This window comes from Streptomyces sp. NPDC090022 (assembly GCF_044748145.1).
GTDB lineage: Bacteria > Actinomycetota > Actinomycetes > Streptomycetales > Streptomycetaceae > Streptomyces.
On record NZ_JBIVFN010000039.1, the window covers coordinates 1 to 56,060 of the forward strand.

At 73.0% G+C, this 56,060-nt stretch carries 49 protein-coding genes and 1 pseudogene; 23 read left to right on the forward strand and 27 right to left on the reverse strand.

Going from position 1 to position 56,060, the window contains the following annotated elements; all coding sequences use genetic code 11:
• Positions 1–242 precede the first annotated feature (242 nt).
• The 5 genes from ACIPXB_RS35730 to ACIPXB_RS35750 all read left to right on the forward strand — a co-directional run bounded on the left by ACIPXB_RS35730 (position 243) and on the right by ACIPXB_RS35750 (position 5,516).
• Complete coding sequence (locus ACIPXB_RS35730) at positions 243–1,469, forward strand: cytochrome P450 (RefSeq protein WP_401456935.1); 1,227 nt, start codon at positions 243–245, stop codon at positions 1,467–1,469.
• A gap of 86 nt (positions 1,470–1,555) precedes the next feature.
• A complete protein-coding gene (locus ACIPXB_RS35735) occupies positions 1,556–2,092 on the forward strand; it encodes an NUDIX hydrolase family protein (RefSeq protein WP_401456937.1) in 537 nt (178 codons plus the stop codon).
• A gap of 39 nt (positions 2,093–2,131) precedes the next feature.
• The gene (locus ACIPXB_RS35740) at positions 2,132–4,075 is read left to right on the forward strand and encodes an exo-alpha-sialidase (RefSeq protein WP_401456939.1); all 1,944 of its coding nucleotides are present in this window, start codon (positions 2,132–2,134) and stop codon (positions 4,073–4,075) included.
• A 109-nt stretch (positions 4,076–4,184) separates the two neighbouring features.
• Positions 4,185–4,769 (forward strand): hypothetical protein, encoded by a 585-nt coding sequence (locus tag ACIPXB_RS35745; protein WP_401456941.1) that lies wholly within the window; start codon positions 4,185–4,187, stop codon positions 4,767–4,769.
• Positions 4,770–4,799: 30 nt separating this feature from the next.
• Complete coding sequence (locus ACIPXB_RS35750) at positions 4,800–5,516, forward strand: hypothetical protein (protein WP_401456943.1); 717 nt, start codon at positions 4,800–4,802, stop codon at positions 5,514–5,516.
• Here ACIPXB_RS35750 and ACIPXB_RS35755 read toward each other — a convergent pair.
• The 3 genes from ACIPXB_RS35755 to ACIPXB_RS35765 all read right to left on the reverse strand — a co-directional run bounded on the left by ACIPXB_RS35755 (position 5,459) and on the right by ACIPXB_RS35765 (position 7,282).
• Positions 5,459–6,040, reverse strand: coding sequence for an RDD family protein (locus tag ACIPXB_RS35755; RefSeq protein ID WP_401457031.1), 582 nt, complete (start codon positions 6,038–6,040; stop codon positions 5,459–5,461). The two genes, ACIPXB_RS35750 and ACIPXB_RS35755, sit on opposite strands and share 58 nt — an antisense overlap.
• Positions 6,041–6,191: 151 nt before the next feature.
• The gene (locus ACIPXB_RS35760; RefSeq protein ID WP_401456945.1) at positions 6,192–6,872 is read right to left on the reverse strand and encodes a hypothetical protein; all 681 of its coding nucleotides are present in this window, start codon (positions 6,870–6,872) and stop codon (positions 6,192–6,194) included.
• Positions 6,869–7,282: a hypothetical protein gene (locus ACIPXB_RS35765; RefSeq protein WP_401456947.1), complete on the reverse strand. Its 414-nt coding sequence runs from the start codon at positions 7,280–7,282 to the stop codon at positions 6,869–6,871. The genes ACIPXB_RS35760 and ACIPXB_RS35765 overlap by 4 nt, the downstream gene beginning before the upstream one ends.
• 308 nt (positions 7,283–7,590) lie before the next feature.
• Between ACIPXB_RS35765 and ACIPXB_RS35770 the strand changes: the two genes are divergently transcribed.
• From ACIPXB_RS35770 to ACIPXB_RS35785, 4 genes are all read left to right on the forward strand, one after another.
• Entirely contained in the window at positions 7,591–8,853 is a 1,263-nt protein-coding gene (locus ACIPXB_RS35770) for a hypothetical protein (protein WP_401456949.1), read from the forward strand.
• Between the two features lie 110 nt (positions 8,854–8,963).
• Positions 8,964–9,899, forward strand: coding sequence for a hypothetical protein (locus ACIPXB_RS35775; protein ID WP_401456950.1), 936 nt, complete (start codon positions 8,964–8,966; stop codon positions 9,897–9,899).
• Positions 9,896–10,996 carry a hypothetical protein gene (locus ACIPXB_RS35780; RefSeq protein ID WP_401456951.1) on the forward strand — a complete coding sequence of 367 codons (1,101 nt, stop codon included), beginning with the start codon at positions 9,896–9,898 and terminating at the stop codon, positions 10,994–10,996. The genes ACIPXB_RS35775 and ACIPXB_RS35780 overlap by 4 nt, the downstream gene beginning before the upstream one ends.
• 63 nt (positions 10,997–11,059) lie before the next feature.
• Positions 11,060–13,480, forward strand: a complete 2,421-nt coding sequence (locus tag ACIPXB_RS35785) for a hypothetical protein (protein WP_401456953.1) — start codon at positions 11,060–11,062, stop codon at positions 13,478–13,480.
• Here the strand turns inward: ACIPXB_RS35785 and ACIPXB_RS35790 are convergent.
• The 3 genes from ACIPXB_RS35790 to ACIPXB_RS35800 all read right to left on the reverse strand — a co-directional run bounded on the left by ACIPXB_RS35790 (position 13,461) and on the right by ACIPXB_RS35800 (position 18,612).
• A complete protein-coding gene (locus ACIPXB_RS35790) occupies positions 13,461–14,474 on the reverse strand; it encodes a hypothetical protein (protein ID WP_401456956.1) in 1,014 nt (337 codons plus the stop codon). The two genes, ACIPXB_RS35785 and ACIPXB_RS35790, sit on opposite strands and share 20 nt — an antisense overlap.
• 64 nt (positions 14,475–14,538) lie before the next feature.
• Positions 14,539–18,246: an FxSxx-COOH system tetratricopeptide repeat protein gene (fxsT, locus tag ACIPXB_RS35795; protein ID WP_401456958.1), complete on the reverse strand. Its 3,708-nt coding sequence runs from the start codon at positions 18,244–18,246 to the stop codon at positions 14,539–14,541.
• Between the two features lie 177 nt (positions 18,247–18,423).
• Positions 18,424–18,612 (reverse strand): hypothetical protein, encoded by a 189-nt coding sequence (locus ACIPXB_RS35800; RefSeq protein WP_401456960.1) that lies wholly within the window; start codon positions 18,610–18,612, stop codon positions 18,424–18,426.
• Positions 18,613–18,849: 237 nt separating this feature from the next.
• On the opposite strand from ACIPXB_RS35800, the gene ACIPXB_RS35805 reads away from it, so the two are divergent.
• Positions 18,850–20,097: an FxsB family cyclophane-forming radical SAM/SPASM peptide maturase gene (locus ACIPXB_RS35805; protein ID WP_401456962.1), complete on the forward strand. Its 1,248-nt coding sequence runs from the start codon at positions 18,850–18,852 to the stop codon at positions 20,095–20,097.
• Positions 20,094–21,470, forward strand: coding sequence for an aKG-HExxH-type peptide beta-hydroxylase (locus ACIPXB_RS35810; protein ID WP_401456964.1), 1,377 nt, complete (start codon positions 20,094–20,096; stop codon positions 21,468–21,470). Before ACIPXB_RS35805 ends, ACIPXB_RS35810 begins: the two co-directional genes overlap by 4 nt.
• Positions 21,471–21,560: 90 nt before the next feature.
• Here ACIPXB_RS35810 and ACIPXB_RS35815 read toward each other — a convergent pair whose 3' ends face one another.
• Positions 21,561–22,250 (reverse strand): MerR family transcriptional regulator, encoded by a 690-nt coding sequence (locus tag ACIPXB_RS35815; protein WP_401456965.1) that lies wholly within the window; start codon positions 22,248–22,250, stop codon positions 21,561–21,563.
• A gap of 107 nt (positions 22,251–22,357) precedes the next feature.
• Between ACIPXB_RS35815 and ACIPXB_RS35820 the strand changes: the two genes are divergently transcribed.
• On the forward strand, positions 22,358–22,870 hold the full coding sequence (locus ACIPXB_RS35820) for a hypothetical protein (protein ID WP_401456968.1): 513 nt from the start codon (positions 22,358–22,360) through the stop codon (positions 22,868–22,870).
• Here the strand turns inward: ACIPXB_RS35820 and ACIPXB_RS35825 are convergent.
• The 4 genes from ACIPXB_RS35825 to ACIPXB_RS35840 all read right to left on the reverse strand — a co-directional run bounded on the left by ACIPXB_RS35825 (position 22,788) and on the right by ACIPXB_RS35840 (position 27,518).
• Positions 22,788–23,144, reverse strand: coding sequence for an antibiotic biosynthesis monooxygenase family protein (locus tag ACIPXB_RS35825; protein ID WP_401456970.1), 357 nt, complete (start codon positions 23,142–23,144; stop codon positions 22,788–22,790). The genes ACIPXB_RS35820 and ACIPXB_RS35825 overlap by 83 nt on opposite strands.
• Before the next feature lie 13 nt (positions 23,145–23,157).
• Complete coding sequence (locus ACIPXB_RS35830) at positions 23,158–25,023, reverse strand: WG repeat-containing protein (protein ID WP_401456972.1); 1,866 nt, start codon at positions 25,021–25,023, stop codon at positions 23,158–23,160.
• Between the two features lie 257 nt (positions 25,024–25,280).
• Positions 25,281–26,990, reverse strand: a complete 1,710-nt coding sequence (locus ACIPXB_RS35835) for a PKD domain-containing protein (protein WP_401456973.1) — start codon at positions 26,988–26,990, stop codon at positions 25,281–25,283.
• A 141-nt stretch (positions 26,991–27,131) separates the two neighbouring features.
• Entirely contained in the window at positions 27,132–27,518 is a 387-nt protein-coding gene (locus ACIPXB_RS35840) for an HGxxPAAW family protein (protein WP_401456975.1), read from the reverse strand.
• 84 nt (positions 27,519–27,602) lie between these two features.
• On the opposite strand from ACIPXB_RS35840, the gene ACIPXB_RS35845 reads away from it, so the two are divergent.
• Positions 27,603–28,076 (forward strand): MarR family winged helix-turn-helix transcriptional regulator, encoded by a 474-nt coding sequence (locus tag ACIPXB_RS35845; RefSeq protein WP_401456977.1) that lies wholly within the window; start codon positions 27,603–27,605, stop codon positions 28,074–28,076.
• A gap of 243 nt (positions 28,077–28,319) precedes the next feature.
• A complete protein-coding gene (locus ACIPXB_RS35850; RefSeq protein ID WP_401456978.1) occupies positions 28,320–29,342 on the forward strand; it encodes a glycoside hydrolase family 26 protein in 1,023 nt (340 codons plus the stop codon).
• 30 nt (positions 29,343–29,372) lie between these two features.
• On the opposite strand, the gene ACIPXB_RS35855 is transcribed toward ACIPXB_RS35850, so the two are convergent.
• The 5 genes from ACIPXB_RS35855 to ACIPXB_RS35875 all read right to left on the reverse strand — a co-directional run bounded on the left by ACIPXB_RS35855 (position 29,373) and on the right by ACIPXB_RS35875 (position 36,263).
• On the reverse strand, positions 29,373–30,809 hold the full coding sequence (locus tag ACIPXB_RS35855; RefSeq protein ID WP_401456980.1) for an extracellular solute-binding protein: 1,437 nt from the start codon (positions 30,807–30,809) through the stop codon (positions 29,373–29,375).
• Complete coding sequence (locus ACIPXB_RS35860; RefSeq protein ID WP_401456982.1) at positions 30,806–33,739, reverse strand: caspase family protein; 2,934 nt, start codon at positions 33,737–33,739, stop codon at positions 30,806–30,808. Before ACIPXB_RS35860 ends, ACIPXB_RS35855 begins: the two co-directional genes overlap by 4 nt.
• 4 nt (positions 33,740–33,743) lie before the next feature.
• Positions 33,744–34,100, reverse strand: a complete 357-nt coding sequence (locus tag ACIPXB_RS35865; protein WP_401456983.1) for a hypothetical protein — start codon at positions 34,098–34,100, stop codon at positions 33,744–33,746.
• A gap of 130 nt (positions 34,101–34,230) precedes the next feature.
• Positions 34,231–35,325: a sugar ABC transporter substrate-binding protein gene (locus tag ACIPXB_RS35870; RefSeq protein WP_401456986.1), complete on the reverse strand. Its 1,095-nt coding sequence runs from the start codon at positions 35,323–35,325 to the stop codon at positions 34,231–34,233.
• A 179-nt stretch (positions 35,326–35,504) separates the two neighbouring features.
• A complete protein-coding gene (locus tag ACIPXB_RS35875) occupies positions 35,505–36,263 on the reverse strand; it encodes a hypothetical protein (protein WP_401456988.1) in 759 nt (252 codons plus the stop codon).
• Between the two features lie 199 nt (positions 36,264–36,462).
• Here ACIPXB_RS35875 and ACIPXB_RS35880 point away from each other — a divergent pair, with 199 nt between their 5' ends.
• A complete protein-coding gene (locus ACIPXB_RS35880; protein WP_401456990.1) occupies positions 36,463–37,503 on the forward strand; it encodes a vWA domain-containing protein in 1,041 nt (346 codons plus the stop codon).
• A gap of 90 nt (positions 37,504–37,593) precedes the next feature.
• Here ACIPXB_RS35880 and ACIPXB_RS35885 read toward each other — a convergent pair whose 3' ends face one another.
• Entirely contained in the window at positions 37,594–40,236 is a 2,643-nt protein-coding gene (locus tag ACIPXB_RS35885; protein ID WP_401456993.1) for an amino acid permease, read from the reverse strand.
• A gap of 212 nt (positions 40,237–40,448) precedes the next feature.
• Between ACIPXB_RS35885 and ACIPXB_RS35890 the strand changes: the two genes are divergently transcribed.
• A complete protein-coding gene (locus ACIPXB_RS35890) occupies positions 40,449–41,084 on the forward strand; it encodes a carbohydrate-binding module family 20 domain-containing protein (protein WP_401456996.1) in 636 nt (211 codons plus the stop codon).
• A gap of 73 nt (positions 41,085–41,157) precedes the next feature.
• On the opposite strand, the gene ACIPXB_RS35895 is transcribed toward ACIPXB_RS35890, so the two are convergent.
• The gene (locus ACIPXB_RS35895) at positions 41,158–42,006 is read right to left on the reverse strand and encodes a helix-turn-helix domain-containing protein (RefSeq protein ID WP_401456998.1); all 849 of its coding nucleotides are present in this window, start codon (positions 42,004–42,006) and stop codon (positions 41,158–41,160) included.
• Between the two features lie 172 nt (positions 42,007–42,178).
• Here ACIPXB_RS35895 and ACIPXB_RS35900 point away from each other — a divergent pair, with 172 nt between their 5' ends.
• Positions 42,179–42,784, forward strand: coding sequence for an NADPH-dependent FMN reductase (locus tag ACIPXB_RS35900; RefSeq protein WP_401457001.1), 606 nt, complete (start codon positions 42,179–42,181; stop codon positions 42,782–42,784).
• A 3-nt stretch (positions 42,785–42,787) separates the two neighbouring features.
• Here ACIPXB_RS35900 and ACIPXB_RS35905 read toward each other — a convergent pair whose 3' ends face one another.
• Complete coding sequence (locus ACIPXB_RS35905; RefSeq protein WP_401457002.1) at positions 42,788–43,753, reverse strand: hypothetical protein; 966 nt, start codon at positions 43,751–43,753, stop codon at positions 42,788–42,790.
• Positions 43,754–44,092: 339 nt separating this feature from the next.
• On the reverse strand, positions 44,093–44,473 hold the full coding sequence (locus ACIPXB_RS35910; RefSeq protein WP_401457004.1) for a MerR family transcriptional regulator: 381 nt from the start codon (positions 44,471–44,473) through the stop codon (positions 44,093–44,095).
• Positions 44,474–44,588: 115 nt separating this feature from the next.
• Here ACIPXB_RS35910 and ACIPXB_RS35915 point away from each other — a divergent pair, with 115 nt between their 5' ends.
• Positions 44,589–45,662, forward strand: a complete 1,074-nt coding sequence (locus ACIPXB_RS35915) for an alkene reductase (protein ID WP_401457008.1) — start codon at positions 44,589–44,591, stop codon at positions 45,660–45,662.
• A gap of 218 nt (positions 45,663–45,880) precedes the next feature.
• Positions 45,881–46,840 carry a CorA family divalent cation transporter gene (locus tag ACIPXB_RS35920; protein WP_401457010.1) on the forward strand — a complete coding sequence of 320 codons (960 nt, stop codon included), beginning with the start codon at positions 45,881–45,883 and terminating at the stop codon, positions 46,838–46,840.
• 33 nt (positions 46,841–46,873) lie between these two features.
• Here ACIPXB_RS35920 and ACIPXB_RS35925 read toward each other — a convergent pair whose 3' ends face one another.
• Positions 46,874–47,227 (reverse strand): VOC family protein, encoded by a 354-nt coding sequence (locus ACIPXB_RS35925; RefSeq protein WP_401457012.1) that lies wholly within the window; start codon positions 47,225–47,227, stop codon positions 46,874–46,876.
• A gap of 86 nt (positions 47,228–47,313) precedes the next feature.
• The gene (locus ACIPXB_RS35930; RefSeq protein WP_401457014.1) at positions 47,314–47,688 is read right to left on the reverse strand and encodes a VOC family protein; all 375 of its coding nucleotides are present in this window, start codon (positions 47,686–47,688) and stop codon (positions 47,314–47,316) included.
• Positions 47,689–47,713: 25 nt separating this feature from the next.
• On the opposite strand from ACIPXB_RS35930, the gene ACIPXB_RS35935 reads away from it, so the two are divergent.
• A complete protein-coding gene (locus tag ACIPXB_RS35935) occupies positions 47,714–48,328 on the forward strand; it encodes a hypothetical protein (protein ID WP_401457017.1) in 615 nt (204 codons plus the stop codon).
• A gap of 76 nt (positions 48,329–48,404) precedes the next feature.
• On the opposite strand, the gene ACIPXB_RS35940 is transcribed toward ACIPXB_RS35935, so the two are convergent.
• The 4 genes from ACIPXB_RS35940 to ACIPXB_RS35955 form a co-directional block, all read right to left on the reverse strand.
• Positions 48,405–48,920: a hypothetical protein gene (locus ACIPXB_RS35940; RefSeq protein WP_401457019.1), complete on the reverse strand. Its 516-nt coding sequence runs from the start codon at positions 48,918–48,920 to the stop codon at positions 48,405–48,407.
• Between the two features lie 51 nt (positions 48,921–48,971).
• Positions 48,972–49,838 (reverse strand): hypothetical protein, encoded by an 867-nt coding sequence (locus ACIPXB_RS35945; protein WP_401457022.1) that lies wholly within the window; start codon positions 49,836–49,838, stop codon positions 48,972–48,974.
• Between the two features lie 88 nt (positions 49,839–49,926).
• Positions 49,927–50,202: an isoamylase early set domain-containing protein gene (locus ACIPXB_RS35950; RefSeq protein ID WP_401457023.1), complete on the reverse strand. Its 276-nt coding sequence runs from the start codon at positions 50,200–50,202 to the stop codon at positions 49,927–49,929.
• Positions 50,203–51,149: 947 nt separating this feature from the next.
• Complete coding sequence (locus ACIPXB_RS35955) at positions 51,150–51,686, reverse strand: hypothetical protein (RefSeq protein ID WP_401457024.1); 537 nt, start codon at positions 51,684–51,686, stop codon at positions 51,150–51,152.
• 311 nt (positions 51,687–51,997) lie between these two features.
• Between ACIPXB_RS35955 and ACIPXB_RS35960 the strand changes: the two genes are divergently transcribed.
• The 3 genes from ACIPXB_RS35960 (at position 51,998) to ACIPXB_RS35970 (ending at position 55,882) form a co-directional block, all read left to right on the forward strand.
• On the forward strand, positions 51,998–53,392 hold the full coding sequence (locus ACIPXB_RS35960; protein ID WP_401457025.1) for a serine hydrolase domain-containing protein: 1,395 nt from the start codon (positions 51,998–52,000) through the stop codon (positions 53,390–53,392).
• Between the two features lie 243 nt (positions 53,393–53,635).
• Positions 53,636–54,700 (forward strand): gluconolaconase, encoded by a 1,065-nt coding sequence (locus tag ACIPXB_RS35965; RefSeq protein ID WP_401457028.1) that lies wholly within the window; start codon positions 53,636–53,638, stop codon positions 54,698–54,700.
• A 21-nt stretch (positions 54,701–54,721) separates the two neighbouring features.
• Complete coding sequence (locus ACIPXB_RS35970) at positions 54,722–55,882, forward strand: hypothetical protein (protein WP_401457030.1); 1,161 nt, start codon at positions 54,722–54,724, stop codon at positions 55,880–55,882.
• Between the two features lie 99 nt (positions 55,883–55,981).
• On the opposite strand, the pseudogene ACIPXB_RS35975 reads toward ACIPXB_RS35970, so the two are convergent.
• Positions 55,982–56,060 (reverse strand): annotated as a pseudogene (locus tag ACIPXB_RS35975) (lytic transglycosylase domain-containing protein); the annotation flags it as partial.

Below are 56,060 nucleotides of genomic sequence, written 5' to 3' on the forward strand. Positions count from 1 at the left end.
GTCTCCCCGGCCCATTCCCCCTGCATGCCAACAAGACTGGCCCCAGCTCCACCGAGCCGGGGCCAGAACAGCAGATTTTCAGCAGCCTTCTAGGCCGGACCGTTCGCCGCGGGCAGGGGCATCGCCCGGGCACGGGCACGCGGTCTTTCGGGCGGGCCCGGTGTCCGGCAGGATGCGCGTCGCACCGGAACGTCCGCCGGACGCCGTCCGGAGGGGCGGTGCCGCGCCCGGGAGGGGGCCGTGTGGCAGCAGGGGACCAGCAGGCGCAGCGGGACGCGTTCTACCGCGACCCCTATCCGCGCTATGCCCTGGCCCGCGGGGCCGACGGTCTGACCTGGGTGCCGGAGGTCGACGCCTGGCTGGTCGCGCGGGACGCGGACGTACGGGAAGTGCTGCGGCGTGCCGAGGACTTCTCCTCCGCCAACGCGCTGCTGCCCGACGTACCCCTCTCGGAGGGGGCGCTCGGCGTCCTTCCGCGGGGGTTCGGGCCGCGGCCGACCGTGGTGTCCTCCGACGGCGCGGCCCACCGTCGCTACCGGATGCCGCTGAACCGCGGGCTGTCCTCGGGCCGCGTCGCGGCGGTGCTTCCGTACGCCCGCGAACAGGCGCACGCGCTGGTGGGGGAGTTCCTCGGCCAGGGCTCGGCCGAGTTGGTGGAGGCGTACGCCCGCCGGCTGCCCGGGCTGGTCATCGGCCGGCTCATCGGGTTGGACCCCGCTGATGTCCCCGCGGCCGTGCGGGGAGGCTACCGGGCCGAGGAGCTGTTCTTCCGCCCCCTGTCCCCGGCCGGGCAGATGGCCGCCGCCGAGGAGGTGGTGGCGCTCCAGCACCTGCTGGACGGGTACGTCCGCGACCGGCGGGCCCGCCCCCGCGAGGACCTGTGCACGGACCTGGTGGCGGCCCTCGCCCCCGGGGACGGCGAGTTGAGCCTCGAACAGCGCCACGAGCTGGTGGCCAACCTGCAGAACCTGCTGATCGCCGGCTTCCTGACGACGAGTGCGCTGATCTCCACCGCGCTGCTGCATCTGCTCGCGGACCGGGAGCAGTGGTCGCTGCTGTGTTCCGATCCGGCGCTGATCGGGGCGGCCGTGGAGGAGTCCGCCCGCTTCGACCCGGCGATCCAGGGCTTCCGGCGGGTCACCACGCGGCCGGTGACCCTGGCCGGCACGCGGCTCCCGGCGGGCGCGACCGTACTCGTGGCCTACGCGTCGGCCAACCGGGACGGGGGCCGCCACCCGGATGCCGACCGGTTCGACATCCGGCGCCCCGCGGACCGGCGGCACCTCGCCTTCGGCCACGGGCCGCACAACTGCCCCGGCGCCCGGCTGGCGCGTGCGCAACTCCACCTGACGCTGGAGCTGTTCTCCGGGACCCTGCCCGGTCTCCGGCTGGACGGGCGGCGCCCGGCGCCGTCGATGCGCCCCACCCTCATCCACCGCTCCCCGGAGACCCTGTACGTGACCTGGTGAGCCACCGGCGGGCACGGGCCGGATGGCCGGGGATTCCCTGCCCGCGGATCCTGCGGAGCACCGGGTCCGGAACGTATGATCAAGAAATGTCTGACGCAACCGAGACCACGCCCGGCTGGCTGACCACGGACGAGCTGGAGACGGCCCGGGCCCGGATGCCGATCCTCTACGTGGAGGCCGTGCCCGTCCGCGTGGACGAGAGCGGCCAGGTCACCAGCATCGGCCTGCTCCTGCGCATCGGACCGGACGGCACGGTCAACCGCACGCTGGTGTCCGGCCGCGTCCTGCATCACGAGCGTATCCGTGACGCGCTGCTGCGCCATCTGGAGAAGGACCTCGGCCCGGTCGCGCTGCCCCGGATCCCCGCCTCGCTCCAGCCGTTCACGGTCGCCGAGTACTTCCCCACCGTGGGCGTCTCCTCGTACCACGATCCGCGTCAGCACGCCGTGTCCCTCGCGTACGTCGTGCCGGTCACCGGTGACTGCCGCCCGCGGCAGGACGCCCTCGACCTGGTCTGGTTCAGTCCGCAGGAAGCGGCCTCCCCGGCCGTCCAGGACGAGATGCCGGGCGGCCACGGAGTGCTGCTGAAGCAGGCACTGGCCCACATGGGCCACATCTACTGACGCGACGCCCGGAAGTCGTCGGAACGGGAGACACCTCTCATGTCATCTGCTCGTCAGCAACGCCCTGGCATACGGCGCTCGGCCGCGCCCGCCTGGGCGGCGGCCGCGCTCGGGCTCGCCGTGCTCGGGGTCACCGCCGTGGTGCCGTCCGCCCCGGCCGCGGCGACCGCGGGGACGGTCACGGCCTCCGCCGCGGTGGGGTCCCAGACGACCACACCGTTCGCCGCCGGCAGCGAGGGCTACTCCTGCTTCAGGATCCCCTCGCTGGTCACCGCGCGCTCCGGCGCCCTTCTCGCGTTCGCCGAGGGCCGGGTCAGCGCGTGCAGCGACATCGGGCACAACGACATCGTGATGAAGAAGTCGACGGACGGCGGGAAGACCTGGGGGCCCCTGACCGTCGTTGCCGGAGCGAACGACGACGACGCCCACGGGAACCCCTCACCGGTCGTCGACGCCGTGACCGGCCGCGTCTCCCTGCTGTACGCCACCAGCGACTGGAGCCGGAACCCCGACGGCAGCCTCAACCGGGGCGTCCGCAGCCTGCGGGTGGCGCACAGCGTCGACGAAGGGGCCGCGTGGCAGAACGGGGCCTCGCTCGGCCACCTGAAGCCCGTGGACTGGACCTGGGTCTCCACCGGACCGGGCCACGGCATCCAGCTCGGCCGTGGCGCGCACCACGGCCGGCTGGTCGTGACCGGTGACCATGCGACCACGGACGGGAAGGCGGGCGGCCAGCTGTACTACAGCGACGACGGCGGACTGACCTGGACCCTCGGCGCGCGCTCCGACGTCGAGAAGAGCACCGCCCACCCGGGTGAGCTGACCGTCGTGGAGACCACCGACGGCGGCCTGTACGTGAACGCGCGCAGCTCGGCCAGGTGTGAGACCGACCAGCACCGGCTGGCGACCACCAGTGCGGACGGCGGCGCGACCTTCGCCGCGCCGTTCACGCCCGTGGCCGGCCTCGACACCGTCCCGGTGTTCGGTTCGCTGCTGCGGATGCGCGCCAAGGACATGGGGGGCGCCCGGGACCGGCTGCTCTTCTCGGCCCCGGCGCGCCTGGGCCCGAACACCCTTGAGGACCGCCGGGAGTTGGCGGTGCGCTCCTCCTTCGACGAGGGGAAGACCTGGCAGACCGTCGGTACGCTGGTCACCGCGGGCCGGTCCGGCTACTCGGACCTGACGCTGTCGGCCACCGGGACCATCGGGGTGCTGTACGAGAACGCCAACAACATCCCGCACAGCAATGTGAGCTTCACGTCCTTCTCCGAGGCTCACATGGACGCGGCCCAGCAGGAACTGCGCCTGCCGCGCACCTCGGACACGGGCCCCAACAACTACCGCAACCATGCGCTCGTCCACGGCGGGGCTCAGCTCACCGACCGCGGCTCCGGCAAGGCGATGGGCCTCGACGGCCAGGACGACTACCTGCGGATCGTCAGCTGTTCCCCGTCGCTGCGCCTGGGCAAGGGCGACTTCACCGTCACGGCGTGGTTCAAGCACTCGGCCACGGGCGGCGGGCTCCCCATCATCTGGGGGTACGGCATGGGTGACAAGGTCCGCCAGTTCTGGCTGAAGGCCGAGCCCGGCAGGAACCAGCTGCGCGCCGCCATCAGCACCGGCGACGGGTACGCGGAGGTGAGGACCACGTCCTCCCACAACGACGGCAACTGGCACCACGCCGTCTTCAAGCGCCAGAACGGTCAGCTCGTGCTGTCCGTCGACGGGGGCCAGGAGTTCACCGCGGCCGCCCCGGCCGGGGACATCACTCCGCCCGACGACTTCACCGTCCACGTGGGTGCCCGGCCCGACTTCCCCAACCAGCCGGTGGGGGTCACCGAACTCTTCAAGGGCGGCCTCGACGACGTCCGGATCTTCGGCCGCGGGCTGACGACGGAGGAGGCCGCCGCCGTCCGGGGCGGCGCACTGGACGTGGCGGGCGATCAGGAACGTCTGCGCCTGGGTTTCTCCACCATCTGGTAACCGTCCGCGCGGTAGCCGATACGGAAGCGGTTGCGCACGGGGCGAGCACCGTCGGCAATGGCCGGTTCCGGACTGGCCCGACGGTGCGGGGCCTGTGATCATTCCGCGCATGTCCGCCTTCAGCGCCCACATGGAGAACCACGCGCCCTCGTACGTCGCGCTCGCCGCGGTGCTGGCCACCGTGGCGGCGGGATGGCTGCACGCCGACAGCATCCTCGACACGGGGCGCGCCCAGGCCCGCAGCACCGTGGAGGCGGCCCGCACCCAGGCGGACGGGCTGAAGGAGACGGCACGCGCCAACGAACGGATCGCGCGGTACGGCGAACTCGTGCAGGCGTCCCACCGCGTGCGCTTCCTGATGGAGCGCCACGAGCGGCTCGGTGACGCTGCCAAGCGGGACCCCGGCACGGTCGAAGCCCTGCGTACCGGCACCGACGAGCTCGCGGCGAAGGCCGCCTCGGCCGCCGTCATCCTGGGCGGACACCCGGACCAGGAGGTCCGGAAGAACGCCCACGGCATCGCCTTCACCCTGCCGCACGCCCTGCGGTGCCTGGAAACGGGTCTGCCGGGCAACGACACGAACGGCTACCGGGTCGACTACCCTGGCCGGGGTCTGACGTCCTGCACCGACCTGCGCAGCTGGCTGGCCGAGCACGAAAGCAAACTCGCCGAGAATCCCCCGGCCCTCCCCTGAGGAAGTGGGCGTGGTGGTGAAAGAGTTGCCGTGAAAGAGGTGCAGAACCGCCTCACCCGTCTCCTGGCCGACGCCGTGAGAGCCGACGTCGTGCCGGAGGCCTGTCCGGACTGGCTACGGCGGCCGGGGCGGACCGAGTGCCGCGCCATGTGGGAGACGGTCTCGGTGATGTACGGCGCCCTCACCGGGCTGGTCCTCCCGGAGCAGGCCCCTCGTCGTGAACGGCGCAGCCTGGACGTCCTGCTGGCCTACGAGGACGGGCAGCGCCAGATTCTGGAGGTCGACGAGAAGCAGCACTTTACGGGGGCCCGCGCCCTCACCCTGGAGCACTATCCGGCAGGGACGGAGCTCGGCTTCGACGCCGCTCGATGGCTGGCCCGCTCGCGGGCCCTCTCCGGGCGCGAACCCGGCGGTGGTTTCGCCCGGCCGAAACCACCGCTGTTCCCCGGAGACGGGGGCCGTCATCGCCAGCGTGCCTTCCGGGACGCGCTGGCGGATCTCCTGCCGTCCCAGCACGGTTGGCTCCCGACCCTCCGGGTCAGCGATACGGAGGTCACCGCCCTCGACTCCGCACCCGATGCGGCCGCCTCGCTCAGGGCGCTGCTCCACGGACGCGGCGTTCCGGCCTCTCATCTTCACGGCGGCTCCTCCCCGACGGACCCGGGACGCGCCGGGCGCGGGGATGCGGGTCAGGCGGCGAGATCCTTGCCGCGGACGTGGCGCAGGCCGGCGAGGTCGGCGTGGTAGAGCTCGCCGTCGTCGTTGTCCGCGACGTTGCGGCGGGCGGCGCCTCCCCCTGCCAGGCCGCGGAAGAAGGCCCGCAGCCAGTAGTACGGCTGGAGCGGCAACCAGCACAGCCCGCACAGCCAGCGGTACACGGTCCGCCAGAACCCGGGGCGCTCCCCGTCGGCGGCCCGGACCACCCGTATCCCGGTGATCAGCTTGCCGACGCTCGCCCCGCACAGCAGCGTCAGGAGGACCTGGTTGACGAAGGAGACGCCCATCAGCAGGGCCAGGGCGGTCAGCGGCCTGCCGTCCTCACCGCGCGCCAGCAGATACGGGCCGGCCACCGCCACCGTGAGGTCCACCGTCGCGGCCAGCAGCCGCCGCCCCTCGCCCGCGGGCCGCGGTACGCGCCGCTGCGGTGCGTGCCCGGGGGACCACGGCTGCTGCGCGTACGGGGTTCCGTAGGGGGTCCCGTACGGGGTCCCGTGAGGGGTCGCGGGGCATACGGCGACGCGGGCGGCTGCGGGGCGTACGGCGACCCTGATGCCTGCGGGGCGTGGCCCTGGCCATGGGCCGGATACTGCGGGTGGTGCGGGTACCCCTGATCCATCGGTGGCGTGCTCATGCCCACATCATGCTGCACCGGTGCAGGTGAAGGGGCCCGGCCCGGCCCCGGGCCGGGCCCCGGGAAGCCGGTCAGGACCCGGCGCCCCAGACGACGAGCTCACCGGAGAACGAGCCCGTGGCGGTGTCGAACGCTCCGACCCTGATCGCCGCGACCCTGCCCCCGCCCGAACTCACGCAGAAGCGGTCCCCCGTTCGGATCGGGAAGGACTGCGCCCGCTGAGTGGAGATCAGCTCCGCGCAGCTCTGCCGGCCGGGGGCGGCCTCACCCCGCCAGCGGGCGATACCGGCCCCCGGCAGGACGTAGATCGTGTGCTGCGGTCTGTCACCGGTGTCGTAGTTCACGTAGAAGCTCGCCCCGGTGTTGTTGGGCAGCGACTTCGGTTCGCGCGCGTCGAGATCGATGTACGTCAGCCCTGTGGTCCCCGACCAGCCCGGGGCCGTGTCCGCGACGGCCGAGGGCGTGACCTGCGGGGACCGGGACGGTGCGGCGGCGGAGGCGACCGGCGGCTGGGCGGGCAAGGCGCCGGCGCCGGTGCCCCCCGCCGGATCGTCCCGCCCGAGCACCGCGACCGCGACCGCGGCGGCCACCGCAGTGGCCGCGACCGCCGCGACGGCGGCGAACACCGCCGTACGCGAGCGCCGTACGTGGAAGTGCTGCTCGGTGACGTGCTGGTCCCGGCCGGCCTGGAAGACCCGTGCCCGACCGGACGCCCGGGCATCCGAGCGACTGCCGCCGTGCTCGTCCGTCATCGCTCGCTGATGTGCTGGTCCCGCCCCGCCTGGTATACACGGGCGTTCCCCGTCGCCCGCGCGGTCATCCGGACCTCGCCCACGTCGGCCGCCCGCTGCGCGGACGACCCGCCGACCTCGTCCAGGAGCGCCCTGAGCATCCCGGCGATCTCCGGGTTCTCGACCAGCAGACGGCGCACGCGCCCCTGCCACTCCGCGCGCAGCTCGGCCTCGGACAGCTCGTCGCTTCCGGACCGGGCGGCGAGCAGATCGTCCCGGCTGGCGTCGAGATCGGTGCCCACCGCATCCGCCCGCTCGGGATACACGCGCCGCCACACCGCGACGACGCCGTCCCGCAGCCGCGGCCACGCGTCCGTGGCGGCCGAACTGATGATGGCGGCGGACGCCGCCTGTGCGAGCTCGTTCAACATTGCCCCCTCCATTGACACTTCCGGAAATGGTATGCCAACACACCTGAGCGGGCGGTTCGTGCTGCCGCGGTGCGGCCGAGAAGGGCGTTCGGCGACCTTCGGGGCCGGGCATCTAACAGAGCAGGACCGCACAGAAGCGGTCGCGACCGCGCCATCCGTCTCATCGAGGTGATCCGAGGGAGGTAATTCCCTTACGGGGTGCGGGAGTCCGGCTTTCGGCCCGGCGTCCGCGCCCCCTACGATTCAATGGCCCCACGGCGTCGGCGGGGGTGCCGGGTGAGGTGCGTGGGCCGGGAGGGGGAGAGGCTGTGGCGACATCCGGACGCGTCCGGTCCTGGCGGCTGCCGGAATCGTTCCCGGCCATCGTGGCCGGCGGGCTCGGCACGCTGGTGACCGGCGTGACGATCGGCCTGCTCATCGACCCGTCGGCGCTGGTCGGCACCAGCGCCTACCTCTTCGGCACGGGATTCCTCCTCGCCGTCGGACTGTACGGTTCCACGTACTCGATCGACCTGAGGGCGTTACGGGCCGATCTCTCCGGTGTCGTGGCGGCGGTGACGCTCGGCGTCGTCCTGAAGGCGTCCCTCATCGCCGGCGTGATGGTGCTGGCGTTCGACCGGCCCGAGTACCTGGTGCTCGGCATCGCCGTGGCCCAGATCGACCCGCTGTCGGTCGCCGCGCTCGGCAAGGGCGACCGCATGTCGCCGCGCGCCCGTTCGCTGCTCACGGCATGGGCGTCGTTCGACGATCCGATGACGGTCCTGCTGACGCTGTACGTCGCCGCCTACGCGTATACGAGATCGGGGCGCGAGGGCATGCCGGCCGTCGCGGGCGGCGGCGCCGACGGCTACGTGCACGGCCTCGCGCTGAACGCGGCGCTGCTCGCCGGGGTCCTGCTCCTGTGGTGGGCCGGGCGCAGGGGCCTGCGGGCGGCGGCGGGTTCGAGGGCGGCGGCGGGGGCGCTCGCGGGCACGCCGCTGGGCCGGCGGACCGGGGCCGTCCTGACGGGAGTGCTGGTCGTGGCGACGCTCGTGCTCGCCGCGAGCGGCATGCTGATGCTCGCCGTGGCGCTGGCCGGTCTGGTCGTCCGTACACCGGCGTTCGACAAGGTCGTCGACGGAGCCGTCGCCGGTGCCTATCTGGCCGCCTCCCTCGCCCTCGGGCTCTTCCTGGCCCAGGGGGTGTCGCTGCTGCCCGGACTCGTCCTCGGCGTGACGGCGTTCGGTGCGCAGGCGGTGGTCGCCCTGGGGGTCATGCCGGTGTTCGTCAAGGGGCTGGAACGGCGGGACAGGGCAGCGCTCGGGCTGGGCCAGCAGAACGGCATCACGGCCGTCCTCATCGCGCTCGCCCTGGAACCCGATTTTCCCGGCACGGTCTCCGTCGTCGGTCCCGCCGTCCTCACCGTCAACCTGCTGCACGCCACGTCGCAGGTGCTGCTGACGGGGGCGCCGCGCCGGTGGCGGGGTCGCGGCCGGGGGGAACCCGACACCGGCGAGGAGCGTCCCCGCGACCAGGGGAAGCCCGAGCCGTTGGCGCGCGAGCCGTTGCCGGACGGGCGTCCTGGGGGCTGAACGCGGGCCCGGCCGGGGCGGAACACGAGGGTGTCACGCGGGCGCCACGGGCGTGGCAGGGGAACGGGCCGGGAGACCGGCGGGGCAGCGACGGGCCGGGGAGGGTGCGCATGAGGCAGTGGACGGGGCGCGGAGGCGCGAGGGCGGGGTGGCGGAGGATCGCGGTCGGCGCCGCCGCCGGGGCGGCACTCCTGCTGACGGCCGCCACCCCGGCGTTCACCGTGCCGTCCGGGTCCGGGTCCCGCTCCAGCTCCGGGTCCGGGTCCGGGTCCGGGTCCGGGTCCAAGGAACGTGACGTCCAGCTCGTGTACTGCCTCGACACCGCGCATCGCGCGGACCTCGTCGCCGCGGGGCTGCGTCTCGGCCTCCTCGAACCCGACACGTCGACGGCGGCCTCCGTGACACCCACCGCCGACGGCGCCGCCGCCATGACACCGGAGACCTGGGCCGACCGGCATCGGGACGACTTCGGCCGGGCCTGCGCCGCGCTGATGGGGGCGGCCGCCGACTCCCCGGGCGCGGGGGGCGAGGCCAAGAAGGACGACGGCTGGCTCACGACGTTCCTCGCCGCCCTGCCCGCGCTCGTCCTCGGCGCCCTGCTCACCCTCGGCGGCCAGGCCTCCGAGCGGCTCTCCACGGAACGGCGCCGGATCGGACAGCAGTTGGACGCCTCGACCGCCGCCTACCGGGCCGCCGCGCGGGAGTATCTGAGGGCCTACGAGGACGATGCGCAGGCGGACCACACGGCGGTGGTGACCGCGCGCGAGGCGCTGGACTCGGCCCTCGCCCAGGTCGACGCGCCCGGCGCGCGCCGCAGCCGGGCCCGGTTCCTGGCCGAGACGCTGCCGCTGGCCGGGCCCCTGCCCGAGTTCGTCGACGGCGAGCGGCTGGGCACGGACGCGCGGGGACAGCAGGCCCGGGACACCCGCCGGTCGGTGGACGAGGCGCTGGGCGGCGTGTCGGATCTCAACAGACGTGCCCTCCAGTGGAGATGGCGTACCGTACGCGAGCGGCTGTCTCGCACGGACCGGGGAGCGGCCGTATGACGGTGCCCAACCAGCACAACCCGTACGGCGTGCGCGTGCCGACGAAGAAGCAGGGTCTGAAGAACGTCGCCTCCCCGCCTCGGGACGATCACCCCCTGGTGCCCTGGAGCGAGGCGGGTCACAGCGAGCAGTGGGTGGACGTCGATCACGCCAAGGCCCAGGTGGACGTCTTCCGCAAGTGGCTGGACACCCTCCCGGAAGTCGTCGACGGCGGTGTCGACCACGGGTGCCTGGTCGTGGTCACCGGCCCGATCGGCATGGGCAAGACCAGTCTCATCCACCGGTGCGTCCACGAGGCGCGGGAGTACATCGGCAGGCTGAACCCGGAACCGCCGCTGAAGCACTTCGTGGCGATGACGGCCGGCTACGGCAACAACGGCCGCGCCATCAGCACGGACGACGACGGCAACTTCGCGCCGACCCGGCTCATCAACTCCAGGATTCTCAAACAGATCGTCGGTGAGCTGCGCAAGCAGCAGACCAAGGTCGACGCCGGGCTGCCCAAAGAGCCGCCGGGGGACGCGTTCACGACGATCAGCGAGCTGCTCGAGGCCCAGGACGCTTTGCTGTTCGTCATCGTGCCGCACATCGCCTGGAAGGACACGGGCGCGCGAACCCGCTTCCTGAAGACCTGTCTGAGCCATGCGCGGAGCCGGATCGTCCTCTTCGTCGAGGTCAGTCTCGGGGAGGCCGAGGAGGCACGGCACGTGACCAGGGAGCTGCGGCACCCAGCGGTCACCCATCTCGCGCTCGGCCACCTCAAGGACGAGGACAGGGTGACCTTCCACCAGAGCGCCCGCTCGGGCCACCCCGACCCCGACGCGTCGCTGCTGACCGGGTGGGAGCCCACCGACGTACGGGAGTTGCGGCAGGTGTACCACGCCGTGGCCGAACACCAGATACGCAACGAACAGCCGGTCCGCATCACCGCCGAGCACCTCAGACAGCAGGCGGAGGCCCTCAACCAGGAGGCCAGACGCCGCCTGCTCGGCGAGCCGAGCCCCGACCCGGACCCCGAACCGGCCCCCGACCCCGACCCCGACCCGGACCCCGCCCCCGACCCGTCGGGCGGATCCCCGCCACCCTACGGATCCTGACCCACGTCCCCACACCTGCCCGCCGCCCGGATCGCATCATTGGAAACACGAGGAGTGCCCGCCGTGGCCCCAGACAGTGGAGACATCATCTGGCACAGCAACCCGTTCCCCCTGACCCCCGTCGTGCGCCTCGGGCCATCCTCCGGCCTCGGGAACGCGCCCGTCGAGCGGGCGGACTCGGGCAACGCGACGGTCTCCACCCCCACCACGGAGGACCTCTCCCGGCTGGTCGACGACTATTTCGCCGACCAGCCGGGCGGAGGCCGCCGGGGCCGGGTGATCGCGCTGGTGGGCGAGTTCGGGCTGGGCAAGAGCCATGCGCTGCGCAAGGTCTCCGACGACCTGGGCGGGCTGCCGGAACCGCTGACGCTGTGGAGCATGGACGAGCCGGTGCAGGACATGGGACGGATGTACCGGGACCGGTTACGCGGCCCGGGCGACACCCCTCAGGGCCAACGGCGCTTCGAGAAACTCGTCCACCGCTACTACACCTACGTGATGGCCAACCGCGTGGCCGCCCAGGGCCACGATCCGCGCCTGGGCGGGCTGGACGAGATCGCGTCGGCGCTGCGGGCCGGCAGCCTCGACCCCGACAAGGTCGTGTCGGCGCTGCGCTACGACCCCGAGGTGATCCATGCGGACCTGCGCCGCGCGATGGGCTCGGTCACCGAGCACCGCCGGTTCGCCACCGCACTGGCGCTGTTCCAGGATCCGTCGTTCACCCGGATGGTGTGGGAGTGGCTGCGCGGTGAGGAACCGGCCGAGCCGCTGCGCGAGCGCGGCATCACCGAGGCCATCGGGCCCTCCGCGGGGACGAGCGGCCCGGAGCACATCAACGCCGGCATCGACCGGGTCTTCGACGCCCTGGCGGTACAGGCGGTCCTGCACGGCACGGTCAGTAGCCCGTACGCACTGCTGATCGACTCCCTGGAGAAGGTCCTGGAGTGGCGTGAGGACCACTTGCGCACCTTCATGGACGCGTTCGAACGGCTCGTCAACATCTACGCCAGCCAGGGCGGTCTGCTGGTCTTCTGCGTGTCGCCGCGGGGGCTGCGCGAGCTGCGGCCGAGTGTGCACGAGCGGCTGGTGCAGCTGTGGCCGGCCGCGTTCGACGAACGCCTCACCGGACAGCTGGTCGCCGCCTACGTCGCGGCGGGCGGCGGGTCGGGCGGGGGCACCGGCACACCTGCCGGCCCGTCCACCGGCCCGAACGCCGAACCGTCCGCCTACCCGACCGCCGGCCCGTCCTTCGGTCCGTTCGACCGGGAGGCGATCGGGCTGATGCACGAACTGACTGAGGGCGTGCCCCGGGAAGTCCTCAAGACCTGCCGCCAGGCGTGGCAGATCGCCGAGGACCGGGACCGCGCCCGGGAGGACGGTTCGGAGGGCGGCGTACGGCGCGTGAGCGCCAGGGACGTGCTGCTGGCGGTGGGCCGGCTGCACGAGCAGGTCTCGCGGCGTCACATCGTGACGGACGTGCGCAAGGCCCTGGACCTCGGGCAGTGGCGGATCGCCTCGCGCGACCCGGTCCCGGACCGCCTCTCGTCCCCGCCCGGGACCCCCGAGGAGGTGCTGCACTGGCTCTCCCCCGGCCCGAACGCCTACCTCGCGGTGCTCCTGACCAACTCCGTCCTGGTCGCCGACGACGCCGAGCGGATCGCCGCCCAGGTCCACAGTCTGCGCAGCGCGGTCAGCCCGGGCCGGTGCGAGGTGCTGCTCGTGGTCAGGGGCCATGTGTCGCACACCATGCAGGACCGTCTCGGGCGTTCGATCGGCTCGCGGCCGCTGGTGTACGAGCAGCGGGACTTCCCGCGTACCGTGGACGCGGCGCTGCGCAAGCTGGGCACGCGGCTCTCGGACGGCCGCCGCGAGGAGGGCCTGGTCCAGCTGGGCGAGCGCATGCGGCGCGACCTCGAGCAGCAGACCGCCGAACTCGCCGAACTGCGCCGGGTGATGAACACCTGGGTCCCGGAGCTGCGATCGCGTGCCTTGGCCCCCGGCGGGGCGCGGACCGCCCCGTCCCCGGGCGGGCCGACGGCGGTCCTCGACCACCCGCCCGGGCGGGAGCCCGACCCCGAACCGGTCGCCGCGGATCTTCCGGGAGCGGTACGGCACCGGTTCCACGAGGCGCTCGAGGTCCTCGACACGGTCACCCGGCGCATCGCGGGGAGGGCGGCCGAACGGCACCCCACCGCGACGCAGAAAGACCTCGGTGTCCTCGGCTGCGCCACCCTGGTGCGGGCACTGACCGAGCACTTCCGCGGCTCCGTGGCGGCCTGGCACCGGTCCGCCGCGCGGGGCGCCCCGAGTGACTTCCAGTGGGGTGAGCTGCGGCGGATCTGCCGGGAGTACGAGAGCGCGGTCGAGGTCCTCCCGACGCATCTGCTGGGCAGCCCGGGCCCGCCCCACCCGCTGACGGCGGCCCGTACGGTCGAGGTGCTCGCGGAGGAGGTGTGGTCCGCGCTCAGCGCGGCGGCGGTGTGATCCCCCGGACGGCGTCGGCCAGCCGCATCAGCTGTCGGTCGGCGTTGCCGACCTGGGTCTGGTCGAGGGTGACCCCGACGAGGAACTCGCGCGGCGAGATCCAGACGAGGTAGACCGCACCCTCCTGCACGTCCAGGACCAGCCGCTCGACGGCCGGACGGCCCGGGTCCGCCGGGGCGACGAGGTTCAGCGCGTCGGTGAGGCGGACCAGGTGACCGCGCAGGCCCCGGGACAGATCCCGGTAGGCGCTGCGCCGGGTGCGCACGCTGACGTTCATGAACTTGTGGCCGAGGTCGGGCGATTCGAAGACGTCGCCCGCGCACACCAGCGTCCAGTCGCGGTAGTAGGCGGCGTAGTGGAGATCGGTGGTGTTCACATGGCCGGTCCACCGGGCGCGCAGGCCTTCCTCGTACCCGGGATCGGCGGGCGCGGCCGTGCCGAAGTCGACGCGCAGGGGGTCGCGTACGCCGTCGACGGAGGACAGACCGGGCTTGGCCTTGCGGTCTCCGCCCGGCAGTTCGTCGGACAGCCGGTGCACCTCGACCCGGATCCGGGTGACCAGATCGTTCAACACGCCGTCCATGAGGTCGACGTTGCCGGCGTCGTCGGCGATGGCCGCCAGGTACTCCCCCGGCTTGACGCGCCCGCCCCACAGGCCGCCCCTGCCGTGGGCGACGACCGTGCGCATCAGCTCTCCGGTGCCCAGCGGCAGCAGCAGCGCGTTGACGTCCTGGGAGCACAGCAGCAGCCGGCTGCCGGGCAGGGACTCCTCCTCCGCCGCGTCGCCGGGGTCGGTGACCATGCTGCTCAGCGGGTGCCGGTCGGTGCGGCCGACGACGAAGTCGAGGATGCCGTTGCTGAAGTGGGACAGCGATCTGATCCCGCCGGCCCCGGTCACCGCCTCGACGCACAACGCGGTTATCCTGCCGTGCCGTTCGGGACGCCAGTGGTGTTCCTTGAGCGTCTCGGTGAGCTGCGGTGCCGGGGCTGCCACGGTCCACTCGCCTTTCGTTGTACGACGGGAGGCTTCCAGATTGCTACGGGGTCGCGTCCGCTTCCTACAGGTCCGGCAGCTCCAGGTCGATGTCGAAGCCCGACGGCGGGGCCGGGCGGTCCGTGTCGGCACCGGTCAGCCGGGCGTGATGGGCCCGCACCCGCCGCCCGTCGGGGCGGTGTGCGACACCGAGGTCGCGCAGCCTGGACAGGGCGCTCTCGGCGAGTACGACGGCTTCCTCCCGCCGGCCGGCGGCGGCGAGGGTCGCGGCGAGCGAGTTCTCCGCGGCGGTGACCCAGGCGTGGGCCTGGCCGAGCTTGAAGGTGAGCCGGTCCACGGCGTTGCGGCCCAGGCTCTCCGCCTGCGCCAGGTCGCCCGTCGCCCGGAGGTACACCCCGTGCCGGACGTTGCTGAGCGCCGTGAACGGGTGGCCCACGCCGAACCGTTCTCCCAGCACCTGCCCGCACAGCCGGGCCTGTGTCTCCGCCTCGTCCGCCTTGCCGAGGGCGTGCAGGTCGGCGGCGTAGCTGAACTGGCAGCGCAGGGTGTCCAGGCTTTCGAGCCCGAAGCGGTTGACGTACAGCCGCAGGGCGCGCAGGTCGCGCTCGTGGGCCATCTCGTAGCCGTAGCGGGGGTCCCGGACGGCGGGGAAGCCGTCGGCGAGGCGGCGCTCGCTGGCGGCGAGGCCGACCTCGGTCCGCAGCCGTGGTCCGTCCCAGACGTCGCCGTGCCGGCGCAGCCGCTGGCGCAGCAGGTCCCGGGCCTCGCCGTCGCGCCCCGTCGCCCGGTAGAGGTAGGCGAGCAGGTCGGTCATGCCCCAGGCACCCGGGTCGTCCTTGCCGCCGACGGCCTGCCGGTGGCGGAAGCGTTCCTGGAGCCGGGTGAGGGCGGCGCTGACACGTCCCGTGAGCGCCTCGGTGAGGGCGAGGTTGTACTCGGCCTGCGCGGTCGCCGGGTGATGCCGTCCCAGCAGCAGGGTCAGGCCCTCCACGGAGGGTCTGACCTGGACCAGCGCGTCGCCGAACCGGCCGAGGGCGCGCAGGGTCGCGGCGTGCGAGTCGGCCGAGAGCAGGGTCCGGGGGTGGACGAGGCCGAGGAGTCTGCGGTGGCCGCGCAGCGCCTCCTGGGAGAGTTCGCGGGACTTCTCGTGCGCCCCGGACAGCCGGTGGGCGCGGGCCGTCAGGTTGAGCAGCCGCAGGTACTCGGGGCTCTGCTCGTCGCCCTCGTCGCGCCACGCCTCCCGGGCCTGGCCGGCGATGTCGAGGAGGCGGGTGAGGTCGGCGCTCTCGCCGCGCGAGCCGAGCGACTGGAGGTGGCGGAGCAGTGAGCGGCGTACCCGGGGCCGGGTGTCCTCCCACAGCCTCAGGCTGTACACCTCGCGTGCCCAGTCGGCGGGGAGGTCCTCGTCGTGTCGCGCGTACTCGGCGAGGACGCCGCGCAGGACCCACTCTATGTACTGCCGTGCCTGGGGGTCCATGTCCTCGCGGATCAGGTCGCGCAGCGCGTGGTGCTGTGCGAGGGGCTGGGCCTCGCTGTCGAAGTCGACGTCGAGCAGGCCGACCCGGGCGAGCGACCACAGGGCGACGCTCACCATGTGCTCGTCGGGCAGTTGCACGTCGTGGGGTCCGCGCAGCGCGTTGTCGCCGCCGTCGCCTCCGCCTCCTGCGGTGCCGCGGGGTTCCGAGGAGTCGTCATGGGCCAGCTCGGACAGGATACGGCGCGAGCGCAGCAGTTCCAGGCCCATGCCGCGGCCGGTGAGCAGCGACGCCGCCCCCAGCAGCCAGCCGAGCGCGTCGTGTGCGGGGCTCTCCGTGCGCCAGGCGGCGGCGCCCGGGGTGCCCTGCGCGAACTGACGGGCGACGCGCACCATGACGGCGACCGGGGTGACGGCTCCGGTGGTGCTCACGCGCAGGAGTTCGGTCTTGGCGGCGCGGAAGGCGTCCAGGAGGTCGGCGACGGCGGCCGCGGCGGCCGTGTCGGGCGGCATGTGGTCCTCGCGGCGGTGGGTCGCGGCCCGCTCGGCGAGGCAGCGGGCCGCCAGATGCAGCGCCAGCGGGACGAAGTCGACGACGCTGCCGACCTGTTCGGCCTGGTCTGGGCCGAGTTCGGGGAGCCGTTCGGCCAGCAGCTCGCCGCATGTGGCTCCGGTCATGGGGGGCATCGCGGTGGCCGTCAGGTAGGGCGGGGGGCCGTTCCCGGGCTCCTCCTCCGCGGGGGCGACACGGCTGGTGATCAGCAGGTGGCCCCGCTCGTGCGGGACGGGGAGCAGTCCGTTCAGTTCGGCGGGGTCGGGCGCGCCGTCGTACACGATCAGCCAGCTCTCCGCGTCCGGGTCGGGGCGCGAGAGGCGGTTGAGGAGCCGGGAGATGTCGCCGTCGGCGGGGGCCGCGCCGAGCCGGCCCTCGGCCGTGCCCAGTTGCGCGGCGAGCCTCGTCAGACCGCGGCGCAGGCGCTGCGGTTCCCAGGAGCGCACCCACCACACCAGGTCGTACGCGCCGCCGTAGCGGTGGCACAGCTCCCGCGCGGTCTCGCTCTTGCCCCAGCCGCTGGGGCCGTGCAGCACCAGCCCGGCGCCGTTGCCGCCGGCTTCGCGCAGCTGCTCCTGGAGCGAGACGAGCAGGTCGTCGCGGTCGATGAAGGCGCCGGCGCGCGCGGCGACGTTGGTGATCTCGGGCAGGCGCGGGAAGCCTACGCTCCGGGCGCCCTCGCGGGGCCGGTCGGGACCGAGGCCGAGTCCGGCGCAGAGGATCCGCAGTGCCTCGTCCTCGGTGGCCGCGCGCAGGTCGATGCGTTCGTGGTGCGCCGCCTCGGCGTGCGGGAAGGGCTCGTCAACCAGGACGATCCGCACGTCCGTGTGGGACAGCGCGCCGATCTGGGCCAGGAGGGTGTCGTCCCCGTCGCCGGGCGAGAGGAAGAGCAGGGCGGTGCCGCGCTCGGGCCGCTCTCCCATGTAGGCGTCGACCCGGCGCAGTTCGGTGCTGATGCCCCGTTCGTCGAGCCGGTCGCGCAGCCAGGCCGCCCAGGGGACGTAGCGCCCCGAGTGGACGACGGTGACGCGGGTGAGCCGCGGCGCGCGGCGGACCCGCAGCCAGTCGGCGAGCTGTTCGTAGTACGGGCGCAGGCCCACGACGGTGCCCGCGTCCTCGGTCTCGACGGCGAGGGCGCGGCTGTCCAGGTAGAGGGGGTTGTACGGGATCTCGAGGAAGGGGTACTCGCGTTCGCCGCGGGCCTGGGCGAGCGCCGAGAACTTGCGGCGCACCCGTTCGCGCCCCTCGCGCAGCCGGTCCCCCACCCCGACGTCGCTCCTGAGCCCGAGGGTGAGCAGCCGTACGGGCCGGTCCGCGCGGCCGCCGGTCAGGTCGTCCGCGAGCGCGGCGACGCCGTCGACGGACCATGCGGTGAGCGCGAAGCAGAACACGAGCGCGTCGGCGGACTCCGCCAGTCTGCCGAGCACCTCGGCGCCGGGGTCCTGGGGCACCGGCGCCTCGATCAGGACGTGGTCGTAGCGTGCCGCGACGGGGTCGCCGCCGAGCGCGGCGAGCGCGTCCGGGGTGGCGGGGGCCGCGACGGTGACCTGCCCTGCCACCGGTTCGGGCACAGTGGCGGGCTCCGCCGGCTCCCCGGGGCGGCCGTCGACGAGCAGCACGCTGCGGTTGCGTTCGGCGAGGATGTCGGCCGTGTTGCGCAGGGTGGTGCTCAGCCCGAGGTTCTCGGAGGTGGTGAAGAAGACGGCGAACGAACCCACATGGTGCTGGGGGTTGGCGTCTGGCATGACCTCTCCGCTCGGCGGGGTGGCAGCGAATACAACTGGGCATAACGGACATTCAGGGGGTCAGTATAGGCCCCGGCCCGCCCTGATCCCGGTCGGCCGCGCGCGGGATCCGACCGGCGGGGCGGGCGGCAGCCCTGCCACCCCGGCCGTCCGGACGCGCCCCGCGGCCGGGTGCGGTCACTGGCTCTCCTTGTGCCCGGTGACGAAGGGATCGCCGGCCGTCTCGTGCACCCGCCGCAGCAGGGCACCGAGCACGGAGTCGGGCAGGGCGGCGATGTCGTCGGGGGTGAGCGTGGCGATGTCCAGGACGACCGACTCCGCGTCGGATCCCGGGGGGACGGGAGAGGTGCTCTCGGCGACTGCCATGGTTTCCACTCCGTGAGTCGCGGCGGACCGGGAGGCCGGTGTCCCCTCCAGGGTACGCCGCCGCCCGTCCGCCGGGCAGCCGCCGTACGCGCCTGTACTGCTCCAACTTCACTTCCAGTGCACCCCGTTGGCTCGTTAGCGATGTTGACGCCCCGCACACCGCAGCCGAATATTGGCCGAACGAGTGCGCACGAGACCGGTGCGCGACGGATCGGCGCACGCTTTCGGGGGGAGCGGATGGGTCGACCCCCACTGCGCCCCGGCGAGCCGGCCTGGCCGAGGGTGACCGACGTGCGGGCGCGTGAGGCGGCGGGGTGGGTTCCGCTGCCGCTGCACTCCTTCGTCCTCAAGGTGCACAGCCGCTGCGACCTGGTCTGCGACTACTGCTACATGTACCGCTCGCACGACACGAGCTGGCGCGCGCAGCCGCGGGCCATGGCCCCCGCCACGGTCATCCGCACGGCGGAGCGGATCGCGGAGCACCTGTCCGCGCACGGACTGACCGAGGCGGGCGTGGTCCTGCACGGCGGCGAGCCCCTGCTGATGGGCGACGAGGCGCTCGCCCGCACCGTACGGGTCCTGCGCACCACCGTCGGCCCCGACGTGCGGCTGCACCTGTCCCTCCAGACCAACGGCGTCCGGCTGACGGAGGAACGCCTCGACCTCTGCGGGGAGTTGGGCCTGCGGATCGGGGTGAGCACCGACGGCGGACGCGCCGCCCACGACCGGCACCGCAGGAGCGCCGACGGACGCGGCAGCCACGACCGCGTCCGCACCGCGCTGCATCTGCTGGCCACCGAGCGCTACCGGCCGCTGTTCGGCGCGCTGCTGTGCACGATCGATCTGCGCAACGATCCCGTGCGCACCTACGAGGAGCTGCTCGTCCACCGGCCGCCGGCCGTCGACTTCCTGCTGCCCCTGGGCAATTGGCACACGCCGCCGCCCGGTCTCGACCCGACCGGCCGCCGCACCCCGTACGCGGACTGGCTGGGACGGGTCTTCGAGCGCTGGTACGGCGCCCCGGTGCGCGAGACGGGCGTACGCCTCCTCGAGGATCTGATGGCACTGCTGCTCGGTGCCACGCCGCAGACCGAGGCCCTCGGGCTCGCCCCGGTGCGCTATGCCGTGGTCGAGACCGACGGCTCCCTCGGTCAGGACGACGCCCTGCGCACCGCGTACGACGGGGCGACGCGCACCGGACTCGACGTGCACCGCCACTCCTTCGACGAGCTGCTGCGCCATCCGGGGATCGCGGCCCGCCAGTGGGGCGCCGACGGCCTGAGCGCCACGTGCCGCACCTGCCGCCTGCACCCCGTGTGCGGCGGCGGCCACTACGCCACCCGGCACCGCCACGACACCGGATTCGCCAACCCGAGCGTGTACTGCGCGGACCTGGCGGCGCTGATCGGCCGGGTACGGGAGCGGCTGGCCCACGACGTGCCGGGCCCGACCGGCGGCCCCGGGTCGCCGACGGAGGCCGTATGACTCCGTCGCCGCATCGGCTGCCCGGAGCACTGTTCGACGGGATCGCCGCCGGCGGCGGCGGGGCGGAGGCCCTGCGGCTGCTGGCCCGCGCCGAGCACAGCCGGCGTCTGGCCTGCCTGTACGCCGTGCAGGCCGCCGCCCGCGCGTCAGGGGGCACGGTGGCGCGGCGGGCGGGCCACGCCTGGGAGTTGCTGGCCGCGGCCCACCGGGCGGATCCCGAGGCGGCGGCCGCCGTCCTGACGCATCCGGCGGCCGGGCCCGTGCTGGTCTGCCTGCTGCGGCAGCTGACGCGGCGGCCGGTGCCGGGCGGTCCGCCGCTCCACTGGCTCACGGCGCTCGCCGCGGCGGCGGCGGTCCGGGCCCGGATACCCACCCTGGTGCGGTGGCCGGTCGCGGAACCGGGCTCCTGGGTGCCGCTGCCGTCGCTCGGCCGGGCGTGCTTCCCCGGAGCACGTCCGGGGGATCACGCAGAACTGCGCGTGGAGGGCGACGGGCGGGCCCTCCTCACCGTCGTGGACGCCGCGACCCCGCAGGTCCCGGTCGCGGTGCCGGTCCACGGCGACCCGTACCGCGCGGCCGGCCGGTGGCGGGGCGCACACCTGCTGACCACGTTCGACACGGGCGCTCCACTGGAACTCGACACCCTCGACCCGCCCGCCTTCCCGGCGGCCGCGGGCCGCCCCGGCGGTCTCGACGCCGACGAGACCCACCGGTGGGCGTCGCGCGCACGGGAGGCCACCGAGCTGCTGCGCCGCGACCATCCGGAGTTCTACGCGGAACTGGCCGCGGGCCCCCGGCTCCTGGTACCGCTGCCCGGTACGGGACGGGGCAGCGTCAGCGGCAGCAGCGCGGAGACCTTCGGCTCCATGGCCCTGTCCCTGCCGTCGAACGGCACGGTCTTCGCGGCGACGATGGCGCACGAGATGCAGCACAACAAGTTCGCGGCGCTGCTGCACCTCTTCGACCTGTTCGAGGAGCGGCAGCAGGGGCCCGAGGCGCTGTACTACGCGCCCTGGCGCCCCGACCCGCGCCCGCTGGTCGGCCTCTTCCACGGAGCGTACGCGCATCTCGCGGTGGCCCGGTTCTGGGGCAGGCGCGCGGAGGCGGAGCCGGACCCGGGCATGCGCTCCGACGCGCAGACCCGGTTCGCCCGCTGGCGTTTCGCCGCCCGGGAGGCGACGGTGGTCATCCTGGACTCCGGCCGGCTCACCCCGCTCGGCACCCGGTTCGCGGGCCGGATGCTGGAGACCCTCGACGCCCTGTGCCGGGCGCCCCTCCCGGCCGCCGCCGTCCGCCGCGCCGAAACGGCGGCGCGGGCCCACCGGGAGGCCTGGCCGGGGGCGACGGGAAGTGTTCGGGCGCTGCCCGTCTGACGGACCGTCCGCGCCGGGCGCCCGACGCAGCCGACCTGCACGACGCGGTCCGGGGCGGGATGCGTTGTAGTCGCCCCGGACCCCGCGCGGTCACGCCGAGTCGGTGCCGGCCGGCCGGTCGGTGCCTGCGAAGTGCCGGGACGACTTCGCCTCCTGGGCGAGCCGGCGCAGGGCCAGCAGGGCGGGTTCGAGGAGGATCGAGACCAGCACGGCGCGTTCGGCCTGGGCCAGCACGTCGCGCTCGCCGCTCATCTGCCGGATGTCGACGTCGGCGATGCTGTCGGCGAGCCGGGCGTACGGCATCAGGCCCCGCCAGTCGATGTCCGCGCCCAGGCCGGCGAGTGCGGCCAGGACTTCGGCCAGCGTGTGCGTGGCCGGATTGCCCGGGGAGACCTCCCACCCCATCTCGGCGATCAGCGTGCGGGCGTCGGCCAGGCCTGCCGGCTCCGGCTGTGGCTCCGGCTCGGTCCCGTCGGCGGGCTGCGTACCGGCGTCCGCTCCCCTCCTGGTCGGACGTACGCCCAGCGCGATGCCGAAGACCTGGTGCAGATCGTCCTGTTCGGCCGTGATCGCGTCCAGGATCTCCTTCGTCGCGCTGGTCGACAGGCCGCGCGTCCCGATCAGCGTGCGGATGAACCGGAGCCGGTGCACGTGGTCCTCGCCGTAGTCGGCCTGGTTGGACGCGGTGGCCCGGCCCGGGGGCAACAGCCCTTCGCGCAGGTAGTACTTGATCAGCGACACCTGTACGCCGGTGCGCCTGCTGAGCTCGGAGACCTTCATCCACTCACTTCCTCGGCAACGGACAATGGATAACGCTATTATCCGTTCGCGCGGCCCGAACACGATCGACCGACCGACGAACCGACCGACCGAGAGGGCTCTCTCCCATGTTCGGCACACTCATGCTCATCGCCGTTCCCACCCTGCTGTTCCGACTGCTCGGCGCGTTCGGCGTCGGACGGTTCGCGACCTGGAGGGTGTCCGTCCTGCACGGTCTCGCCGTCATGCTGGTGTTCACGGCGAGCGCGCACTTCGTCCCCTCCGCCCTGGGGCCCATGCCCGGCCACGACGATCTGGTCGCGATGGTCCCGCCGTTCGTCCCCTTCCCCCGCCTCGCGGTCTACGTCACGGGGGTCCTCGAACTCCTCGGCGCCGCCGGGCTCGTCCGCGAGAGCACCCGGCCGATGGCCGGGCTCGGCCTCGCCGTGCTGTTCGTCCTGATGCTCCCGGCCAACATCCACGCGGCCGTCGAGCGGATCCCGTTCAACGGCGAGCCCGCGACGCCCCTGTGGTTCAGGGTTCCCGAACAGGTCCTCTTCATCGCGGTCGCGCTGTGGGCGTACCTCCCGGCGCGTACGGCGGCTGCCCGCCGCTCGCCGCGGGCAGGGGCGCGCGTGTGAAGTGCCGTACCCGGAGCGGCTCGAGGAGGTAGTCGTCCTCGCCCGGCAGCACCACCGGCTGATCCCGCCAGTGCTCGCCGGCGTAGCCGACGAGGTCCTGCTCGCTGCGCCAGCGGCTGACGTAGATCAGCGCGTCGGGCGGCGCGAGCAGGACCTCGTGGTCCACCAGCCCGGGGTGGCGGCCGGGGAACTCCGCCACCGCGGAGACGATCATGTCGCGGAACGCCTCGAACCGGTCCGGCCGTACGCGCGCCTCACTCACCCTGATGATCACGGTGCCCAGGGTGTCACGCACCCGGAGGCGGCGCCAGCCGGTGCCGCGTCGAACTCGTGCGTATGGGCACCAAGTGGTCCTCGGCCGGGCCCTGTTGTCCGTCGGCCGGTGCGAGGGCGGCGAGCCAGAGCTGGATCTCCACGTCCCCGTCGCCGACCAGGACGTAGGACTGCAGGACGAGCCGTCCCTCGCCCGCCCGCCACACCGTGGACGACTCGCCGTCACCGGAGCGCAGGCACGGTCCGATGTCCGGGAGCGGCTCGCCGAAGCGGGCGGTGATCCTGTCGATCGCGTCGGCCTCGATCTCGCCGAACCGTTCCATCGCCCAGTCCTGGAGGAAGGAGAAGTCGTGCTGGTGCTCGGCGTAGAGGTAGGTCCGCGCGACCACGCTCATGGCGCCGAACGAGGTGCTGTCCACGTCCGGGTCGTCCTCCTCGGCCGGTTCGTACGGGTCCTCCCGGGACTCGAAGATCATCGAGCAGGGCTCGAAGCGGCGGGGCTCGGCGGCGAGCAGCTCGGCCGCGAGGTCGGCGACGTCCCGCTCCGGGGCGCCGGGGTGGACCAGGTAGGAGTGCGCCTCCTGGCAGTGGGCGGGCTCGACGCGCGCGAAGGTGCCCGCGGGTGCGGTGGTCTCCCACAGCGTCGTCCCGGTCCGGTCCAGCAGGCGCAGGGCGGCGCCGTCCGCGGCGGCCTCGACCCGGCAGACGTCCACGCCGTCGCGGTCCACGTGGGCGAGGCCGCCGTCGCGGGTGACGAACGCGGCGAGGCCGGTCCCGAAGCCGAACCCGAGGACCCAGCCCCCGTCGTCGGTGAGGGGCTCCAGGTGGTGGACGGGGATGAACCGTCCGTCGGAGCGCAGGACACCCCAGGCCCGCCCGGCGGGACGGCCCGCGGCGGCGGCGCGGACCTCCTCGGGGTCGTCCTCGTCGACGGGTTCGCGGCAGTGGGCCACCGCGGCCCCGGCGTCGTCGAAGTCCTCCGCCCACTCGTACTCCCGCGCGATGACCTCCTCCCCGGTGGCATCGAGGTAGCCGTGCGCGTAGCCGTTGTCGAAGCGGACCAGCCCGCAGCCGAAGTCCTCGGACATCCGGTTCCCCTGCGCCCTGATCACGAGTTCGCCGCGGGCGTCGAGGAAGCCCCGGCCGTGGTCGCCGAGGGCGAACGCCAGGCCGCCTGCGTCGAAGGGGTTGAGCATCGTGAAGGAGGGCTCGACGACCCATTCCCCCTGCTCGTCGATCAGGCCCCACAGGTCGCCCACGCGGACGGGCGCCGCGCCGCCGGGACCGAAGGGGCGCGCGCCGTCGAAGCGCGGCTCGATGACCGTCCGGCCCGCGCGGTCGACGTAGCCGCACCGTCCGCTGCCGGCCTCCCGTACGCCGGCCAGCCCGTTCGGCGCGAACGGCCCCGCCGCGGCGTACCGCGGGGGGATCACGAAGCGGCCGGTGGCGTCGATGTAGCCCACCGCGTCCTCGGACCGGGCGGCGACGGCCAGGCCGTGGCGGAAGACGTGGGCCTGCGTCAGGGTCGCCGGGATGACGGGGACGCCGTCCGTCCCGGCATAGCCCCAGCGGCCGTCCGCCGCCTGGAACCGGGAGAGTCCGTCGTCCTCGAACGCCTCGGTGTGGGCGAGCTCCGGTGCGGCCAGCCACCGACCGTGGTGGTCGAGGTAGCCGCACCGGCCCTCCGGGTCGGCGGCGGGGGCGACGAACCCGCCCCGGCCGTCCGGGTGGTACGCCCCGACCGCGCTCAGCTCCGGGGCCCGCACCAGCCGCCCGTCGGCGCCGACGAGGGCGTACCGCGTCCCGGAGCCGGCCGGACCGGCGCAGGGGACGACGTACGGCGGCGCGGCGTCGGCGGTGGTGGTGGGGCGGGACGGCATGGCGGGGCTCCTCGCGCGGGGCCGACGCAGCGTCACCGGCTGCCCGGCCGAAGGGTGATCAGGAGCGGCTCATGCTAGAGGCCGCCTCCGACACCGGGTGGGTACGGTCTCCGATGGTGGCCTTCGGGCCGACTGCGCGGTGGTACGGCCCGACAGCACGCGAGCCGCGCCACGGCAGCGAGGTGTCGGCGGAGGGCGTCGCGCACCGGCTGCGCATCGGCCGGCAGGCCGGGCCGGGCGATCCCGGCGCGCCGGGATCACTTCGTCTGGTAGACCCCGAAGACGTCGAGCACCAGGTCGGCGTCCTGGTAGCCCTGGTTCCAGAAGGTGATGACGCCGTGGTCGCCGTCGCTCGCCTGCACCAGGTTCGGGACGGTCGCACCGGCCGTCCAGTTCAGGGTGGAGGAGCCGGGACGGTCTCCGGCGGGTGCGGCGGGAGCGCCCGGCTCCGGCAGCGGGTGGGGGCCCGGGGCCACCGAGAGGTATCCGGTGCCGCCGGGGTCGGTGACGGTGGTGTTCAGTACGTACGCCTCGACTCCCGTCGCGGCCTCGGGCGTGAACCCCTGGGTGATGTGGTCCCGGGCCCGGAACCGGCCGCCGGGCCAGCCGCGGGCCTCCTCGCGGGTGTCGAGCGTACGCAGCGGGGTGAAGGGCAGGAAGGCGGCCCTGCTGTCCTTGCCGTAGTGGCCGACGACGTCGACCACCACGTGGGCCGGCATCCAGGAGCCGTTGAAGACCTTGATCGTCCCGTCCGCGGCCACCGGCACGATCACCGCGTTGGCGACCGTCTGGCCAGGTACGAAGTTCAGGTTCGACGCCGTCGGCACCGGCCCGTCGCCGGAGAAGGCGGTCAGGTGGCCCGGCCCTTCGGGTTCGGTGACCGTGACGTTCAGTGCCACCGCCGTGATGCCTTCGGGCACCCCGCCCACGCCGCCGATCCGGGTCGTGAACGCACTGCGCGCGGCGAGCCGGCCCTGCGGCGCGCCGAGGCCGTTACGGGTGTCGACGAACCGGGCGGGTGTCATCGAGGTGTAGCCGGCGGCCGCGGACCGGGTGAAGCAGCCGGTGACGTCGGCGATCAGGTCGACCGGCTGCGGGCCGCCGTTGTAGAGCTCCACGTACCCGTCCTCGCCGACCGGCACGATCACCAGGTTCGGCACGGATCGGCCGGCCGTGTAGTTCAGGTTCGAGGTCTCCGGGCGCTCGTGGCCCGCGCCGGGCCACGCCGTCACGTACCCGCTGCCGGAGGTCTCCGTGACCGTGACGTTGAGGGCGACGGCGGTGACGCCCGCCGGGACGGCGGCGTTGCCGGCCACCTTGACCCGGGCCGAACCGCCCCCGGCGACCTGGCCCGCGGGCGCGCCGGTGCCGTTGCGGGTGTCGAGGAGCCGGGTCGGGGTGTGCGCGGTGAACTCGGCGCCGGGGGTGCGGAAGAGCCCGCCGTTGGTGGCCCGGACGCCGCCCGCGGTGTCGGTCACCGTGACCGTCACGTGGTACTCGCCGGACGTGGCGTACGTGTGGGAGTGCCGCACCTCGGTGCTGCCGTGTGCGGTGAGGGTGTCGGTCTTCCCGTCGCCCCAGTCGACGACGACGTCGAGCGCGACGTCGGCACTCGTGATCACGGCGGTGAGCTCGATCCCGTGCGCGGTGTAGCTGGTGCCGCTGACGTCCACGGCGAGGGCCGGGTCGGCCCCCGCGTCCGGCGCAGCCTGCGCCGCCTGCGTGGTCTGCGGGGCGGCGGTCCTGGGGCTCGCCCCGCCGGCCGCCTTGCCGCTCGCCTTGCCGCTCGCGCCGGCGGCGCCGGGCAGGGCGGTACGGATGGTGCGGTCGGCCGGGCTGTGGAAGGTCTCGGACGTGGCCGCCCGGGTCAGCGCCTCGGCCATGCCCGCCGCGACGGGTACGGGATCCGCCGCCTGCGCGGCGCCCGGGACAATGCCGAGACCGGCCGCCACGAGGGCAGCGGTCATTACGAGTCGGTGGTTGCGCACCGGCCCCCCAGTTGTGGTGATGAGCAAGGAGCGGCCACCGTACGGAGGGTTCGGGCCAAGGGTCACGGGGTTCTGGCGCGATTCACTCCATAGGGGCCGCTGCTTGACCGGCTGTGCGGTTTACGATCGACGCGGGGCAGCCACCGGCGCGGCCGTCGCCGTGACGCGCGTCCGCGCAGGTGAGGCACCAGAGGCCGGGGCCGGGCGGCGGCCGGCCAGGCGGCAGCCGAGGCAGTCGGCGTGTCCGGCGCGGGCGGAGTGGTCGCGGGTCCCCATGCCCCACTGGGCGGCGGGCCGCGGGCCGGGGGCCTTGCCCCAGCCGGTGAGGTGCAGGGCCCAGGTGAGGAGGGCGGCCGCCACGAGGACGGCGGCGCCCATCCATATCCCCGGGGCCCAGCCGCACACGCCCACCCCCGCGAGCGCCGCCCCGGCTGTGGCGACGGCGGTCCCCGACCATCCGGCAACGGTGTGCCCCTCGTCGTGCTGGTGTCCCTCGTGTCCGCCCATGCTCACCGGTACCCCTTCCGAGCTGCGTCGACCTATGATGTCTTAGCGAGTAAGGAATTTATCTTAGGATCTGAGGGATTTTCAATGGAGGGCACGCTCCGCCCCGCGGCCTCGCCCGCGGAAGCTATCTCCGCGATGGACCGCCTGATCGCGACGAGCATGGTCGGGCAGCAGGAGTTCGCCCGGAACCTGGGGCTCGGCGCGACCGATCTGATCTGCTTCGCGTACGTCCTGGAAGCCGGGCACACGCCGGTCAGCGCCGGGGACCTGGCGGTGCGCGCGCAGGTCACGACCGGCGCGGTGACCGGAATCCTCAACCGCCTGGAGCGCGGCGGGTTCGTGACCCGGCAGCCGGACCCGGCGGACCGGCGGCGGGTGCGCGTGGTCGCCGTCCCGGACGCCGCGGACCGCGTCCGGGCCGTCTACGAGCCGTACTACGGGCGCCTGGCGGCCCTCTTCGCGCAGTACTCGCCGCAGGAAGTGGCCGTCCTCGCCGACTGGTTCCACCGGGCCGGGGAGCTGGCGGCGGCGTACCTCGGCGAATCCCGCGAGACCTGACCGGCGGACCGGGGCCGACGGACCGGAGCCGGCGGACCGGGGCCGGGGGTTCCGCGGCGGGGCGGGGCCGGGGGTTCCGCGGCGGGGCGGCGTCGGGCGGGCGGACCTCACCCGGTCGGGCCATCCGGAGCCGGCCGACGGCCACGGATGGCCCAGGATCCGGACACCGGACGCGCCGGTAATCAGATGAGATGCCTAACGTCGCAGCCATAGGCATCGGTTCGCAGAACCCGTGGAGGTGTCATGTCCCAACGAGGTCGCCGGAGGGCGGGCGCCTGCGTCGCCACGCTCGTGGCCGGGCTGCTCATCAGCGCGGGCACCCAGGCCACGGCGCCGCGGCAGGCCGCCCGCGACGACGCCGGGCCCGAGGTCGCCGTGGGCGCCTACCTCCACTACGGCTCGCCCGGTGTCACGAGGATGCGGGAACTCTCGCGCTGGCTCGGCGGTACCGACCTGCGCGCCGGGCACACCTACCTGCCCGGCGACACCTGGTCGAACATCGAGGGGGCACCCGCTTCCCTGCGCAGCTGGGCGCGGTGGCGCAACGCGAGGGCCGACCGGCTGTTCGTCCTGAACGTGCCCATGCTCGAGCGCAACGAGGCCGGGCTCCCGGACGAACAGATCGCCGGGCTGCTGCACGCCGGCGCGCGGGGCGAGTACGACCACCACTTCCGGCGGCTGGCCGAACGCCTGGTCGCCCTGCGGCTGGCGGACACGGTGATCGTGCTCGGCTGGGAGATGAACGGCTTCCAGTACAGCCACCGGTGCCGGCCCGCGCCCGAGCGCTGGAAGGAGTACTGGCGCCGCATCGTGGCCGCCATGCGCTCCGTGGAGGGGCAGCGGTTCAGCTTCGACTTCGCACCCAACCGCGGCCCGGACGCGATCGCCTGGACCAAGTGCTACCCCGGCGACGACGTGGTCGACATCATCGGCATGGACACCTACGACCAGGCGCCCGGCAACAGCTTCGAGGAGATGGTCACCCAGCCCTACGGGCTCCAGCGGCAGGTCGACTTCGCGAGGGAGCGCGGCAAGCCGATCTCGTACCCCGAGTGGGGTCTGTTCCGCAACGGCGACAACCCGGAGTACATGCGCAGCATGCTGGCATGGATCGCCGAGCACCAGCCGCTGTACCACAGCATCACCGACTACTGTCCGCACGGCGTGTGGCAGTGCTCCCAGAACCCGCGCTCCGCACGCGTGTTCCGGGAGTTCCTGTCCGGCGGGCAGGACCACGGCGGCCGGTCCGCTGCTCTCCGGCCGTGAGGAGACCGGCGGGCGCCGACCGCCCACGGGTCAGGAGCGGGGCAGGGTGCTGCGCAGTCGGGCGTGCAGGACCTCGGCCAGAGCCGCGTCCGAGGGTGCTTTGTCCTCGTAGAGGCGGCGCAGTCCGGCGGTGAAGGTCTGGGTGAAGGCTCCGTAGAGCGGGGTACGGGGGCGCTGGACCGCCTTCTCCAGCGCGGGCAGCAGGGTGTCGCGGGCGTAGCCGGGGCGGCCCTGCTCGTCCCGCGGCATCCGGTCCGTGCCCTCACCGGACGGCGCGGCGGACGGGCCGGCGGGGCTCCGGTCCTTCGCCAGGGGGCACGTCAGGCTCTTGCTGGTGTACGCGGACTGCCGGGTGGCGGCGAACCCCGCGTCGAGCAGGCAGCGTTCGCTCTCCGGGCCGGTGAGGAACTCGATCAGGGCCCGGGCTGCGGCAGGGCGCTGGGACGCCTTGGCGACGGCCAGGTTCTGGCCGCCCAGGACCGCTCGGCCGGGCAGCGGGGCCACGCCGAGCTGCTGGTCGGTCAGGGACTGGTGCAAGGTGCGGTAGGCATAGGGCCAGTGGCGCAGGAACGCGGTCCGGCCGTCCGCGAAGTCGCCGAGGGACTCGGCCTCGTCGGAGCCGGTGGCGTCGCCGAGGGTGTACGGGGGTTGGGTGCGGTTGCGCAGCTCGCGCAGCCCGTCCTCCAGGACGTCGACGGAGCCGGTGTACCGGCCGGCGGAATCGGTGAGCCGGAAATCGGTCGTGGCGGAGGCGAACGCCTCGATGCCGTTGACCGTGAGGCCCTCGTAGGGAGCGAGCTGGGTGGTCCAGCCCTTCTCGTAGCCGGACGGCGCGCTCCGGCCGACGGCGGCGCTCAGTTCCTGAACGGTGGACCACGCGACGTCGTTGCCGAGTTCGGTCGTGGTGACGCCCGCGTGCTTGAGGTGGTCACGGCGGTAGAAGAGCAGTCCGACGTCACTGTTGAACGGGGCGGCGTACACCTTCCCCGCCCAACGGGCCGTGGCCGCGACGGAGGGGATGACGTCCTCGTCCACGAGGGAGTCGGGCAGCGGACGGACCAGGCCCGCATCCGCGAACTCCGGCACCCAGGTGACGTCGAGGTTGACCACGTCGTACTCCGCGCTGCCGGACTGGAGCGCGCCCAGCAGCTGGCTGCGCTGCTGGTCGGCCGAGCCCGGCAGCTCGACCAGGCGGGCGCGGTGGCCGGAACCCTTCTCCTGCTGCCGCTGGTTCCACTGGTCGATCAGCTTCTGCCGGATGCCGCCCTTGCCGGTGACGTCGCGTCCGCTGGCCACCACGATGTCGCCGGCCGGCTCCGCGGCACCGGCCGGAGCCTGCGTCTGCGACCCGTCGTCATCGGCGCCGCCACCGCTGCACCCGGCGAGTGCGAGGAGCGGCACCAGGAGTGCGGCGACGACCCGCGGTCCCCGCCCCGGCGTACCGCGCCGGCCGCTGCCGCGCCTCATCCCTGGTCACCCGTTCCCACTCGGGCGACCTCGTCCCGCAGCCCGGCCACCAGGTCGGTCCTGGTGTCCAGGCACCGTCCGCCGCTCGCCTCGGAAAGGGCGGCGTCCGGCTTGCCCTTGTCGCAACCGCCGCCTTCCAGGGATGTCATGACCACCGGAACTTTCCTGTCCCGCGCGCGCTGGCGCAGCTCGTCCAGCCGGCCGGCCTCGGTCAGCCGGGTGTTGTCCTCGTCGTCCGTGATGTAGACGATCAGCTGCGGCCGGTCGTCGTCGGCGCGGGCCATGTCGTCCAGGGCCGCGGAGAGCGCCGTGTACGGATCCGCCTCCATGTCCCTGACCCGGGCCTTTTCGTCGATGGCGCGTTCGGCGTCCGCTCGTATGTGGGTGCCGAACGGCAGCACCTCCGTGTAGGGGCTCGGAGCGCCGGGGGCGGCCGCGACGGCCCAGACGCCGTACTCGTCCGCCCCGCCCAGGCCGCCGAGCGCCTGCTTGATGATGCCGGGGGCGCCTCCCGGACCCTCCCACAGGTCTCCCATGGAGCCTGAGCTGTCGAGCAGGAACAGCACGCGGCCGGGTCCGCTCGCTTCCCGGTACCCCTTCAGTGCCGCGGTCATCGCCGCCTGCCGGGCGGGGGCGGCGAGGGTGGCGGGGCTGCCGAGGGCACCGAACTCGCTGAAGGTGACGTCCTGGGCGAGGGGCCGGTGCTCACCCGCGGGGCCGCGGAACCCGTCCTTGGCGAACTCGGCGAGCCCGCCCTTCACCGGTTTCCCGGCCTGCCCGGGCGTGCCCGTGCCGCCCGCGGAACCGGATCCGGAACCGGAACCGGAACCGGCGTCGGTGAGCCAGAGGCGGAACCGCTCGATCGCGTCCGCCCGCTCCGTCTCGTCGCGGACCGCCTTCTCCCAGCGCACCCGCACGAACGTCGGGTCCAGGCCCGGTACGTCCTCGGGGTAGGAGGCCATCCGGCGGGCCCGCGTCGTGGCGTCGCAGCCCACGCCTGTCTTCATCAGGAACTCCGGCACCAGGGCCGCGGTGCGGTTGTCCACGGCGTCGTCGTCGGGCAGGGCGCACAGCAGGTGCCCGCCGGTGGGCGAGGGCGGACCGGGCTGGGCGACGCGTCCTTCGGCGGTGGCCGCGCCGACCGCCGTGCCGCCGTACAGACCGACGGTCACGGCCAGGCCGGCGTCGGTGTGCTCGGGGTCGGTACGGCGCACTTCCGCCTTCGGGTCGCGTGCGCGCAGGGCGTCCATCAGCTTTCCGAGTCCGCCGGTCCGGTCGGCCACGGCCTCCGCCGAGAGCTGCTGCGGTACGGCGAGCACGACCGGCGAGTAGGCGAACGGAGCGGGGTCGACGATCAGTTCGGCATAGCTGCGCCGGTCCTGGGGCGGCCGGGCGCGAGCGGCGCTCGCCGACGTCGCCGGGATCCAGACGTCCGGCTGGGGGCCGATGTCGCGCTGCGGGTTGACCGCCTCGGACGTGGGCCGCTGCCAGGGGTCGGACTGGTCGTGGAAGGCGGCGACGACGTCGGCGGCGCCGGCGCTGTACACGGTGATGCCACTGCGACGGCAGCCGTCGCCGGTCCGGTTCGCCTCCGACACCACGTAGGCCTCCGTCGCCCTGCGGACGGTGGGCTCGAGGTCGGGGTCGGTGAGCAGCCGGAGTTCGAGCGGGGGCTTGCAGACGGGCCCGTCGCCCGCGCCGCCGAGGAAGGCGTAGCCGGCCGCGGCGAGGCCCGCGAGCGCGGCGAGCGCACCGGCGGTGACCGCGACGGCCCGGGGCCGTCGGGCGGTACGGATCCAGCCGCTCGGGCGACGGCGGCCGGTACGGTCCGGATCCCCGGCCGGGCGCGGGCGGGGCGCAGAGGGAAGGCGTCGTCCCGGCCGGCGGCCCGACGACGACATGGGCGTCCGCCCCGCGGCGCCGTGGGGCCCCTGCCCGGCATCGGAGGCGGGCTCGGGGGCGGACGCGGGGGCCGGCGCGGGGCCGGGGCGGGGGTCCGGCTCGGCCTCGGGCCCGGGGTCGGGCGCGTACGCCGGGTCGGCCCCGTCGGCCGCGCTCGTACCACTGGCCGCGCTCGTACCACTGGCCGCGTTGGTACCGCTGGGCACGCTCGGACCGCCGGCCGCGCTCGTACCACCGGCCGCGCCCGTGCCGCCGGGCGCACGCGTGCCGCCGGTCAGGAGGACGTCCGTACCGGAGGCGGCCGGACGGCTCTGCGGCTCCCATGGCTCGGCGGGCTCACGCAGCGTCGTGTGGTGGACGCGCATGTAGGCCGACACCCGTTCCGCGAGCTCCGTGAAGCTCACGCCGGTGTCGCCGCCGTCCCCGCGCAGCAGCCGCGTCAGCTGCCCCGTGAACGGTGTCGGGCCGGCGTCGTCCCCGGCGTCGATCCGGTTGTTCGCCTGCACGCTCATCAGGAGCGAGATCCGGTGCCGCTGCGCGCTGCCCATCGCGTCCCACGCCGCCGAGGCGTTGCCGGCGTAGCAGCAGTCGAGCACGACGACCACGTGCTCCGCCCCGGTACGGGCGAGCACGGTCAGGACGCTCTTCCACGGGACGGCGCCCCGGAACACCGATTCGGTACCGGCCACGATGGTCGCCGCGCGCATGAGGAGCCAGAGCTCGTCACCGGTGCTGGGCACGGCGCCGTGCCCGGAGAAGTAGAGCAGGAGCAGGCCCTCGGCCGCACCGACGACCTCGTCCAGACGGCGGTCGAACTCGTGGACGTTGGGCGGCCGGAAGACGGCGATCTCCTCCTCGCCGAACATCCCGCCCTCGCGCAGCGCGGCCGCCAGGCCCACGAGGTTGTGCTCGACCGCGCCGAGGTCCCCGGGCACGCCGAAGGGGTGCCCGGGCTGCTTGAAGTCGTAGGTGGGCACGCCGACGAGCAGTGCCCGGTTCACCCGCCCGCGCGGGTCGAAGCGCGCCACCGGACTACCTCGCGTCACCGTCCGGCACGACGTCGACCTCTGGGGGTTCGCCCTGCTCCACGGAGCGGCGGTTCTCCCGCCACGCCCGCACCCCGCTCTTCGCCTGCTCGTACACCTCGTCGAACAGCTTGGGGCCGACGACGCCCACCACGACCAGCAGGATCTCCAGCCCGGCCCCCATCGGAGAGCTGCCGGGCTCCTCGGCCCCGGCCTGCTCCCTGATCTCCAGGTCGCCCCTGCCTCTGAGCACCTCCAGCTTGTGCTCCCGTTCGAGCCACGCCTTCAGTGCACCGACGTCGCTCGCACTCGCCCCGTGCCCCAGGCGTATGCGCACGACCTTCTTCGCCAAACCCTCCCCCATGGCCATAACTCAGCATCATTGCATGGCAGTTGGGGGCTTGGGGAGACAATGGCCGACACCGGCGCACGCCCGCGCGCGCCGGGACCGGGCCGGACCACCGGACCGTTCCCCCTCACCCGAACAGCCCGCGCTACTGCAGGCCGATCTCGCCGCAGGCCGCCTTGATCCTGTCGACGCAGATCTCCTCGACGGAGTACACCCCGTCGAGGACCACGGTGGACTTGATGTTGTCCTTGGTCACGGCGATGCCGGGGACGAGCACGGAGGGCACCCGCTTGGCGGTCGGGCTGTCGACCACCTCGTTGATGATTCCGGTGATCTTCTCGCCGCCGGCGAGGGCGACGGCGAGTTCCGCGGCGGCCTCGGCCTCACGGGCGTACGGCTTGTAGACGGTCATGAACTGCTCCCCCGCCACGATCCGCTGCACGCCGGCGAGTTCGGCGTCCTGACCGGTGACCGGGGGCAGCGGCGAGACGCCGGCCGCCTTGAGGGCGGTGATGACGCCGCCGGCCATGCCGTCGTTGGCGGAGTAGACGCCGACGATCTTGTCCTTGCCGAGCGCGGAGATGGCGCCCGTCATATTGGTGGTGGCGTTCTCCGGCTTCCACTCCTTGGTGTCGTACTCCTTGCCGACGGTCACCTTGCCGTCGAGGACGGACCGGGCACCGGACTTGAAGAGGGCGGCGTTGGGGTCGGTGACCGAGCCGTTCATCATGACGATCCTGCCGCTCCTGGCCCTGTCGCCCAGGGCCTCCAGCAGGCTCCTGCCCTGGACCCGGCCGATGTCCTCGTTGTCGAAGGAGGTGTAGGCGTCGATCGGCCCCTCCGCGAGGCGGTCGTACGCGACGACCGGGATACCGGCGTCCTTGGCCCGCTTGACCGCGCCGGCGATCGCCTTGGCGTCCACCGGGTCGACGATGAGCACGTCGACCTTTCCCTGGATCATCGCGTCGACCTGCGTGTTCTGGTTCGCGGCGTCACCCTTGGCGTTGGCGTAGACCACTTTGCCCGCGCCGAACGTGAGGAGGCGGACCTTCTTCTCGATCAGCGGCTTGTCGAACTTCTCGTAGCGCGCGGTCTCGTTCTCGGGCAGCAGCAGGCCGACCTTGATCCCTTTGCCCTGGGCGCCGGACTGCCCGTCCGCTTCGGACTCGCCGCACCCGGAGAGGGACACCGCGCTCAGCGATGCGAGACAGACAACGGCAATACGACGACGCGCGTTCACGGTCCGAACCTCCCGGGTGCTGCCTCGTCCTTGCGGCCGAGGTGGGGGCAGTCAACTCCGCCGGGTTGCCAGCGTCAAGAAATCAACTCTTAACGATCCGGCAACGCCCCGTACGCCCTCTTCCCCGGCGTCGTTGCTGCTCATCCGCATCTTCCGGCACAAGCGTCCGGGTGAACCGTTCAACTGGTGAAGGCGGTCGGGGAGTCGTCGGGGGCGTTCCAGGCGGTCGTCAGTCCGTCCAGCCACGCCGGCGGCAGCTCCGCCGCGTCCCACTCCTCCCGCAGCTCCCGCGGCGCGGCGGCGAGCCGCTCCAGCACGGCGATGCTCGTGACGGAGTGGAGGAGCGAATAGCGCCCGTGGACCGTGATGGCGCTGCCCGGTCCGAACGCCGCGAACAGCCGCTCCAGCCTGCCGCGGTGGAGCGCGGCGAACTCCGTCAGCCGACCGGCGTACCCGGCGCGCTGCCGGGGGCTCATCGTGCCGAGGACCGCGGTCAGGACCTCCTCGGTCACCTCCGGATCCAGCTCGGAGAGCTCGGTGAAGGAGAGGTGGACGGGGGTGAGCGCCACTCTCGCGCGCTCCACTTCCATACGCCGGGCCCGCGGGCGCTCCGCGGCCGGGCCGCCCTGCGGCCCGTCCGGCCCCACGGCCCGTACCAGGGTCCGCTCGACGACGGCGGCGAGCTCCTCCAGGAGCTGTGCGGCGCCGTCGAGCCGGCCCGACTCGTACGCCGCGCCCTTGTCCCCCGGCGCGCTGCGGTCGGCGCCGCTCAGCTCCTCGTGTGCGAGGGCCAGCGCACCCGCCTCGACGAGCCCGGTCAGTTCCCGCGCGTCGTCCGAGGGGACTCCCGCCCGTGCGAGGAGCTGGAGCAGCGTCGTCCTGGCGTTGTCGACACTGACCTCGTCGGGCCACTGGCGTCCCTCGTCGGCCGCGCTCATCGGTTCTCCTCGGTGATCGGGTGGTGCGGTGCGTGCAATGAGATCAGAACCGTGCGCGGGACGTCACGGAACCCCCCGGGAAGCCTCGGCGAACTTCACGACCCGACCACCCGGGGTCCGGGCCCGGGTCGGAGCCGGGGCGATTGTCAGTGGTGGGTGGGAAGGTGGGAACACCGAGTCGGAATGAGGGGGAGCGGCCATGTCCGGAAACCAGAACTACATCAATCACGTTGCTCTTGTGCTGGACGCCAGTTCGTCCATGTCCCACCTGAACGGAAAGGTCGTCGAGGTCGCCGACCAGCAGATCGCCTATCTGGCCCGTCGGTCGCAGGAATTGGACCAGGAAACCCGCGTCACGGTGTATGTCTTCGCCGACCAGGTGGAATGCGTCATCTACGACAAGGACGTGCTGCGCATGCCGTCCCTGAAGCAGCTGTACCGGGTCGGTGGGATGACGGCGCTGCTGGCGGCCACGCTGAAGTCGCAGCGGGAGCTGGCGCAGACGGCGCAACTGTACGGCGACCACAGCTTCCTGACGTTCGTGCTGACCGACGGGCAGGAGAACGCGAGCCATCACGGCCCGGACGCCCCGAGCCGGGATCCGCGCGCGCTGGTCCGGGCCGTGGCCGAGATGATCGAGACGCAGGAGGACAACTGGACCCTGGCGGTCCTCGTGCCGGATCAGATGGGCAAGCGCGAAGCCATGCAGTGCGGATTCCCGAAGGACAACATCGCCGTCTGGGACGCGACGAGCACGCAGGGTCTGGAGGAGGCCGGGCAGGTCATCCAGCAGGCCACCGAGAAATTCATGGTGGGCCGTTCCCAGGGCATCCGGGGATCGCGGGCGGTCTTCTCCACGGGTGCGGAGGCGGTCAACAAGAAGAGCATCCAGGCAGCCGGCCTCGCCCCGGTGGAGCAGTCGGAATACCAGCTGATTCCGGTGGCCCGCGAAGTGGCGATCCGGGAGTGGGTCGTCGAATGCGGGCACACCTACCGCACCGGCGGCGCGTTCTATCAGCTGAGCAAGTCGGAAAAGATACAGGCGCGCAAGCAGATCGCGGTGCTGGAGAAGAAGACGGACCGGGTGTACACGGGTCCGCAGGCCCGGGCCCTGCTCGGCCTGCCGGACACGGAGGTGCGCGTCAAGCCGGACCACAACGACGACTTCACGATCTTCGTGCAGAGCACCAGCGTGAACCGCAAGCTCGTCCCGCACACGCGGCTCCTGCTCATGGTCTGAGCGCGGCGTTGCCGAGGCCGTCCGGAGATTGCTGCCGGAGAAGCCGCTCACACGTGCCGGAGGGTTCCGGTGGGGTGCACGGGCCCCGGCTCAGGGGGCGTCCGCAGGGGGGATCGGCTGTTCGGTCCAGATGGTCTTGCCGTCGGCGGTGTAGCGCGTCCCCCACCGGTCGGTCATCTGCGCGATGATGAACAGGCCCCGGCCGCCCTCCTCGTCGGTGGCGGCGTGGCGGAGGTGGGGGGAGGTGTGTCCGGTGTCGGAGACCTCGCAGATCAGGTTCTCGTCACGGATCAGGCGAATGCGGACGGGACCGTCGGTGTAGCGGATGGCGTTGGTGACCAGCTCGCTGACGATCAGTTCGGTGACGAACGCGAGCTCTTCGAGTCCCCATGCCTCCAGTTGCCCGGTGACGGCGTCCCGGGCGATGCCGGCCGACTCGGGCTCGCCCGCCAGCTCCCAGGTCGCCACGCGGTCCTCGTCGAGCTTGCGCGTACGCACGAGGAGCATGGCCACGTCGTCGTCCACGGGTCCGGGCAGCAGCTTCGCCAGCACGTTGTCGGAGAGTTCCTCCAGGGGGAGCCGTGGATCGGCGAGGGTGTCGGCGAGCAGGGCGAGGGCCGCGTCGGCGTCGTGGCCGGCGGCCCGCACCAGGCCGTCGGTGAACAGCACGACGAGGCTGCCGGGCACCAGCGGGAACTCGGTGCTCTGGAACGTCTGGCCCCCCAGGCCCAGGGGCGGGCCGGCGGGGACGTCCACGAAGGAGACCTCCCCGCTGGCCGCGTCGGCCACCACGGGCGGCCGGCCGCCCGCCCGCGCCACGCTGCACCGCCCGGACACGGGGTCGTAGACGGCGTAGAGGCAGGTCACCTCGGCGCCCTGGGGGCGGTCGGGCCGCGGGCGGCCCTCACCGCGCTCGGTGGCCCAGTCCGTGGTCGTCGCTCCCGCCACGTCGTCCAAGTGGGTCAGGAGCTCGTCGGGAGACAGTTCCATCCGGGCGAGGACGCGCACGCTCGTCCGCAGGAGACCCATGGCGGCCGCGGCCTGCAGTCCGTTTCCGGTCACGTTCCCGACCACCAGGCCGACGCGGGTCCCCGACAGGGGCACCACGTCGAACCAGTCGCCGCCCACTCCGGACCGGCTGTCGGCCGGCACGTAGCGGCTCGCCGCCTCGCACGCCGTATGCGGCGCCAGGCTCCGCGGCAGCAGGCTGCGCTGGAGCTTGAGGGCCGCGGTGTGCTCGCGCGTGACGATCAGCATGAGGACGACGCCGATCAGCAGGGCCCCGATGCCGATCACGGTCACCCCGCCCGTGGGGCCGATCAGCGGGAGGTCGAAGACGGTGTCCCCGTAGCCGGGTTCGGCGTAGACGTGGAAGGCCGCGTAGCAGAACACCGAGAGCATCAGGAGTCCGCCGAGGCCCGGCAGCAGCCCCTTCGACACGAAGTCCTTGGTGCTGCGCGTCAGCACCTTGCGGTAGTACCAGACGCAGGCGAAGCCGGTCAGGCCGTAGTAGAACGCGATCGCGAGGCCGACCGACTCGATGGAGTCGGCCAGTACGTCGCGGCTGACCAGCGACAGCAGGACGTAGAAGGCGATGGAGACCAGGCCCATGCCCACGGTCGACCAGGTCGGGGTGAGGTACTTGCTGTGGACCCGGGCGAAGCCGGCCGGGACGGCCTTGTGCGCGGCCATCGAGAACACGGTGCGCGCCAGGGGCAGGATCGTGGTCTGGGTCGAGGCCGCCGCGGAGGTGAGGACCATGAAGATCAGCAGCTCGGTGAGGAACAGGCCGCTCCCCTGGGCGCCGAAGACGGCGCTGCCCAGGTCGGACAGGACGTCATCGGCGTTGTCGGCGTTGGCCAGTCCGATGCCCGCGGTCCCGACCCCGGCGAACGCCTGCGCCGCGGTGGCGACCGAGACGTAGATGATCAGCAGCAGTACGGTCGAGAGGACGGCGGCGCGCCCGGGGATGTACGTGCTGTCGGCGGTCTCCTCGTTGACGGTGACGGCGGTGTCCCATCCCCAGTAGATGAAGACGGCGGCCAGCAGCCCCGCGGTCAGGGCTTCGACGGAGGGCACGTTCAGGGGGTTGAACCAGGACGCGGAGACGGGGATCGCCGTCGGCGGGGGATCCGTGTAGACCCTGACCATGGCGGCGGTGGCGAGGACGACCAGTATGACCACCTCGACGGTCAGGAGCCCGCGCTGCACCGCGGCGGAGATCTCGATGCCGACGTACGAGACGGCGGTCATCACGGCGATCCAGGCCACGCCCGCGAGGGTGACCCACAGCCTGCTCCCGGCGAGCGACTCGAGTCCGAGCAGCCGGAAGGTGTAGACGCCGGCGATCTCCGCGAGGTTCGCCATCACGAGGACGTCGGCGACGATGATGCCCCAGCCGCCCATCCAGCCGACGCGGGGGCCGAAGGCACGGGTCGCCCACGTGAAGGTGGTGCCGCAGTCGGCGTCGCTCGCGTTGAGTTCCCGGTAGGCGTAGGCGATCAGCAGCATCGGGATGAAGGCAAGGATCATGATGACCGGGGCCTGGAGGCCGACCCTCGACACGACGAGGCCGAGCGTGGCCGCGAGGCTGTAGGCCGGAGCGGTGGACGCCACGCCGATGGCCACGCAGGAGGCCAGGTTCAGGGCGCCGGTCTTCAGGCCCTTCTCCCCCGGGCCGGCACCCGCGGCGATCGGCGTCGTGGTGTCCGCCGAACCACTGGACGGTGTCAAAACCGAATCACCGACTCCCCGATCCGTCCGGTATGCCCTGCCTGTGCATCTTCCCCCAGGGGAAATTGGCTGCGCGGTCCGACATGCCGCACGGGACGGCCGCTGGGGTGGACGGGGCCGCACGATCGCTTTCTGAAACTTGCTGCAAGATTTTGCAGACCTCGGTAGGCTGCGGGCGCTCCGCTCTCTCCCCCCGAAGGGACCACTCCCCCATGCAGCGAACCGCACGGCGGCGCGTCGGCGTCACCGCGGCCGTACTGGCCGCACTGGCCACCACGGTCCTCCCCTCGGCCGCTCCGGCCTCGGCGGCGGACACCCCCGCGGGTTCGCCCGTCCGCTTCGAGGTCACGGCCACCACCGACTGGGGCGACCAGGTCCTCGTCGTCGGCAACGTCGCGGCACTGGGGGCCTGGGATCCTGGCCGGGCGGTCGCGCTCGACGCGCACGGCTATCCCACCTGGGCCGCGCAGGCCCTCCTCACCTCCGACTCAGCGCTCGACGGCGTCGAGTACAAGTACCTGGTGCGGGAGCCCGACGGCACGCTCACCTGGGAGGACGGCCCGAACCGCCTCCTGCGTCCCCGGCCCGGCTCCCCCGTCACCACCCGGGACGCCTTCCGGGTCTCCCCCGGCACGCCCGCCTCCGGCATCGCACCCACCTGCGTCACCTGGTCCACGTCCTGGCGTTACACCGCGGTCTTCAACGGGTGCGGGCACACGTACGGCCTTCAGGTGCTGTACCGGGACGGGAGCCGGTCGGCCTGCCGGGAGGTTCCCGCCACGGCGACCGCCACGTTCCCTGGCTACGGACCCGACGAGAACCACCCCGTGGCGGTCAGCCACTGCTGACCCGGCCGCCGCCCGGGCCGACGGCATCGGGACAGCTGACGCGCCGGGCCACCGACGCGGTGGACGAGCCGCCTCAGATCGCGCGGAGTGCGCCCGGGCGGCGTCCGGTGAGGCGGTCGAGCGCGGCGGCGGTCTCGGCGTCGGCGGGGAGGTTGACGATGAGCTGCTGGTCGTCGTCGGCGGACAGGTCGAGGGTCTCGTACGACAGCCGCAGCTCCCCCGCCTCGGGGTGGACCAGCCGAAGGACGCCGGTCGGCTTCGGCAGCCCCGTGAGGGTCGACAGCCGCCCGGAGAACTCGGCGCCGCAGGACACGGTCAGTTCCGCCATCAGTGCCGCGGCATGGGCGTCGGACTGCCCCGCGCCCTGTTTGAGGGCCGCGACCAGTTCGTCCGCCACCCGGTTCCAGTCGGGGTAGGCGGTACGGGCCCGCGGGTCGGTGAAGGCGAACCGGGCCAGGCTGGGCGGGCTCGCGTCCAGGAGCCCGATCGGCTCCGCCAGCCGCCGGTAGCCGTCCGTACAGGCCAGGATCTCCCCCAGCCGGTTCACCACCAGCGCGGGCGTCGGCTCCAGCCGGTCGAGCAGCGCGTGCACGGTGGGCCGCACCTCCCGGTTCGGGCCGGCCTCGCCCATGCAGCCGAAGCCGGGTTCGGCGCCCTTGGCGAGCCGGTGGAGATGGACGCGTTCGGCGGCGGTGAGCCGCAGCGCGTCCGCCAGGGCCGCCAGCACCTGGGCCGACGGGCGCCGGTCCCGGCCCTGCTCCAGCCTGGTGACGTACTCGACGCTGACGCCGGCGAGGGTGGCCAGTTCGGCGCGCCGCAGTCCCGGGGTGCGGCGGCGCGGTCCGGAGGGCAGCCCCACCTCGGACGGGGTGACGGCCTCGCGGCGCAGGCGCAGGAAGAGTCCCAGCTCGTTGTCGCTCACCGGGCGAACGTAACACCCGCCGCGGGAGCGGATCGTGGCCCTGTCCCTACCACCCTCCGCACGGCCTCCCTGGTACCGCGCGCCGCTGACAGGTTGGGAGCACGGCCCCCGGCAGCGGGGCGCCGGCCCATGACGACCCGTCATGACTCGTCACCCGTCGAGGAGTACCAGCATGTCCAGTGAGCGACTGAATCTCGCCGTGATCATCGGCAGTGTCCGGGAGGGGCGCTTCGGCCCCGTGGTGGCGAGGTGGTTCGCCGAACAGGCGGGGGCGCACGACGCGTTCACGGTCGACGTGATCGACCTGGCGGACATCGACATTCCGCTCGCGCTGCCGCCCGTGCCGCCTTTGATGGATCCGGAGATGGCGCGCCCCGCCGCGATGGACGAACTGACCCGGCGGCTGGCCGCCGCCGACGCGTTCGTGATCGTGACGCCCGACTACAACCGCAGCTTCCCGGCCTCGCTGAAGGCCGCGATCGACTGGTACAGCACCGAGTGGCAGGCCAAGCCGGTCGGCTTCGTCGGCTACAGCGGAGCCAGCGGCGGTCTGCTGGCGATCGAGCAGCTGCGGCAGGTCTTCAACGAGCTGCAGGCGCACACGGTCCGGGACTACGTCTCCTTCCCCCGCTACTACGTGCTGTTCTCGCCCGAGGGCGCGCTGCTGCAGCCGGAGGAGCCCGAAGGCGCGGCCAAGGCCATGCTCGACCAGCTGCTGTGGTGGGGGGCCGTGCTGCGTGACGCGCGCCGGGACCGTCGTCACGCGGAGAGCCGGTAGGGGTCAGGGGCAGGCGGTCGTCGGGGTGTCGTGGACGAGGGCGCAGATCATCTGCTCGCCACGGCGCCCCGGGTACTCGCTGCGCACGGCGGCCTGGAAGTCGTTCCACTGCCGGCGGATGTCCTGGGCGGCGAGGTCCGTGGCCCGCTGGAAGTTGCCGCCGCGCGAGCGCCGGGCGACCTCGGTGTCCTTGGCGAGGGTGCCATTGTGCTGGACGCGTCCCGTGCAGTCGGCGGGCCGGGTGCCGGTGGAGTCGAAGTCCGGGTAGCAGCCGGTCGTGAGGTCCTCGGGGATCTCGGCCGCCGCCCGCCGGGTCCACTCGGCGTCCGTCATGGTGCTGTAGCGGCCGACGGCGAAGAACGGGGCGATGGCCGTACGGCCGAGGCCGGGCGGGTTGGTGACGCCGATGGCCCCCGTGGTGCGGTCGGCCCAGTTGCTGTGGGCGTAGAAGTCCTCGATCGTGTGCCACCCCCGCCCGAGCTGCTCGAGCACGCCGCACTTGGCCCGTCCCGGCGCTTCGTCCCAGGGACACGGCGTGCTCAGGTCGGTCGCCTCGGCACGGACCCGGCCGTCGGCGTCGACGAGCCCGTCGGCGTACCGGACGGCGGCGCGGAAGCGGGCGACGGCGCCGCGGACACAGGCCAGCAGCTCGGTGGTCGCCTCGTCCCGGCTGCGCGGGTAGCCGCGGGCGTGGGCGGGGCCGAGGTAGTCGGCGTTGTCGCAGTGCAGGGTGCCCAGCTTGGGGTAGTCGCCGCGGTCGTCGGCGTTGACCGCGCCGGTACGGGAGTCGGCCATCGCCGTCAGGGTCCGGGGTTCCCAGGGCAGGGCGGCCCGGGTGATCTTCTCGTGGTTGTCGCCGATGAACGCCGCGGCCGGAGCGGGGGCGAGGACGGCCGGAGCGATCGCGCAGGCCAGCGCCGCCAGCACCGTCGGGTACCGGTGTCGGGGACGAACGTTCTTCGGGGCCACGGCGTCTCCCTGGTCTCCCCCGAACATACGCCTGCACGGATGCCGTCGCCTCCCGGGTTCCCGGGCTCCCGGTGGCCTCGCGGGCGTCCGGCGAGAGGTGGGGGTGGGGGCCGGCGCGCACGGGGGAGAGCGCCGGCCCCCTCGAAGGGCCACCGGGACCGGGGGCGGGTTGATCCGGGCGGCCGTGGTGTGCCGTGCCCCGCGCCACACCCTGCCGGGGGGCAGGGCCGCAGAATCGAACGAGGCAGCGGTTGAACTGTAAAGCATCACCGGCGACGGCATCCGGCCACCCCCCCCCTGTACGGGGCCCCGGCCACCCCCGTGCGGTCCGGTGCCGGTTCAGGAGGCGGCCGCGGCCGGCCGCATCCCCTCGCGGTGCGTCCGGGCCGCGACCATCAGTGCGTCGAGTGCGTCGCGGGTGCGGATGAGGTCGGCGATGTGGCCGGAGAGCCGGTCGCGCTCCTGTGCCATCCGCTCCAGTGCGGCGTCGGAGTTCTCCTCGCTGGGCGCGTCCACGCACGGCAGCAGCTCGGCGATCGTGCGGCTGGAGAGCCCCGCGGCGTACAGCCGCTGGATGAACGCGACCCGCTCCACCTCCCCGTCCGTGTAGTGCCGCTGCCCGCTGGCGCTGCGGGTGCTGGCGAGCAGCCCCTGCTCCTCGTAATAGCGCACCGAACGGACGCTGACCCCGGCCCGCGCAGCGAGCTCTCCGATACGCATCTCGACCTCCCCGCTGTGACCTGCGGCATACAGCTTGCCTCTGACGTCAATGTCAGGTTTTAGCGTAGCCGACGTGCCCGGCAAGCGGGCGCTACGGAGCGCGAAGGAGTCCCTCGTGACGACGCTTTTCGACCGCCATCGTCTCGGTGACCTGACCCTGCCGAACCGGGTGGTGATGGCCCCGATGACACGGGTCCGGGCCACGGCCGACGGTCTGGCCACGCCGTCGATGGCGACGTACTACGCCCAGCGGGCGACGGCCGGGCTGATCGTGACCGAGGGCGTGCAGCCGAGCCTGATCGGGCAGTCCAACCCCGGCACACCGGGACTGCACACCGATGAGCAGGTCGACGCCTGGCGCCCGGTGACCGCCGCCGTGCACGCCAACGGCGGACGGCTCTTCGCCCAGATCATGCACGGCGGACGCGTCTCGCACCCCGACACCACCGGGCTGCGGCCGGTCGGCCCCTCGGCCGTCCCCGCCACCGGAGAGGTGTTCACCCCGGCCGGGCCGCGGCCGGCGCCCGTACCGCGCGCCCTGGACACCGCCGAGGTGCCCGGACACGCCGGGTCGTACGCCGAGGCAGCCCGCCGCGCCGTCGACGCCGGCTTCGACGGCGTCGAGCTGCACGGCGCCAACGGCTACCTGATCTCCCAGTTCCTCTCCTCGAACGCCAACCTGCGCACGGACCGCTACGGCGGCTCGGTGGCCAACCGGATCCGGTTCGCCGTCGAGGCCGTGTCCGCCACCGTCGATGCCGTCGGCGGCAGCCGGACCGGCATCCGCCTCTCCCCCGGCGGAACCTTCTGGGGCGTCGCGGAAACCGGCGTTCCCGAGCTCTACGCCGCACTGCTCGCCGAGCTCGCCCGCCTCGACGTGGCCTACGTCCACCTGGAGGCCACCACCGACGAGGACGTGCTCGTCGGCCTGCGCCGCGCCTGGCCGGGCACGCTCATCATGAACCCGACGCTCCCGATGGGGCCCCGGCAGACCGGCCGGGCCGACGCGGACCACTGGCTCGGGCTCGGCGCCGACCTGATCAGCTTCGGCCGGGCCTTCATCTCCAACCCCGACCTGGTCGAGCGGCTGCGCCTGGGGCTGCCGACGGTCCCGGTGGACGAGGCCACGTACTACCAGGGCGGCGACGCGGGGTACCTGACCTACTCGGCGTACCGGCACACGCACTGACCCCGGCGGGCCCCGGCGGCGCGCCGCCCTCCGCGCCGCCCGGCCGATGTCGCCCGGCCGTGGCCGCTCCCTCACCCGTGGGGGGGCGTGTCGGCGTACGAATGCGTCGCCGCGGTTGCACGGGGCGGGCCCCCGTACAGGCTGGGAGGCACCGCACCAGCTGACCCACGGCGAGGGGCCCGATGATCGTGTCGATGATGTCGATGCCGGAGGGCGCCGTGACACGTATCGACGTGTCGCAGGCACGACATCATCTGGCCGCGTCCTCCTTCCTGCTCGTGGACGTGGAGCTGCCCGAGGAGGCCGCACCCGGCGAACAGCCGCTCGCCCGGCTGCTCGGCCTGGAGGCGGAGGACCTGGCCTGGCTCGGCCGGGAGGGGGAGGACGCCCGGGCCGAGATCCTCGGGGACAGCGCCGCGTTCGTCGTGCCCGCGGTCGAGGAGGAACGGGTCGTCGACGTCCATGCCGTGGTGACCGAGCAGTACCTGATCACGGCGCACCGGGGGCCGGTCTCGTTGATCGGGAACCTCACCGCCCGGTTGCCGCGCGAGAACCCCTCGGATCCCGTGGCCATGCTGTTCCTGCTGCTCGACGAGGCCCTGGAGACCTATCGCCGGTGCGCCATCCGGGCGCTCCTGGAGGTGGAGGACCTGGAGGACGCCATGTTCCGCGGGCGGCAGCCCGAGCAGCTGTACCGGCTGGCGCGGCTGCGGCGGACCGCGGCGCTGCTGCACCACACCCTGCTGCCCTATCTCCGGGTGGCGGAGGAGACCGTCACGCGCCGGATGCTGGGCCACGGTTTCCGGGAGGGCCGCGAGCGGCTCGTCCGCGAGTACCAGCGCACCGCCCGGCTGGTGCTCACGGACATCGAGTCCCTCCAGGAGGCCGCCCGGCGGGCGTTCAGCAGCTACTCCTCGCTGGTGTCCGGCGACCAGAACGGTGTGATCAACCGCCTGGTGGTCGTTTCGACGATCTTTCTGCCGCTGACCTTCCTGACGGGGTTCTTCGGCATGAACTTCGCCTACCTGACGGACGAGCTGGAGAGCGGGGCCGTCTTCTGGCTGCTCGCCGTGGGTCTGCAGGTGGTCTTCCTGTTCGCCGCGCTGTACGTCCTGCACCGCACCCGTCTGTGGCGGAGGCTGCGCGAGGACGAGGGCGATCCGGACGACGGCCGTTAGGCGCCCGGAGCGGTGGGCGCCCGGAGCGGTCCGCTACGGACGCCGCTGGCCGAGGATGCAGAACTCGTTGCCCTCGGGGTCCGCCAGGACGACCCACGACTGTTCGCCCTGGCCGATGTCGACGTGCCGTGCGCCGTGGGCCACGAGCCGGGCCACCTCGGCTGCCTGGTCGACCGGCCGGAAGTCGAGGTGCAGTCGGCTCTTCGCCGCCTTGGCCTCCTCGATCCGGACGAAATCCAGCCCCGGCAGGCGGTCCGGCGCCGGACGGATCTCGAACTCGTCGTCGGAGGAGTGGACCACGACCCACCCCAGAGCGTCGGCCCACCACTGCCCCAGCGCCGCCGGATCGACCGAGTGGACGATTACCTGCTCCCATTCCAAGGTCATTCGCAGAGCTTAGGCAGTGCTCCGCGTCCGTGCAACGGCCGAACGACCGGGCCGGCAACGCAGTTCGGCACGGCGGGCCGCGTGTCTCAGGACAGGGCGAGGATGCAGAACTCGTGGCCCTCCGGGTCGACCAGGGACGTCCACGGGACGTCGCCCTGACCCACGTCGACGGGCCGCGCACCCAGGGCGCGCAGCCGCGCGGCCAGTTCCGCCCGGTGGGCCTCGGAGGTGGTGGCGAGATCGAGGTGCGTACAGTTCTTCCCCCTGGTCTTGCGCTCCGGAACGGGAACGACGTCGATGCCGAGGACGACCGGGTCCGGCCGGACGAGGTCCTCGGAGGGCCCCACGTAGGTGGTCGCGCCGGGCCGGAAGACGCTCCAGCCGAGCGCCTCCCCCCAGAACCGGCCCACCGCCCGGCCGTCAAGGGCCTTCACGTTGACATGAACGGGGCGTAATGCCATGCGGGCGATCCTACGCGCTGCGATCATGAGGGCGTACGTCGCCGTCCAGCCTGAGAAGGGGAACTCCAACATGCTCTGGCCCGCGCTCCGCGCGCTCTCCCACGGAGAACTGACTTCCGACCAGGTGCAGTGGCTGACCGACGCGTTCCGTCTGGAGGATGCGCCCCGTACCGAGGGGCCCGGGGCGGCGAAGAGCATCGCGCACCGCTCGGCCACCGACGAGTCGGGCAACCGCCTCGTGCTGGACCTCGCCCGCGCGGGCTCGTCCGGGTGGGTGTTCACGTTGTTCTACGAGGGGCAGCGGCCGCCGGTCGGCACCGTCGAGGCCCACCGGACCCTGTTCCGGGACGCGATCGAGCGGCTCGGCCTCACCCTCGTCGAGATCACCCCCGCCGCCACCGCCGACGAGGTGCTGGTCGCGCCCGCGCCGTCGGCCGGGAGCCCCGAGTCGGCGTTCGCCGCGCACTGGGACCTGCCCTCCGACGAGCTGGACCGCGTATGGGCCCGGGTCGGCCTGCGCGGCGACGCGCCCCGGGAGGTGAAGGAGGTCAAGCTGCGCGAGCTGATGCGGACGCCGGCCTGGTCCGCCGCTCCCGAGGGGCTGCGCCGGCAGGCCGAGGAGTTCCTGCGCGGCGACTGACCACGCCCGCGGGCTCCGCCGGGCAGCGGCCGGCGCCCGGCGGAGCGGGGTTCAGCGGGCTTGGCGGGTCAGCGGGTCAGCGGGTCAGCGGGTGGCGGACGTACTCCGGGTGGGCCGCCCCGACCTCGATGTGGTTCTCGTCGAGGCCGTTGCTGATCCGCAGGCCGCCCCCGGCGAAGACGAACTCCACCGCCACCGTTCCGGCCGCCATGTCGGCGGCGGCCGCCGGCCGCCATTCGAGCAGGGCCGCCTCCCGCAGTTCCTGGCCGACGAAGGGTTCGAGGCGCTCGTCGTCGTACGACCACTGCGGTGTGAGCTCGAACCACTCCCAGCCGGTGATGCGCGCCGCGGTGTCGATCGGGTCCCAGCCGATCGCGAGTTCGTCGAACTTCGTGTGGCAGACCACCACCTTGACGCCGTCGAAGTCGAACACCACCGGGCAGTCGGCGACCCAGTCCCCGTCCTCGGCGAAGCGCACCAGGGCGAACCCCGTCAGGCGCCTGCCGGTGAGCGCCGCGAGCCGTGATCCGTGCGCCCGCCGGACCGCGTCGATCCCGACCAGGAAGGACGGCTCGAAACCAGTGATCCCCATGTCCACAGGTCGCACTTTCGCAGCCTTTGGGTACGCCTGGCCAGCACGTTTTCACCCCGCGGGGCGTTCGAAGGCCTGGAGCACGCCGCCAAGGGAGAAGCACAGGGCGCCGCACAGCGTCCCCCAGTTGGCGATGTCGGTGTTGACCGGACTGCCCGTGGCGGGCCGGGTGAAGGCGGCCAGGGCCGAGACCATGAACAGCACCGAGCCGAGCTGATTGACCGCGACGACCCACCAGCCCAGGCTGCGCGAGCGCAGGCAGGGGCGCGGGCGGTGGCAGATCTCGACGAACGCCAGGTGCCCCGACACCAGGAACAGCACGCATCCGATCACGTCGGGGGTCCAGATCAGCCGGTTGGTCTGCCGGACGGTGAGCCCTTCCAGGAAGGAGTCCACCAGGTTGACGCCGAAGACGAGCGTCCCGAGGAACAGCACGAACGCGCTCAGCCAGTCCAGCCGCATCGGTTCGTACCCCCACCACCGCCAGTCGGACGTGACCAGGCCGGTGCCCCCCGGAGCGTGGCGGGGCCCGTTCAGCACCTGGAGGAGCGAGACGTAACCGCCGGTGTTGAAGAACAGACCTCCCGCGAAGTAGATCGTGGCGCTCTCGGCCGTATCGCCGGAGCCGAACTGGGACACCGCGGCGCCGAGGGCGAAGAGCGCGCCGCCGATGACGAACGCGACCGAGGCGATGGCCCCCAGCCGTCGCAGCCGGCCCAGGGCCCGGGCGTCGGCGGTCGCGGCCCTGGCGGCCGTGTCACCCGGCCCGCGCACCGCGAGCGTTCCGCGTCGGCGTGCGGGCCGCGACTCCCACACCACCGTGTCCCCTTCGGGGCGCTGCCAGGTGAGCCGGGTGGTGAACGGTCCTGCGCCTTCGGCGCGCTGCTCGGGCTGCTCGGGCTGTACGGGCTGTACCACGGCCCGAGCGTAGCGGCAGAGGGGTGGCGAAGACGTGATCACGCCACCGGGGGCGTCCTCGCCGCGGGGTGCGAGGCGGGGGACGGTGTCAGGTGTGCAGCCGGCTGTTGGGGCCGTCCTGGTCGCCGGCGCTCTCGTCGTTGAACCAGTAGTCGCCGGCGGCCAGGTACCGGAACGAGTGGGTGCGTTCGCTGGGCAGCTCGATCGTGACCGCGCGCTTGCCGTCCTTACGGGGCACGAGCGTGTGGACGCCGGGCTTCCAGCCGTTGAAGTCGCCCACCACACTGACCGGGCCCGGCGGGATGTCGGCGGGGAGGATGAACGTGACCTCGGTTCGGTCCTTACGCAGCGTGCGCTCCAGCATGGGTGGGCTCCTGACGGCCGAGACGGATGGCTACCGGCACATCGTCGACGACACGAGCCCCGTCCGCACGCCGGGCGCTCCCTGCCCCGCGACCCGGCACCGCGGCCCCGCGGCCCCGCGGCCCCGCGGCCCCGGCCATGATCCCCCGGACGGATCTGGCGCGTGTCTCTTTGGTCAGCTGCCCGGACAAGGACGAGAACGAAAGGAAGTGTGGCACTCGCACCACTCGAAGTACGATGCCGGCTGCGGATCTGGTAGGGCGTCCGCTGGAAGCGGGGGGGCCGAGTGGACCAGTCGAATGACTCGCAACTGGAGCCAGTCTGGTTGGTGGCCGCGAACGTCGTGGCATGGCGCCGATACGGGGTTGGAGGCCAGGAGCTGCGCCCCGGGACAAAGTGCTTCAAGGGCGGAGCGAAGGTCTACGTCGCGGACGCGTACTGGGGTCCGGGGGGTGATCGGATCACGTCCGTGGGGCGCGAGCGGCACACCGGGCGGTGGATCGTCATCGACATGGCGACGCGCCATCTCCACAGCTTCCGGCCGAAGCTCGTCCACACCCCGCGGGTCTTGGAACGACTGAAAGAGGCCCGACGTGCACGTGGGTTCATCTCAGCGGATCACGCAGCGGACATCTCCGTGACGCTGGAGCAGTACGCGTGCCAGTACCGAGCCGAGACGGCGCCGTACGCTCCTCACCCGGACCGATGCCTATGTCACGCCTGCCTCACTGGTGAATCCGGGCGACACGTGATACCTCGCTCGGGCTGCGTTCCGTCTCTGTAGTCAGCGCCGTGCCCAGATGAGGATGCCCGCGAGATGTAGTGCAGCTTGGTAGGCGATGGCCAGCTTGTCCGTCCGCATAGATGTCGCAATCCACACCGACCCGGAGGCCCTCACCGATTTCAAGAACCCAGCACGCGTGTCACCAACGTCCCGGGACAACACACCTAGCCCCGCGGCCCCATCGTCGCCTCGGCGCGGCGGAACGCCTCGTCGCAGGTGCGGCCGGAGCGCTTGGCCACCAGGGAGAGGGTGTGGAGCAGGCCGCCGTTGGTGAATTCCAGGCGCCAGGAACCACTGGTGAGCGCCACCGCCGGGACGGGCTCGCCGTGCCGGGCCGTGATCTGCCAGCCGCGGTCCTCCAGGGCGGCTTCGAGGGCCGCGAGCCGTGTGTCGTCGGCGGGGCCGTCGCCGGTCCAGGACGCGATGCAGTCGGCGACGTCCCGGTCCTCGGTGACGGGCACCGCGTCCGGGGTGAGCCCCGCGGCGGTGGCCGCGGCAGCGAGTTCCGCGGCGACCTCGCCGCTCGAGGGGTCTCCCCCGGGGCGGGCCGGTGCCTTCGTGGCCCCGGGTTCCCGTACCCAGCCGTCCCGGACGTCCTCGTCGGGCGCGGCCAGGACGACCCCGCCGACGGCGAGCGTGCCCGCGAGAACGGCGACCCCGGCGGCCGCCGCCCACGCGACCGCGTGCCCGTTCCCCCTCACGTCCGTCCCTCCACCTGTCGCGGCCCGCCGCCGGAACCTGGTGCCCGGCGGCAGGCGACAGGCTACTGCCCGCGGCGCGGGCGGCGGCGATCGGCCTGCCGAGGGAGCCGGCCCGCCCTCGGGGCGCCGGGAGCGGTGGCCGGTGGCGGGCCGGTGGTCCTCCGACTGGCCCCTTGCGCGCGCCGGGCGTTCCATCGAAGGACAGGGATGCGCCCCGCGGCCGGCCGGAGACGGCTCGTACGCGGCCCGTGCGCAGGGCGGGTGTCCTCCCCCGGGCCCGGTCGGGGGCCCCTTCGCCGCAGGAGGCCGACATGATGCTCGTACCCCGTGGGGCGGGCCTGGCCGGCCGTCGGACCGCCGCGGGCGTGACCGCGCGCACCGGCCGCGCGCGGATGGTGATGCTGTGCGCCGCCGCGCTGGTCGGTACGGCCCTGCCGAACGGCGACGCCTGGGCCGCCCCGGGCGCGCGGGCCGCCCCCGCGTCGTGCGTGTCGTCCCCCACGCCGACGGGCGGCGAGGCGCAGCAGATCCTGGACATCGCCCGGGCCGCCCAGCAGGAGCTGGACCTGAAGGCGGTCGTGCTGCGGGTCACGCGCGACGGGCGCGAGATCCTGACGACCGCGCTCGGCACGTCGATGTCGGGTGTCCCGGCCACGGCGGACATGCACTTCCGGGCCGGCTCGGTGGCCATCGTCTACATGGGCATCGCGGCACTCCAGCTCGTCGAGGAGGGCAGGGCCGGGCTCGACGACCCGCTCTCGCGCTGGCTCCCCGACGCCCCGCACGCCGACGAGATCACCCTGCGCATGCTGGGCAGCAGCACGTCGGGCCTGCGCGACTACGTGCCCGATCCGAAGTTCCTCGCAGCCCTGTACGCCGATCCGTTCCGCCAGTGGACGCCCGCCGAGCTCGTGGGGATCTCCGCCTCCCACCCGCTGCTCTACGAGCCGGGGACGAGCTGGAGCTACTCGCACGCGAACTTCGTCCTGCTCGGGCAGGCCCTGGAGAAGATCTCCGGCATGCCCCTGGCCGACCTGCTGGACCGCCGGATCATGGATCCGGCCGGGCTGGCAGACACCCGCAACAGCTCCACGCCCGAGATCCAGGAGCCCGTGCTGCACTCCTACGACGCGGAGCGCGGCAGGTACGAGGAGTCCACGTACTGGAACCCCTCCTGGACCACGGCCCCCGGTGCGGTCCTGAACACCCACGTCTGCGATCTGGCCCGTTCGGCCGAGGCGGTCGGCAAGGGAGAGCTCCTCACGCCCGCGAGCTTCAGGACCCAGCTCGATCCGGGCACGGTCGGTCTCGGCGGCAGGACTCCCGGCTGCCTGCCCAGTGAGTGCTTCCGTCAGCTTCCCGAGCGGCACTTCGGGTGCGGCGTGATCGTCCAGAACGGATGGATCCAGTCGAACCCGTCCTTCGCGGGGTACGCGGCCCTTCAGGCGTACCTCCCGTCGAAGCGGCTCGCGATCGCGGTGTCCACGACCGTGGGCCCCGACGCGCCGGGATACAACACGGCGCAGACCATCGCCGGCCGGATCGCCGAGCTCCTGGCTCCCGATAACTCCCTCGCGGGAGCGGGCCCGTCCACGCCCACCCCACCCGCCCCGACGCCGGCCCCGACACCGACGCCGACGCCAGCACCGACGCCAGCACCGACGCCGGCACCGGCACCGGCACCACCGGGTCGAACATTCGGCTGAGGCCACATCGAGCCGGAAAGGTGCAGGTCCGGGGGCTCCGATGGCCGCCGAACGGCGGATCCGGACATCGCGTGCTCCCGGCCAGGGCGACGGCCGGAGCGCCGGCACGTCCCCGCACATGTGATGAAAAGCCTGGTCAGCGAGGTGTGTCCGGTTCTCACCCAGTGGCGAGTTCGGCTCGCTGTCCGCCCGCCGCCGTTTGCGTAGCGTCACCGGCCTGCGACGCAGGGAGGTCGGAAGAGCATGGGAATCAGCAGTGCCCGCAATGACGTGGGAACGGCCTACATCAACGACGTGTTCATGCGCCATCCGCTGACCACGCGAAATCAGGAGGAACTCGAGATAGCCGCCAGGGCCGCCGGAATTCTGCGGCGCAATCAGCTGCGGAACGTTTTCAGGCGGACTCCCGAGGGCGGCGGCGAGGCGATCGATCCGATCGGCTTCTCCCTGAACAAGGTCCGTTACGGCGCATTCCCCGCCGACGAGGCGACCGCGCACGAACGGGGCTGGCGCGCGTACATGAACGTCGGCGTACCGGTGGTGGAGGAACGCAGCGACATCCACCAGCCGCCCCCGGACATGATCTCCAAGCAGACGTATGTCAACGGCACCGACCCGATCAAGATCACCGTGACCGACACGGTCGAATTCACGATCTCGAACACGATCAGCTGGTCGCTCCAGGGAGAGGTGAAGCTCACCTTCGGGGCGAAGTCCATCGCGTCGCTCCAGCAACAGCTCCAGAAGAGCATGGAGATGAAGCAGTACCAGAAGACCACCCTGCTCAACAGCAAGGACAATCAGGGCATCAATACGGAGACCCAGACGGAGGCCACGAGCAACACCACGGCCATGAGTTCTGTCACCGGTACCGGGGAACTGTGGGGGGAGCTCCTGCTCGGGATCACCGGCTCCGTCAGCGGTTCGCTGACCACCGAATGGAAACACCAGGCGTCGGTCAGCTTCGAGATCAGCAGCCGGGCCGACGTCGTCGCCACGACGCGGCGCCAGATCCGCCAGTTCGACTACGAATTCCCCGTCACCTTCGGCGGCTGGGTCGCGCTGTACTACGCCGAGCCGGTGGCGGTGAAGGAGACCCCGCCGCAGGCCGCCGAGCCGAGGCATTCCCGGGTCATCGCGTGGAAACTCGGCGACAGTGCCGCCGATGCCGGCCATTTCGACCTGGCCGACGAGGGGAAGCGGTTCATGCAGAAGGGGACGGCCGAAATCGTCGCTGTCCGTGCCGGCGAACACCGGGTTTTCCAGCCGGAAGTACTCGACTACCAGACCCAGAAGCAGCCCCTCTAGCGGGGGTCGGGAGGGAAACCCATGTCCTTCAAGAACATCTTCGACAACGGCGGGGACGAAGCCGGTTCCGCCGACAGGACCGCTCATGCGCTCAACGAGGACACTCCGGGATCCGGTGACGTCTCGGAGGCCGTGCGCAAGCTGGAGAGCGAGCGCGACCCGTGGCTCGTACGCCAGACCGCGCACGGGGCGTTCGACGTCATGGGTTTCCTGGGCCCGCTCTTCCAGAACGCCCAGGGCGCGGCCGCGACGCAGCGCCAGGTGTCCGAGGACCCCGGCGCGACATCGAGCATGGCCTCGGCGACGACGAAGTCGTTCGGCCCGCCGCAGGTGAGCATCGGCGACGAGGACATGCCCCGGCTCGAGGACCTGTCGAAGCTCATCGGCAACCGGAGGAGTTACACCCTGCTCGCGACGGGCCTGGGCCTGTCCGAGGGCCTGGCGGTCGACGCGCCGCTCGGCACGGTCCACGTCGCCGACCGCGGCGGCCAGAAGCTGCACGCGGTCAAGGCCGGCACCGGCGCCCAGCGGGTCGTCGCGAGCGGTCTGGGCGACATCGGCGACGTGCGGGTCGACGGCAGGGGCACGGCGTACTCCACCGACTACGGCGGTGGCCGCCTGGTCGCGGTGGACCTGGCCGGCGGTACCTCGCGCAAGATCGCCGACGTGTCGGGCGCCTACGGCCTCGCGCTCGACGCGACGGCCACCACGGCGTACGTCGCCAGCTGGCTCGACGGGCACCTGATCGCCGTGGGCCTGCCGGGCGGGCAGAAGCGCCCGGTCACCACGCGCCTGGGGCAGGGCATCGCCGGAGTGGCGCTGGACGGGCGGGGCAAGGCGTACGTCGGCCAGAAGGACGGCGGGGGCACGCTGTACGAGGTCGATCTGGCCGACGGCACCCACCGCGTGGTGACCACCCTGTCCGGGGCGAGCACCATCCGCGTGGCCCTCGACGGCGCCGGCCGGGCGTACACGATCGACCACGTGGGCGGCCGCCTGTACGAGATCACCCTCGCGGACGGTGCGCAGCGGGTGGTAGCCAGTGGCCTGGGGACGTGCGAGGGCCTCGCGGTGGACACCGCGGGCGGCTGGATCTACGTCAGCAATCGTGAGGGCCAGCTGTGGCAGATCGACCAGCGTGCGGCCCAGGCGCTGGGCGGGGTCGGGAAGGTCGTGCCGTAGCCGCCTCGGCGCACTCCCCTATATGCGGGCATACGGGAAGACGCCCGGCCGGGTGATCCGGGCCGGGCGTCTTCCGTGTGTCTGCTGTCCGCTGGTGGCTCAGTACCAGTGGTTGGCCTGCCAGAAGTTCCAGGCCTTGACCGGGCTGCCGTAGCGCTCGTTCATGTAGTCCAGGCCC

Bases quoted from the DNA above. Each gene is read 5' to 3' on its own strand.
- ACIPXB_RS35735 (WP_401456937.1), top strand. From the start codon at position 1,556: ATGTCTGACGCAACCGAGACCACGCCCGGCTGGCTGACCACGGACGAG.
- ACIPXB_RS35740 (WP_401456939.1), top strand. From the start codon at position 2,132: ATGTCATCTGCTCGTCAGCAACGCCCTGGCATACGGCGCTCGGCCGCG.
- ACIPXB_RS35745 (WP_401456941.1), top strand. From the start codon at position 4,185: ATGTCCGCCTTCAGCGCCCACATGGAGAACCACGCGCCCTCGTACGTC.
- ACIPXB_RS35760 (WP_401456945.1), bottom strand. From the start codon at position 6,872: ATGACGGACGAGCACGGCGGCAGTCGCTCGGATGCCCGGGCGTCCGGT.
- ACIPXB_RS35765 (WP_401456947.1), bottom strand. From the start codon at position 7,282: ATGTTGAACGAGCTCGCACAGGCGGCGTCCGCCGCCATCATCAGTTCG.
- ACIPXB_RS35775 (WP_401456950.1), top strand. From the start codon at position 8,964: ATGAGGCAGTGGACGGGGCGCGGAGGCGCGAGGGCGGGGTGGCGGAGG.
- ACIPXB_RS35780 (WP_401456951.1), top strand. From the start codon at position 9,896: ATGACGGTGCCCAACCAGCACAACCCGTACGGCGTGCGCGTGCCGACG.
- fxsT (WP_401456958.1), bottom strand. From the start codon at position 18,246: ATGCCAGACGCCAACCCCCAGCACCATGTGGGTTCGTTCGCCGTCTTC.
- ACIPXB_RS35800 (WP_401456960.1), bottom strand. From the start codon at position 18,612: ATGGCAGTCGCCGAGAGCACCTCTCCCGTCCCCCCGGGATCCGACGCG.
- ACIPXB_RS35805 (WP_401456962.1), top strand. From the start codon at position 18,850: ATGGGTCGACCCCCACTGCGCCCCGGCGAGCCGGCCTGGCCGAGGGTG.
- ACIPXB_RS35810 (WP_401456964.1), top strand. From the start codon at position 20,094: ATGACTCCGTCGCCGCATCGGCTGCCCGGAGCACTGTTCGACGGGATC.
- ACIPXB_RS35815 (WP_401456965.1), bottom strand. From the start codon at position 22,250: ATGAAGGTCTCCGAGCTCAGCAGGCGCACCGGCGTACAGGTGTCGCTG.
- ACIPXB_RS35820 (WP_401456968.1), top strand. From the start codon at position 22,358: ATGTTCGGCACACTCATGCTCATCGCCGTTCCCACCCTGCTGTTCCGA.
- ACIPXB_RS35830 (WP_401456972.1), bottom strand. From the start codon at position 25,023: ATGCCGTCCCGCCCCACCACCACCGCCGACGCCGCGCCGCCGTACGTC.
- ACIPXB_RS35835 (WP_401456973.1), bottom strand. From the start codon at position 26,990: ATGACCGCTGCCCTCGTGGCGGCCGGTCTCGGCATTGTCCCGGGCGCC.
- ACIPXB_RS35840 (WP_401456975.1), bottom strand. From the start codon at position 27,518: ATGGGCGGACACGAGGGACACCAGCACGACGAGGGGCACACCGTTGCC.
- ACIPXB_RS35845 (WP_401456977.1), top strand. From the start codon at position 27,603: ATGGAGGGCACGCTCCGCCCCGCGGCCTCGCCCGCGGAAGCTATCTCC.
- ACIPXB_RS35850 (WP_401456978.1), top strand. From the start codon at position 28,320: ATGTCCCAACGAGGTCGCCGGAGGGCGGGCGCCTGCGTCGCCACGCTC.
- ACIPXB_RS35855 (WP_401456980.1), bottom strand. From the start codon at position 30,809: ATGAGGCGCGGCAGCGGCCGGCGCGGTACGCCGGGGCGGGGACCGCGG.
- ACIPXB_RS35865 (WP_401456983.1), bottom strand. From the start codon at position 34,100: ATGGGGGAGGGTTTGGCGAAGAAGGTCGTGCGCATACGCCTGGGGCAC.
- ACIPXB_RS35875 (WP_401456988.1), bottom strand. From the start codon at position 36,263: ATGAGCGCGGCCGACGAGGGACGCCAGTGGCCCGACGAGGTCAGTGTC.
- ACIPXB_RS35880 (WP_401456990.1), top strand. From the start codon at position 36,463: ATGTCCGGAAACCAGAACTACATCAATCACGTTGCTCTTGTGCTGGAC.
- ACIPXB_RS35890 (WP_401456996.1), top strand. From the start codon at position 40,449: ATGCAGCGAACCGCACGGCGGCGCGTCGGCGTCACCGCGGCCGTACTG.
- ACIPXB_RS35900 (WP_401457001.1), top strand. From the start codon at position 42,179: ATGTCCAGTGAGCGACTGAATCTCGCCGTGATCATCGGCAGTGTCCGG.
- ACIPXB_RS35910 (WP_401457004.1), bottom strand. From the start codon at position 44,473: ATGCGTATCGGAGAGCTCGCTGCGCGGGCCGGGGTCAGCGTCCGTTCG.
- ACIPXB_RS35925 (WP_401457012.1), bottom strand. From the start codon at position 47,227: ATGACCTTGGAATGGGAGCAGGTAATCGTCCACTCGGTCGATCCGGCG.
- ACIPXB_RS35930 (WP_401457014.1), bottom strand. From the start codon at position 47,688: ATGGCATTACGCCCCGTTCATGTCAACGTGAAGGCCCTTGACGGCCGG.
- ACIPXB_RS35935 (WP_401457017.1), top strand. From the start codon at position 47,714: ATGAGGGCGTACGTCGCCGTCCAGCCTGAGAAGGGGAACTCCAACATG.
- ACIPXB_RS35940 (WP_401457019.1), bottom strand. From the start codon at position 48,920: ATGGGGATCACTGGTTTCGAGCCGTCCTTCCTGGTCGGGATCGACGCG.
- ACIPXB_RS35950 (WP_401457023.1), bottom strand. From the start codon at position 50,202: ATGCTGGAGCGCACGCTGCGTAAGGACCGAACCGAGGTCACGTTCATC.
- ACIPXB_RS35960 (WP_401457025.1), top strand. From the start codon at position 51,998: ATGATGCTCGTACCCCGTGGGGCGGGCCTGGCCGGCCGTCGGACCGCC.
- ACIPXB_RS35965 (WP_401457028.1), top strand. From the start codon at position 53,636: ATGGGAATCAGCAGTGCCCGCAATGACGTGGGAACGGCCTACATCAAC.
- ACIPXB_RS35970 (WP_401457030.1), top strand. From the start codon at position 54,722: ATGTCCTTCAAGAACATCTTCGACAACGGCGGGGACGAAGCCGGTTCC.